Origin of the sequence: Rhizobium sp. BK661 (genome assembly GCF_024808825.1) — a bacterium.
Lineage (GTDB): Bacteria > Pseudomonadota > Alphaproteobacteria > Rhizobiales > Rhizobiaceae > Rhizobium.
Map to the genome: position 1 here is coordinate 169,286 of NZ_JANTYT010000009.1, position 47,006 is coordinate 216,291.

Genomic DNA, 47,006 nt, shown 5'->3' on the forward strand with positions numbered 1-47,006 from the left:
TCTCCTCGCAAGCGCCCAAAAACCGCTGGGTTGGCTGGTCAGTCTTTTTCACCCTGAGATCGCCTTTGTCGGCCTGGCGACGGCTTTTCCCGCGACTCCAGCCTACAACGAAAAGGCCCAGGAGATTGCACGGGTACGCGGCGGCCCGATCTTTGTAATCACGGACGGTGAAGATAACACCCGTGCCTCCGATATGGCCTTTTACGATGACCTTGCACGTCGGACAAAGTTGACTGCGAGCCCAAAGGGCTGCGGCTTTCTCCGGTCCATCGTCTCGCAGTTGCGCCTGCGGGCAGATGTTGTCGGCTCGGAGGCCGACGATGCCGCGTGCCGCCTTGACGTGCCGCAATCGAGGAAGGTCGATGTGAGCGCCTCGGAGCGGGCACGGCGCGAGCAGGCTGGTCAGATCGTTGCGCAGGCAGGATTCACCCTGGATCCCGAGAGTTGCACCGTGTTCACGGCGGGGATCGGCAGCGGTTCGCATCGATACCAGTTGTGCAGGGCGACGATACCCTGATCTCCGGCTCGTCTCTCGGAGTTGGTTAACTGTGATTCTCTGTTGGTCGACCAGCGGCCAACGGAACTGTGTTGATCCCTTGGCGAAAATCACTGCAAATATTATCAATCGTTGCCCGGATCGTGATTGAACGTGCGTTGAAGCACGCCTAACCGCCCCACTCACACCGTGCCCGCCATCGGACGTTTGAGCTCAATGCGAAAAGTGTTGCTGCATAAGCGGGGCGCGGTCCTGCGAGGGACGCTCTTCATATCGGAAACTAAAATCCCCCAACTGGTCCTCTTCCTCAGTGTCGCGAACTGGGGCAGAAGGTGGGCTCGCCCGATGAATATTGGAGCGGTAGATTGTCCCCCACATAATTCACCATGCGAGGAGACACAAATGAGCAAATTTCGGACTCTCGTAGTGGCCGGCGTGTTGATCGGGCTGGCCGCGCTTGCTGCGGCTTGTACGACCCAGCAAAATTCAAATCACGCTGATTTCCAATACCAACCGCGGCATTCCGTGAATCCCGCCTGCAACCATGGCTTCAGACCGACCAACGCGCTCTCTTGCGCCTACTGACGAGCGAGGACTCGGCTCTTGTTCCTGCCATTACCAAAAGGAGCCCCGTATGGTCACTAGCGTGGCCGGAGTTGGAGATCCGCTGGCCCACTTGTCCATTGCCATCGCCTTAGCACAAGTTTGTCTCTCGTCGACTTCGGGATGGCGGCGTCGGCCACTGCTGAGAGATGAAGGGCGGGCTTTTGCCGAACCAGCACTTCAACTCCAACGCAAACGTCGCGCTGGCTGTCACAAGGGGCGAGTATCGCTATCCAATCAGCAGCCATCATTGGCTTGTGTGCCGCCGGTGTCTCAGCGGCCATTCTCAGGTGCGGCAAGGAGATAGTATGAAAAACGCAATTAAATCAATATGATTGGCGGAAGAGGTGGGATTCGAACCCACGGTACGGTTTCCCGCACGCCGGTTTTCAAGACCGGTTCCTTAAACCACTCGGACACTCTTCCATCTGATTGATAAGGTTGAGAAATCACCACTTGGTTGATTTCAAAGAATCGGTGTTTGCTACCGATTTGCTACCCAATCACTCGACGGCTGGCTTTTTAGCAGCTTTGATGGCCGCGTCAACTTGCTCTGCAGCGTTTGCCTGCATTCCCGGCATAACGTGGGAATAGAGATCAAGCGTGATGCCGATCGTCGAGTGACCTAGGCGCTCGCTGGCAATCTTCGGATGCACCCCGGCTGCTAGTAACTGTGTAGCGTGGGAGTGCCTCAGATCGTGGAAGCGAATGCGGGGCAGGTCGGTCTTTGCCAGCAACCTCGTCCATTCGTGGGTGAGTGATACAGGCTTCAGCGGATTGCCGTCGACCTGAGCAACCACGAATGATTCGTCTCCTGGTCGGATTCCGACTTTCAGTTGTTCCTCAGCCTGGGCGACGCGGTGGCGCTTCAACTCCTCAAGGACTGTCGAGGACAGCGCCACGGTTCGCGACTTGCCTGATTTGGTCTCTTTATAGCGGACGTCCGTCCCAACCTGCTCGGCGCTTCGGGTGACCGCTATAACGGCTCCTATCAGATTCACGTCCTTCCAGCGGAGCGCGATGATTTCCCCGCGCCTCATGCCACAGAGAGCTGCCAGTAGTGCAGGAATGAAAACGCGGCTCTTCCGCAGATCATCAAGCATCACCGCCGTCTGTGGAGCGGTGTAAGCTTCCATCTGCTGACGTTCGACCTTCGGCGGCCGAGTGAGGGCGACCGGGTTCTTCTTCAGTAGATCCCACTTCACGGCTTGGTCCATAGCCGTCAGCATCACGCGCCTACAGTGATGCACCGTCCGCGGCGACAGCCCTCCCTTGCCATCTCTCCGGCCACTCTCCAGCAGCTTCCCCCAAGCCGCATCGATCCGCGTAGCGTTCAGCTTATTCAGCGTGATTGCCCCAAGAATAGGCGAAACGTTTTTCAGCAGCAGCTCTTCATAACGCTGGTGCGTCTTAGGACTGACGTTCGCCTTCTCGTGCTTCAGCCAAATGGTGAAAAATTCTCGGACCGTAGTCTTTGCCGGCTCGACGTAATTCCCGCCGTCCAACTCAGTGATGAGGCGCGCGCATTCAGTTTCGGCTTGGCGCTTGGTGCCATGGAAAGTGTGCCATTTCCGCCGACGCTTTCCAGTGTTGGGATCTGGCACGTCGATGACAATTGCCCATTTTCCGGGGGAGCGCTCGCGGATGTGGCCTTTCATTTCGGCTCCTGTCTCTTTGTCTGAAGTTCCATTCTTCGTTTGCGCCAATATTTGAGTTGAATTTCCCGAGACGCACCTATCGCCTGCAGCACAGCTTCATTGGGAATCTCAGATTTGGCCTCCTCGTCAGCCAATCGGACTGCATCGGAAAAGTTCTGATTGTTTGTGAACTGAGCGATTTCGACAAGCAGATGGAAGAGGTTGTCTTGTGCCTCAATCTGCCTATTGAAGGTGAAATTCACTGAATCGTAGAGCTTGTTTGCGATCTCTCGGGAAATGGTGTTGTTGTCGGTTCCCTCCTCCATCACGGCCAGAACTTCATCTGGAACATCAACGGCTTCAGCGGCCAAGTCCAACACTTCTGCGACGTCCTTCGTAATGGATGGCAACGCCCGGACGGATCGAAGACCTATTTGAACCAATCTTCTGATCGCTTCCGACTTCGATGGCACTCGATTTTCGTATTGCCAATCTTCGATCGCATTAAGTTCTTCCTCGGTGATCACCATTTGCAAGCGTTTGCTGTCGCTGTCGCCTAATCTCGGCCGTGCCATCGGGGGATATCTCCGCATTTTCTGCCAAAAATACACACGAAACGTTGCGGGTCAATTCGAAACGCGATAAAAGTGTTTCGTGTGTAACTTTGTGATAAATGAGGAGTTGACGCATGACGCTTGAAGAAGCGCTTAGCCGACCGACGATTTCAGTCCCCGACGCGGGAAAATTGTTCTTCGGGTTGGCACGAAACGCAGCCTACGACGCAGCGCAGCGGGGAGATTTTCAGACGATCAAGGTGGGCGGACGAATTGTCGTTCCGGTCGTTCCTCTCGCCGAAAAACTCGGTCTGAAGACCACGATCGGGAGGGCTGCATGAGCTGCCCAAACGAAAAAAAGCAGCCCGGTAGAAGTTTGGCGACCCAACCGGAACTGCTTCGATTTGAAATCCGTCCTCGCGGACGACCTCTCTTCCCACCAGCAATAGGTTTGCCGATGAGCGCTGCAGCTAGACAACAATTGCGCATCCGAGTCCAGCTTTTGGACGACGACAATTCGCCGATTGGTTTCCCAATTACTATCATTGGGCGGGAGTATTGGACCCTTCTCCGTCTGATCGACGCGGGCGATGGCCTAGCGATCGAGACTATCATTCAGAAGCATGGGAGGGCTTATCCGGGCCACCACCCACGCTACAAGCTCCACACCAAGCTTGATGTCCTCGAAGAAGCTGGGAAGCTCGCCGCATGAGCAGCAAGCACAAGCGAAAAGGGAAATCCAAGTTCATTATGATCGAGGCCTACGTGAAGCGCAGCGCTGCCTGGAGGGCGCTGACGCCGATCGAGCGCAATGCCTACATCGAGGTGAAGTGGCGCTATGACGGCTTGAACAATGGCCGCATCGGTCTCGGCTGCCGGGAATTGGGTGACGAGCTCGGCATGGGCCGGGACACCGCGAAGCGAGCGCTCAATCGGCTTGCTGATGTGGGTTTCATCGAGAAAACAAAACCGAGCGCGTTCAACGTCAAAAACAGGGCCGTCACCGAGTGGCGGCTCACGGAATACAAGTGCGATGTGACGGGTGAATTGCCGAACAAGACCTTCATGCGTTGGCAGCCTGAGAAAAAACAACAGGCGCACCCAACGGACACACAGGCGCACCCATGCGACACCATCAAAGCAAAACCTGCTGAAAACGGGAGGTACAGGCGCACCCATGCGACTGTGGAGCCAAATTCGGCAGTTTCACAGGCGCACCCATGCGACACATATAGATATACCATAGGGGGTAACGTCGATGCAGCGTGACGACTTACCGCTTCTCAACTGGACGCCACCTGTTCAGATCATTCCATTCCCATCAGCAAGCAGGGTAGGGCACGCAAGCAAGATTGCCCGCCAACTCTCGAAGGCTAGGACAAATCGGGAAGCCGACCGCGTGCTCTCTCGCGCTATCGATGCGCATTCCAGGCAAATGTCACGTGCTGGGGTCGGCGTTGATGAGGTTGAGCGAGAACGCCGTGAATTCCTCGAGTTGATCGAGAAGCAGTGCCACCGCCTCAACGCACGTTGGCTCCCACAGATCCCTTACCGCTCTGAAAGTTTCGAACCCGGAGGTGCAGCATGACTAAGTTGATCGACATTAAACCGGGGCAGTGGGTTTTGGCTTTCTATGAGCCGTACGGTCCAATGTTCAAGGCAATGCCAGAGCATCTTGAGATGTTTGCTCATCGCGGCGGCGGATGGGATAGCCACCGCAAAACCGAGATGTTTCATATCCACCGCGTTAGTTCCGTGAAGCCGAAGACGTATCTCTCCGATGAGCGGATCGATCACCCCTATGCCTATCAAAAGGAACGGCTTTGGCGCAGCCACGTCATCTCTGCTGGACCATCAAAGGAGACGATGATCACGCTGCGCGACAAGCTTTTCGCCGTTGGCGTTGAGACATCGGATCTGATCGAAGCCGAAATGTACCGGCGCATTGAAAAGTTCGCGGCGAGGAAACGCGCCGCGGCAGAACGCAAGATCCACCGTCTCCTCCCTCACTTCTTCGGGGTGGCTCAATGACTAAGATCCTCAACGTGAGCAGAAACGAGGACGGGCAGTATGAAATCGTAGACCAGCGCGGGAAGCTGGTTGAAGGCCCGTTCGATACCAACGCTGGAGCCTGGAAGGCGCTCGATCGGCTCGACAACGAAGTCGGCCGGCCATCCAAGCCGAAGAGCAGCAAAAAAGTGCTCTGGGGTGAGCCTGAAGCGCCGAAGTCGAAGAAGGGGCGCCGCAAGGCCAAGCTGAAGCAGGAGCGGCAGGACCGCCAGATGATGGCGAACGCTGGCAAGGCTGTTGGTTGGGTAAGGTCTATCGCGGCCGTAAAGTTCGATCCAGCTGGGGAGCGCGCTTACCGAGACTATAAGCTAGGCACATTCGGTGCGGCTTCGGAGGTAAAGCGTATCGATCCCGCCGCGTACCTGGCTGAGAAGGCGCGGGGTAAGTGATGATCGACCAGCTCCCAGAGGATGTGCAGCAGCGCATGATGGAAAAGCTGCTCGGCAAGGTGAATGCCGAGCGTATCAAGACGGCCACAAGGGGCTTTCGGCCGGTGCCGGTAGTCGTAACCTTTGAATTCTACGAGTTCAGCACCGTGTTCTCCTACCAGTGGCGTATCGACAGGATCGAGAACGGCCGCAAGGAACCGCACCTCGGCAGCCTCGACAGGGAAACCTGCATGGCCGAAGTCGCGGCTCTTAAGCGCAGGGGTTTCACCGTGCGACAGGTGACGATCGGCCTCGAACCTACCAAGTCCCAACGCGAGCGGGCCCGCGAGGCCGGACAGAAGCGCCGCAGCTCAATCATGGCCCAACTGAAGGATATCAAGATTTGAACATGCAGACCCTAAATAGAGCCTTCGACCGTTGCAATGAAGAGAAGCTCGCGAAGGAGACCCGCGCCGAGGAACTCAGGTTCCGGGCAGCGCGACGTGGCGAGGGGGAGGCCGGCCAGTGGAAGCCAGACGCTGATCTTTGGTTTGCCATCAAAGCCGCGCCAGGATCTCAACGTTCGCCATCGGCGCCGGCCAGTGAGGAGAGAGCGCCCAGCTTGAGCATCATCGAGCGCAACCTCGCGAACGCTGGCTTCGAGTCCTTAATGCCCACCTATCGGATCGTCGTGAAGCACCATCGGAACAAGAAGCTAATCGAGCGCCGCTTCCCGATCTTCACCGGCTATGTGTTCGTAAACCTGCCAACCCGCCGCTTTGTGCAGGTCGAGTCAGTTGAAGGCGTGGGCAAGCTTCTGAAGTACAGCCGGGTCTACGGCGACGCTCCTGAGCCGTTCAGCTTCCCGCAGGAGGTCATTGATCGCCTGCGTTACATGGTCTGGGAAGAGGACCAGAAATACCTGCTCGAAAAGGCCTGGCGGATGCGCCAGGATGAGGTCGATCGGGAGCTCGTGGAGGTCAAGAAGGCCGCATCGAGAGCCAGCCGTAAAATCCGAAACACTCAGTACTCGGAGCTGGCCGGCGGCCTTGTTCGCAGTCTTCGGGTGCCGTCATCGCGCGCTTTGGTTATGCAAACCATGGATCAGTTGTTGAATCTAGGCTGATCCGCTTGCAAACACATAACTGTTTGGTAATATCTGCGCACTGATTTGGTGGATGTACAGTGCGCAGAGCGACGGTCCACCGCGGCCCCTAAGGGTAAGCCGCGCGATGGGAGAAATGCGCCGACGCGCCCCGTTGATTTCTAAGGCTTGAGTACCTGCTGTTTACAAAGAGCGCTACCGTCGGCGCCGATCCGGCATGTGGTGAGTTTTCCGGTCGACAAGCTGTACAACGCTACAGCGCCTTCGGAGCCCACTACTACAAGCGGGTTGCTGGTTTGCGCCGCTGCGCTGGATAGAAAATAGCCACTTATAACGATGGCTGCAGCAATAACTGCGATTGACCAAGCCTGCATTTCGACCTCCCCCACGTGTCTCGTTGAGAGAGACTGAACCGTGGCGTGCATAGTGTCGAGTAGCTGCGGGATAGACAATTAGAGGTAGGTGAAACGGGAAGGAACGGGCAGCCCCTTCCCACCCATTAGACTCCTGCAGCCACTCTGGCTTCCAGATCGTCCACCCGCTTCTGAAGGCGCTTGACCTCTTCCTTCAGCGCCGCGACTTCGTCGGCAGTCTTCACCTTGCCTTCAAGCGCGGTTAGTCGATTATCTAGGTCAGTCATTGAAATAGCCATTAGTCGCTCCTTCTCAGTGTTGGGACTGACGGCAGGTAAGACTGGCCGCTCGAGTCGTCCAGACGCTTTGCAAAATAAAGCGTGACCCGACGGATATGTCTGCGAACGCGGAGTGTCTGGCGTATCCAGTCAGCGCTCGTTATCCTCTCTCGGAAACAGAGGGGAAACCAATGAACGACAATGAAGAAGCCGTTACGATTCTCAAGTTCGATGTTGAGCTGAGCGTGAGCGGGCCGATAACAGCCGTGGTGAACAAAAGGACGGCCGCGGTGCTCCGATCTCTGGCTGATCGCCTCGAAAAGGATGACTTCGAGGACGGATTTGAGAAGATCACAGATGCGAGCGGCGAGGAGATCGGAGAGGTCTACGTCGATTACTCAGAGATGGAGACCTTCTGAGCGGCAGACAGCGAGAGGCACGCCGCAGGCAAGCGGCTTTGATAGCGTCCAGAGTCAGGAAACGCCATAGAGGCGTGGCTCGCTGACCTGAGATCCTCGCCTATGGCCTTTTAGGATGCTCAGTTGGGAGAGGTCCAATGACCCACTTGTACCAGCTATTTACAGCGTTCTCTTTTCTCTTACTGGCTGCAATCAGTTCGTCATGCACCTCCGGTGGGCCGGGGGCCCGTTCGCTGAACGCTCCCTTGAACATGGCCTGCGCACATGGCTTCGGGTCCCCTGACGACGGCTCATGTAGCTATTAAGATCCGAGGGATCGGTTCGATCGAACAAAAGACGATTCGACAGCTCCTCAGCCTCTCCATCGTCATAGCAGGCGCTATCATTCTCGCCGCTGCTCTGTCGGGATGCCAAGACCTGCAGGTGTGCAGGTATGGCCCGTTAGATCTTTATGCGACAGAAAAAGGGCTTGGCGTAGCGCGTGTTGTTCACGGCGAAGTAGGCGACAGCAAATCGAGGATCGGCTCTGTCTAGTTCACAGGCCGAGATACCGCCACTCCAAGTGTCCCCCGCCGTGAGTGCATATGGAAGTCCTTGATGCGCAGAGAATGTGCGTGGGTCGAATACAGCACCGCAGGTTGCTGAGATGCCGAGCTTGGCGTGTAGCAAAGAGGGGTAACCCCATATCTCCAAGCTCGTAAGTTTCGTGCCGGCATCTCCGATGTTCGTGATCTCAGCAATGATCGCATGCTGTGACAGGTCAGCCATCGAGTAGGTATGGTGCGAGTGGGCTCGAACCCGAACGCCACTCTCAAACCAGCGTCTTATCTCCAGGAAAAGCGCGCCCGTTGCAACAACTGCTGCATAGACTGCGGCGCCAGTTTGCCAATCCACTATCAGTCTCAACGTTTAGCGGGCGGTCTTGGTCATCTCAGCACGGCGCTGAAGTTCGATATCCATTAGTTCCCATATGCGGGTCGGAGTCTCGTTGACATAGATCGTATACTGGCCGCCGTTTCCTGTGCTCGTCGCAGTAATGAGTGCGGTCGACCCGTTTGGTTGGTACTGGATGATCTGGATAACCTGGTCCATGTTCACAAGAATGGATTGAGTGTTATCGTGGAGTCGAAGGTACATTGGTCATCTCCTTATTGCCAAGGCGAGATAAGACGCATCGTAACCTTGAGTCGCAAGCCTCAACGGATGCAATCCGCGCAATCCACAGGATGTCATTGCCAACCGAATGCTGCCGCCGTCCAACTGGCAGCCGTCGCTAACGCTCCAATGCAAGCGGCTGTTGCCGCGCGCGTGTTCCACCTCGCCTGAAGTTCAAGCGTCTTGTGTAGATCGATCCTCTTTCCCTTAGAAAGAGAGATCAACCATCCCCCCAAAAGGGCGCCGACCCCAGCGGTGTCTTTGGGCGCTGGGACCTCCGCTATCGCAGCCCTGTACCAAAACAATGCTGCAAGCAATCCAGCCAGGGCAGCTATCCAATTCAGCGCCATCACCATCTATGAGTTCTCCGTCTTGATGACTGCCGAGATAGTGCACAAACATTGCCGCAATGCTTACGCGCTCGCGGCGCGATCCAAAAAGGCGTCGAACCCTTATGGCAAAGAAGAACGCTCCAAAGGCAACAGGGCGCCCAAGCTCATTCACCCAAGAGGTAGCGGACGCGATCTGTGAGCGCCTGTCGAACGGTGAGAGCCTTCGGGCTATCTGCTTGGCCGAGGACATGCCTGCAAAGTCTACCGTTTTCAGTTGGCTTGCTGATGAGCAACGCGCCGCTTTTCGGACCAAGTACGCACTCGCGCGCGAAGCCCAGGCCGATGTCCTCGTCGATGAGATGGTCGACATTGCCGACGACGGCTCGAACGACTGGATGGAAAAGCGGTTCGGTGAAGAAACCCGCTGGGTCGAAAATGGCGAGGCGCTGCGTCGTTCTGCACTTCGCGTCAGCACCCGCCAATGGATTGCCGAGAAGCTGAAGCCGAAGAAGTACGGGAGCAAGCTCGCTCTGACAGACGGCGAGGGCGGCCCGCTCAAGATCGAAGTCGTCCGCTTCTCCGATGAGCGATGACAACAGTACGCATTCCGGCGCTTGGATGGCGCCCGCGTGAATACCAGCTTCCGGCTTGGAACGCATGGGAGCAGGGCTGCAAGCGCCAGCTTCTGTTCTGGCATCGTCGAGCCGGTAAGGACGAGATAGACCTACAGAAGCACGCAGTCAGCGCCATGACGCGGCCGGGAACCTATTGGCATATGCTGCCAGAGGCTTCCCAGGCGCGAAAGGCGATCTGGAACGCAGTGAACCCACATTCGGGAAAGCGCCGCATCGAGGAGGCGTTCCCGTCTGAAATCATCTCGAACATGAACGACAACGAGATGTTTATCCGGTTCGCCACTGGATCAACGTTTCAAGTTGTCGGCTCGGACAATTTCAACAGCCTGGTCGGCTCGCCACCAGTTGGCATCACGTTTTCGGAATGGGCTCTGGCCAACCCAAGCGCATGGGCGTTTCTATCGCCTATCCTTGAGGAAAACGGCGGCTGGGCTTCATTCATCACCACGCCTCGCGGCAACAACCACGCAAAGAGCATGCTCGATGCTGCCAAGCTCGATAAGTGGGATAGGCGCTCAAACCCGAAAGGGTGGTTTACGCAGGTACTGACGGCCGGCCAGACTGGCGCCATCAGTGCGGAAGGTATCGAGCGCCAACGCGGTATCTATGCGGCCCTCTACGGCAAGGAGATTGCCGACCTTCTGATTGAGCAGGAATTCTACTGCTCCTTCGCTGGCGCGATGGTTGGAGCCTATTGGGGCGCTGAGATTGCCGCCGCTGATGTGGATGGCCGGATCAAGCCGCTACCGATCGACAGCCGCTATCCGGTTCATACGGCGTGGGACTTGGGCAAGGCAGTCAACAACCCAATCTGGTGTTTCCAGACGATCCCCGGCGAGCTTGGCCCTCGCATCGTGGATTTCTACAAGCCGGATTCGGAGGATCTGGAAGACTGGTGCCAGTGGCTGAATGAGAAAGGCTACCACGGCAACGATTACGTTCCGCATGACATCATGCATCCTGTCTGGGGTACGAAGCGCACGCGCTACGACATCCTGAAGGAGAAGGGCCGCAAGCCAAAGATGGTTGGCATGGCCTCGGTTGCCGACGGCATCACAGCGGGGCGCGAAACCATCAAGGTCGCGACCTTCCACGATGGTGACGATGAGCGCGGCAAGCGTGTCGAATCGGGCGTCGATGGCCTGAAGGCGTACCGCAGGGAATGGGACGACGAGAGGAAAACATTCCTCCCGAACGCTCACAAGGACTGGGCAGAGCATATCGGCTCATCGTTTCGATACCTTGGCCTCGCATGGCGCGAGGAGAAGGCCGAGACCGCACCGCCACCGAAGAAGACCGAGCCGGTCTATGAGGCAAAGGCAGGCGGCGTCATCGTCAGCAACATGACGCTCAAGGAGCAGATTGACGCGATGATCAAACGGAAGAAGCGGCAGGGATAGGAACCCGGACGGACTCGGCTGCGTTTCAGGAGCGCGTCGAAGTCCATACCGAAAGGACTTCATCATGAAAGCCCCCGAACAGAAGGTCGTTGAATCGATCGAGCGCCAGTGGAACGGCGGCGAGCATCGTCTTGCCGGAGCCCGCGCAAGTGAGCTGATCTTTGGCGCCGGCAAGCAGCCGAACGAAAGACTGCAGACGGAAGTCGTAGAGCGTATCCCTGGTATCGAGCGCTATCTCGCTGCTCCCGCCGAAGGTCACATCGTCGAGAAGGTCCCAGAGCAGTCCGGCGACCCGATGGCACGACAGCCGGAGAACCGTGCTGAAGCTACCGGCGAATCAAACCAGTCGACGCCGAAGGCCAAGGACGAGCAGAAGGCTATCGACAACAAACTGGCGCCTGGACGCAAAGCACGGGCCAAGGCTGCCAAGAGGGACGCTGCAAAGGCAGACGACAAGAATGGCGGCGCTGGCGAGCTGGTTTCTACCAAGCTCAACCCAGATCCGCAGAACCCCACGGCCGCCTAACCTCTGCCCCTTATCACCTTTCAGAAAGGTCCGCTTAACGGCGGGCCTTTTCCTTTGGAGATTCAGCCGCGCCCATGACGACAAAGACCAAGACCGGCCCGAACAAGAAGCTCCGCGAAGAGGGGCAGGATTGGATCAAAAGGATCAATGCTGCGACCACCCTCGAAAAGGAATGGCTGGACGACGCGAGCATTGCCACGAAGGCCTACACCAACGAGGACAAGGCAGAAGGCGAAGACACCGGGCTCGGCACCAAGTACGATTTCAACATCCTGTATGCGAACGTTGAAACCATCGTCCCGGCCGTTATCAACTCGTCACCGGTTCCGGATGTCCGCCGCCGCTTCAACGACAAGGACCCTGCCGCGCGCGTCGTAGCTGACCTGATCGAGCGCGCCATCTCGGTGCAGATCGACGACAGCCGCCTGCAGGTAGAGCTTGAAGCCGCTGCGCAGGATGCATTCCTTGCTGGTCGCGGCATTGTTCGTATCCGCTTTCGAAGTGACATCGTTGGCGGAGAGCCAACCAAAGAGGACATTATCGATGCTCACGACCGTGCAGAAGGCGCAGAGCAAGACGGTGCAGGCGTTGCAGATGCTGATGAACGCTACGCCGGTAGAGGCGAGGGAGACCTACAGCAACCTGACGCCGGAACAGGTGCTGGAGCAACTGCTCCTGAACTACTTCGCGGAACAGGAACGCCAGAGCGTCTCGAAAACGAGCGCATCACCTTCGAAGCCGTAAGCTGGCGCGACTATCGCCACGGCCCAGCCAAGCGCTGGGATGAGCGCCCTTGGGATGCCTTCCGTTTCGTCATCGCCAAGGAAGACGAGGGCGTATCGTTCAATGCCGACCTGATCCGGAGCCAGTTCGACGAGAGCGAGCAAAACGACTGGTCAAAGAGCACTGGCGATATCTGCGGCTGGGAAGTCTGGTGCAAGAAGACGCGCCAGGTAAAGTTCATCGACGACGCCGGGATTATCCTGAAGGTCATCGATGATCCGCTCGGACTGAAGGGCTTTTTCCCGATCCCGACGCCCATGCAGCCGATCGAGATTACCGGCCGCCTGAAGCCGGTCAACCCGTTCGCGATCTACCGCAAGCTTGCCGACCAACTCGACACGATCACGAAGCGCATCGATGTCGTCACCAAGGCCATGAAGGTCTGCGGCTGGTACTCCGGCAGCAGCAAGAGCCTTGAAGCCGTGATGACGCTTGCGGACGACGAGTTCGCCCCGATCGAGGACGGCGAGCTTTATGCCAACAGCCAGGGCGGTATTGCCGGGGCCATGGCCTTCTGGCCGGTCGAGAAGTTCATCGCGGTCCTTGATAAGCTCTATCTGGCTCGCGAGCAGACGAAGCAGGCCATCTACGAGATCACTGGTATTTCCGATATCGTCCGCGGTGCTTCGACGGCTTCGGAAACGGCGACGGCCCAGAACATCAAGAGCCAGTGGGGCTCGCTGCGCATTCAGAAGATGCAGCGCATGATGGAGCGTTGTGCCCGCGACCTATTTGTCATGATGTCGGAAATCATCCCTTCGCGGTTCTCTCTGCGCACATTGGAGGAGATGACAAGCATTCCGCTCCTGCCGACGCTGCAAGATACGCCGGAGCAACAGCAGCAGAAGGCGCAGGTTGTCCAGCTCCTGAAGCGCCCGATCGCGTCTTACTACCGCATCGACGTAGAGAGCGACTCCACGATCCGCGCCGACCTCACGCGCCAGAAGGCAGAGGTATCGCAGTTCCTGCAGGGGGCAGGGGCTTACTTCCAGGCAGTCGGCCCGCTGGTCAAGGAAGGGACGTTGCCGCCCGATGCTGCGCTGGAAATCTTCATCGCCAACGCCCGCATGTTCAATCTTGGTCGATCTGTCGAAGAGACGCTTGAGAACATGGTCACGCAGGCCAAGGCCAAGGCTCAGCAGGCACAGAACCAGCCAGAGATGCCAGATCCGGCCATGGCGAAGGTTCAGGCCGACGCGCAGGCGCAGGACCAGGCAGACCAGCGCCGGAACGAGACCGAGCTTACCAAGGCGAAGATGGACAACGACACGGAGTGGAAGAAGGCCATTCTGGAGGCGCTCACCAAGATCGAGACAGCCCGCATCCAGGCGCAGACCGACATGGACAGCGCAACGCTCGCTGCGCAGCTCGAAGCGATCCTCGGCCTTGCTCCTCAGGTTCCCGCCATTGTTCCTCAACCTCAAGCAATCCCGGTAGCAGCATGACGAAGTATGTGAAACGCGATGGCCGCTGGGTGGACGCATCCAGCGGTGAACCGATGCTGACTGAAGCGCAGCGCAAGGGGCCGATCCCGACGCCCATGATCATTTCCGACATCCAGCCCTATCGGAGCCCCGTCGACGGCCGGCCTGTTATGTCGCGGTCCGATCGTCGGGATGACCTTAAGCGCCACGGCTGCGTTGAATACGAGCCATCCCTCAGCCCAACCAAGGGCAAGATCCGGAACAAGCGCTTCGCTGAAAAGCGCGGCCTAACGGTCTCTGAAGAGTACCGGTAACCACCTTCCAAAACCGAACAAGGATTGAACCGCAATGAGCGTCGAAGCACTCAATGCGCCGCAGATCGATTCAGCGGCCATAGTAGATACAGGAAATTCCACCGCACCTGAGACCATCAGCGAGGATGACAGCCTCGGCGCCGTCTTCGATCGCATGGAGCGCGACAATGGCGCGGCTCGTGATAACGGCCGCTTTATCAGCCCCGATCCGGCAAAAGCCAAGGTGGCAGCGAATAACGAACCACTGGAAGGTGGTGGGGGAGAGGATACCGACGCCGTTGATCCTTCGACGCCTTCGGCCGACGTACCTCTCCCTTCAAGCTGGCGGGGCAAGGAAGCTCTGTGGGAGAAGATCCCCGCAGACGTGAGGGCAGACCTTCGCACGCACCAGGAAGAGCTTCACAAGACGCTTTCTACGCAGGGGCAGGCGCTATCGGCCTACAAGCCGCTCTCTGACGTGCTGATGAGCTACAAGGAATACTTCGGCGGCGAGATGGGGAACTACAAGCCCCATGAGGCCGTGGAATACCTGTTCAATCTGCAGCGGCAGATGGACACGGACCCGATCAACACGCTGATGCAGATCGCTGACACCTACGAGCTGCGCGGCGAGCTTCAGAAGATGTTTGGCGCAGGCGCTCCGGCAGGTGAGGGCGGCGCACAGAATACCGAGCAGGCGCTCCTGGCTAAGATCAGCCAGTTGGAAGGCACGATCAGGCAGATGGGCGACCCGTCGCGGATCGATGAGCGCATTTCACAGAGATTGAATGAGGAAAAACAGTTCGGTGAGGTGGATAGCCTTGTGAGCCGCATCTCGAAAGAAATGCCGCTCTACAACGAAATCCCCGAGCCGGATCTTGTGAGCTTCATTCACATGGCGAAGCAGAAGCTCGGCGGTGCCGCCTCCCAGGAGGCCGTACTCAAGCGCGCTTACGACATGGCTGTCAACGCAGACCCCGACCTGAGGGCCAAAGCTGCCGCATTAAAAGCTGCCGCAGCAAACGACCCTGCCCAAGTCGCGGCGGCGAAGAGAGCGAACGACACCAACATCCGTTCAACCTCGACCGGCAAAGCCCGACAGCTCACTCAGGAAGAAGAGCTGGGCGCTGTGTACGACAAACTGAAAGGTTAATCCTCGATGGCAACACCATCTTCGATTTTCTCGGAAATGGTATCGACCACGCTTCGCAACTCCGCGAAAGACGTGGCCGACAACGTTTCCAAGCATAATGCCCTCCTCAACGTGCTGAAGGAGAAGGGGCGTATCCTCGACCTCGATGGCGGCTATGAAATCCAGATCCCGCTGGAATACGGCGAGAACGGCACCTACACCCGTTACGGCGGCTTTGACACGCTCAACACCGACGCATCGGACATCATCACTTCTGCCAAGTACGATTGGGCGCAGATCGCGCTGCATGTCGTCGCTTCCGGTGCCGAAATCCGCAAGAACTCCGGCCGCGCGCAGATGATCAACCTCGTCAAGACGAAGAAGTCCAACGCCCTCAAGACGGCTGCGAACAACTTCTCGATCGACGCCTATTCGGATGGCTCGCTGGCCAACCAGATCGGCGGCCTGGCGCAGATCATCCAGACCAACGGGCAGGGCACGGTCGGCGGTATCGACTCCGCGACGTGGACCTTCTGGCGTAACAAGTTCCGTGAAATCACGGGCTCCAACGCCTACACGAAGGACACCTTCAAGGGCGAAATGAACGGCCTTTGGCTCCCGCTGAACCGCGGCGCCGACAAGCCGGACCTGATCGTCCTCAGCCACGACTTCTATTCCGTCTTCGAATCCGGCGAGCAGCAGCTCCAGCGGTACATGGACGAAAAGAAGGCGCAGGCTGGCTTCGTGGGCCTGAAGTACAAGACGGCAGACGTCATCTTCGATGACAACGCCAACTTCACCACCACGGCCGAGAAGGGCTACTTCCTCAATACCGACTACCTCTACGTCGCCCAGCACAAGGAGGCGAAGTGGTCGCAGGACGAGGAGAAGAAGCCCGTCAACCAGGACGCCGTTGTCATCCCGTACTACTGGATGGGCAACATGGTCTGCACTAACCGTTCGCTGCAGGGTGTCCTGCTCGACGCTGCTTAAGGAGGAAATCCGATGACAGCACTCGTAGGCGCACGCCTCAACGACACCTACACCGCTGCCACCCTTGCCTCGTCCGGCAAGGGCTTCGGCCTCGGTGACCGGTACGTCAACAACCTGGGCAACGAGTATATCTTTGTCCAGGCTTCCGGTGCCATCGCTCAGTATGACGTCGTGCAGCTCACGTCGGCATTCGCTGCGGCATCGATCACCACGGCAGGCGGCCTTCGCGGCAACCTCGTCGCGGTTGCTCCGGTCGCTTTCGCTTCCGGTGAATATGGCTGGGTTCAGGTCAAGGGCCCGACCACGATGAACGTCAAGGCCTCGTGCGCGGCGAACGTTCGCCTCAACACCACGGCCACGGGCGGCGCTCCTGACGACGACGGCACGGCGACAACGAAGCAGATTCAGGGCGCGTACCTGACCACTGCTCGCGGCGGTACCGACGGCTCTGCCCCCGGCATCCTGACCTACCCGTTCGTCGACGCAACGCTCTAACCTGAGCTTCTGGGGTGGCTTTAGGGCCGCCCTTTCTTTCTCCACCTTCCAAAAAAAGCGAGACAATCCCATGGCTGATGATCAGCGACCGCTGGTGCGCGTTATTCGCTTCCACCACACATTCGAACGCGTGCCCGTCAAAGGCGACGAGCTGCGCGATGACGTAGACGCCAAAGGCTACAAGATAGACGCGAAGGGCAAGCGCGTGATGGAAAGCATCGAGGTCGATTGGGTGACCTATGCGCCTTCCCACGCTCCTCTCACCGCGGCGACCACCGAACGGGTCCGGCACCTTAGACCGACCGAAGAAATGATCCACGGCGAGCAGTCGGAAAAGAGTAAGTTCATGCGCGCCCGCTGGGATGCGATCGAACCGGCCTATGATGCCTGGAAGTCGGGCCACGAAATTCCGACCCACGGCATGCCGCTTGCCCACTGGCCGGGTGTTTCTGCTCCTGCGGCCGAAGAACTGCGCCGTTACGGCATCCGGACCGTCGAAGAGGTTCGCGATCTAACTGATGGCCAGCTCGACAAGATCCGGCTTCCGAACATGCGCGACCTCCGCAAGGCGGCGCGTGCCTTCATCGACAACGTGGACACTGCCAACATGGCAAGCCGCGAGGCAGAGCGCGACAGCGAGATCGAGGCCCTGAAGGCGGCACTTGCCGAGCAGCAGGAGCAGTTCGCCGCCGCGATGGCGCTGCTTGAGGAAAAGACGAGCGGCAAGGGCGAGATCGATGATCTCCGCGCCCAGCTCGACGCCAAGGGCATCAAGTACCACCACAAGGCCGGTATCGACACGCTTCGCGCTCTCCTGACCGAGGATGCTGCCTGATGACCATTCTGTCAGTCGTTCAAAACGTCTGCCTTGTTGTCGGTCTGGAAAAGCCGGATGTCGTGCTTTCCTCGACCGACCGCGAAATGCAGGAAATGGTCCGCATCGCCAATGAAGTGGCGCAGCGGATCAGGGACGCGGAGTTCGACTGGCAGACCCTCCAGGCAATCAAGACGCTCACTGGCGACGGGGTGACCGAAACTTTTGCTCTCCCCGACGACTATGCCCGCATGCAGACAACGGCTCGCCTCTGGTCTAGCCGCTGGTCGTGGGGGCTTGAGCACATCACCAACACGGACGACTGGCTTGAAACGCTGGCCGTCCCTGTTGTCCCTGTCTCAGGCCAATGGACGATCTACGGCGACCAGATCCACATTCTTCCGGTCTGCAAGGCCTCCGAGACGGTTCGATTCTTCTACATCAGCAAGAACGTCGTCAAACCGGCCTCCGGGGCAAACAAGCCGCTGTTCACTGCCGATGACGACACCTTCCGCCTCTCGGAGCGAGTGCTCGAACTCGGCATGATCTGGCAATACCGCTCGCAGAAGGGCGTTGCCTCGGATGACGACGAAATCAATTTCGAACGCGCTCTCTATACGGCGATGAACAACGACACCGGCTCCAAGCCTGTCGTGAGCGGCAATGCCCGCAATCGCTATCAGAGCGTCAAGACAGCGTTCCCCTACACGGTTGGGCAGTGATGTTTCAGAAGAAGCAGAAAGCCGCCAAGCGCAGGCCGGTATCGAACTCGTTCACGTTTCAGCCTCCGGTGCGGGGCTGGATCGCGAATGAGAGCCTTGCCGCTGCAAAGCCAGGTGGCGCGCGCGTCCTCGAAAACTGGTTCCCGACCAAGACGAGCGCTCGCCTGCGAGGTGGATGCCGAAAGTATGCGACGATATCGGCCGGCCCTGTCCTGCGCATGTGGGCCTACAAGAGTGGCAGCGTCGAGCAGTTCTTTGCGTCCGATGCCACGAAGATTTTCAACATCACCACGATAGCAGACCCGAACGTCATCCCGGCCGCTGCCGTCTCTGGCCTAACTTCCGGATATTTCTCCACGGCGCAATTCGGCACCGCCGGCGGCACAAACTACCTCTCTGCTGTCAATGGAACGGATACGCCGCGGCTTTATGACGGTTCGACGTGGACGACCCACGCTTTCACGGGCTTGGCTACTCCTCAGGATCTCTCCTTTGTTTGGTCATACGCCAGCCGGCTGTTCTACATCCGCAAAAACACCATGTCTGTGTTCTATCTGCCGGTGGACAGCGTCAACGGTGCGCTCTCCGAGTTCAGCCTTGCAGGCGTTTTCCAAGAGGGCGGCTCGCTGCTCTGCGGCGGCAAGTGGTCGATGGATTCGGGCGATGGCCTCGACGACAAGTGGGTTGTCGTTTCGACCGAGGGCGAGGTCGCGGTCTTTCAAGGCACCAACCCCGGTGATGCCAACAACTGGCAGAAGGTCGGTATCTACAAGATCACCCCGCCGATGGGCGCCAACGCCAACATGCAGGCAGGCGGTGATCTGCTGATCGGTACCGAGGACGGAATCGTGCCGATCTCGGAAGCCGTGAACAAGGACGAGGCCGCGCTTTCACTCTCTGCTGTCACGCGAAACATCGAGCCGGAGTGGAAGAAGGAGGTCGTCGCCCGCCGGACGCTGCCGTGGGAAATCGTCAAGTGGCCGACGAACAACATGATGCTCGTATCTCTCCCGGTACCGGATGCCGGTATCTCCAGCGCCATGTTTGTCGCCAACCTCGAAACCGGCGCCTGGTGCAAATTCACCGGATGGGAAACCCGCTCGATTGGGCACTATGCCGGCTCCAGCTACTTCGGGACCAACAGCGGTACAATCCACCAGATGGAGATAGGCGGCTCGGACGACGGCGCGCCCTACGTCTGCACCTATGTAGGGCTTCCCGACCACCTCCGCACACCCGGCGCGTTCAAGATCATTCATTCAGCGCGGGCGGTTTTCCTGTCGAACGTGCCGTTCATCGCGAAGATTTCGGCGTCGGTGAACTATCAGATTACCTTGCCGACGCCGCCTTCATCGGTCGCGAACTATTCAACGGACGAATGGGACGGCGGTCTCTGGGATGTTGCCAAGTGGGATAGCGCTGGCGTTGGCTCCATCTCGACAAAGTGGGTCTCGATCGGCCGCTCCGGCTTTATCGTCTCGCCCCAGATCCAAATTACCTGCGGCGTCACGCCATTCCCGAGGACAGAGCTTATGGCCTTCGACGTGCTCTGGGAGCGCGGCACGGTGATGAATTGATCACTTGGGCTATCGCCAAGGGCGAGGAGATCCATTTGCTCTCGCATTGGGTTGCCGAGCATATCTGGCCGGGGGCAGGGCGCGATTTCGGCAACTGTCAGGGCATGGCGGTGATCGAGCATGATGCCGTCATTGCCGGGGCGATCTGGCACAATTACGAGCCCGACAGCGGCGTCATCGAGATTTCAGCGGCGGCGACCTCCAAGCGGTGGCTGAACCGGGAAACGCTGGGTGTCCTGTTCGGAGCGCCCTTCAAGGAATGGAAGTGTCAGGCGGTCGTGTTGCGGGTGTCGGATCATGACAAGGCACTGCACCGGATGCTGAAGGCCTACGGCTTCGAACGATATCGAATCCCCCGGCTGCGGGGCAGGGACGAAGCGGAAAACGTCTTCGTGCTGACGGAAGAAAATTGGGCGTCGAACAAGTTCAATCGAAAGAATGAGGTCCACTGATGGGCAAGCCCAAGGCGCCTAAGGCTCCAGATCCCGTAGCAACTGCGGCAGCGCAGACTGGCACCAACGTCACGACGGCGCTAGCCAACGCTCGCCTTGGCAACGTCAACCAGTATGGCCCAGATGGCAGTGTGACCTATGGCGTCAGCGGATATGAGGCCTATCAGGACCCGTCGAGTGGCGCTTGGTTCTCAATTCCTCAGTACACGCAAACCACAAGCCTTTCGCCGGCACAGCAGGCCATCAAGAACCAGAACGACGCGGCGAGCCTCAATCTTTCGCAGATTGGCAACAATCAGTCGGCGTTCCTCAAAGACTATTTGTCGAAGCCGGTCGACCTTTCGAATGAGGCGACGGAAGCGCGGCTGATGGAGCTTGGCCGCAAGCGCCTTGATCCGGTCATTGCCCAGCGCGACGAGGATCTGCGCACCCGCCTTGCCAACCAGGGCATCAAGGCGGGCTCCGATGCCTACTACAAGGAACTGAACCAGCAGGGGCAGACGAACAACGACGCCTACACAAGCCTTCTTCTCAATGGCCGCTCGCAGGCGGTGCAGGAAGCGCTGACCGAGCGTAACCAGCCGCTCAACGAAATCACGGCGCTGTTGTCGGGCACGCAGGTCGGAACGCCTCAGTTCGGAGCCGGCACCAATCAGCCGACCCTGCCAACGGTCGACTATGCCGGCCTGGTCAACCAGAACTACCAGAACCAGCTTGGCGCCTATAACACGCAGGTCGCGCAGCGGAATAACATCCTCGGCGGCCTATTTGGCCTCGGTGCTGCCTTTGCGGGCAATCCGGCGCTGTCGGACCGCAGGGCGAAGAAGGATATCAAGCCGGTCGGCAAGCTCATGGGCCACAAGCTCTATGAGTACTCCTACAAGGGCAAGCACGACGACGGCAGGAAACACATCGGTGTCATGGCGCAGGAAGCCGAGCGGAAGCGTCCGGATGCTGTTTCGACCCGTCCCGATGGCCTCAAGCAGGTTCACTACGGCAAGCTCTTCCAGATGGGCGAAAGGATGGCTGCATAAATGGCAACCGGTTTTCTCTTCGGCGGCAATACGGGCGAAACGGCCGAATCCCTTGCGCGCAAGCGTGCCGTGGCCGAGGCCTTGCTTGCCAACGCCAATAGTAGCGTTCCACAGACCATTGGCGATGGCATTGCCTCGATCGGTCAGGCGCTTTCCGGCCGCCTTGGTCTGAATGCCTTGAACAAGAAGGAAGCGGCTGGTCGGTCCGCGGTAAGCGACCGAATCCGGCAGGCTCTTTCGGGCTATGGGGCTGGCGGCTCTTCGGCTTCGGCTTCCTCTGGAATTCCGATGACCGATGCCGCTACCGAGATCACGGCGGGCAAGCCGATCGATATGACCACCAACCAGGTCTATTCGGATTTCATCAACACCGTGAAATCAGGTGTCGACGGCGCCCCCGGCATAACGAACCCGTATGGCCTCGCGGCTGTCGCGGCAACCGGCAACGCTGAGAGCGGCTTTTCGCCAGGTAACGTCAATCGGACGTGGAGCGATCCGAGCCAGAGCGGTCAGCCCGGAACAGCAGGCGGCATCATGTCGTGGCGCGGTCCCCGCTATGAGGCGCTCGCGGCAACTGGCGACCTTTCGCCATCCGGACAGGGTAAGTTCTTCCTTCAGGAAAACCCGCAGCTTATCGCGGCCTTGAACAACGCTAAGAGCCTTGAAGAGGCGCAGGGGCTCATGAACAGCGCCTGGGCTTTCGCCGGCCACAATGAACCAGGCGGAGCCGAGGTTAGGCGACGCATGGGCTTTGCGTCGTCGTACCTGCCGTCTTTTCAGGGCGGCGGTACGGAAGTTGCCAGCCTCGACCCCAAGGCAGGAGCAACATCGCCGCAGGCGGCCATTCAGGCTGTTGCCCCGGCTTCCGGCTATATTGACCCGCAGGTAACGACCGCAAGCCGTGGTACACCGGCTCCTACTCCCGTACCGCGTCGCAATCAGCAGGTTGCGCAGGCCTTGACCGCTCCGGCGCCGTCGGCTGGCCCGCTCGGCGTCAATCCTGAACTGTTCGACGTCCTCAACGACCCTTACATTTCTCAGGGGCAGTCGGCCGTCGTTCGCGCCCTCATCGACAATGGCCTGCGGGAACAGCAGGCGGCACGTGAGCGGGCAGCAAAGCAGGCAGACCCCGCGTACCGTCTCGGCCTCGAAAAAAGCCAGCTTGAAGTCGACGCCCTCAAGAACCCGAAGATTTCGCCGGCCGATCAGGCGCGCATCGATCTCGAGAAGAACAAGCCGACGGAAGTTGGTGGACGCCTTGTCGGTCCAGATGGCAAAGTGATCTACGAGGCTCCCGGTAAATGGGTGAAACTCGACGACGGTAGTCTGTTCAACGAAAGCACCGGTGAGTTCAAGGTTGCTCCGAAGCCTGAAGGCCAGTCTGGATTCCGCTTCAAGGGCTCGTCCGTGGAAGCACAGGCGCTCAACGGTCTGATGGACAGCGGCACACTCACCGAGGACCAGGCGCAGCAGCTCGGCGCCGGCAAGACAGTCAGCGGACCGAATGGCGAAATCATCTTCATGACGCCGCAGGGCGTGTTCTCTGGAAATCCAAAGGAAGGGACAGCAAAGCCTCTTCAGCCGCAGGCACAGCCAGCAGAACAGCAACAGCCATATGTCGACCTCTTTGGCAACGGCGGGGTTACTCCCACGCCATCCGCACCGACTCCCCCTCCTGCGCCGGCACCTGAGGCCGCCGAGCCGCCGCAGCGCCCCGGCATGATACCGCTCACCGCGCCCAAGGTGACGATCGACGAGAGCAAGGCCGCTGGCTTTGCCGATCGCATGAACGAGGCCGAGGCGATCATCCAAAAGTACGGCGCGGCAGGGGCGAACGTGAAGGACCAGTTCGTCAGCGATAACGACTATATCCCGAACGTTGCCGAAAACTGGTTATTGAGCAACGACTTCCAGAACTTCGGCCAGGCGCGCCGCAACTTCATCAACGCCCAGCTTCGTCGTGAATCTGGCGCTGTGATCGGCCCGACTGAGTTCGAGAACGCTCGCAAGCAGTATTTCCCGGAGCCGGGGGATAACGACGAGGTCCTGAAACAAAAAGCCCAGAATCGCAAGACGGCGATCGACGCCATGGTTCGCGACGCCGGTCCGACTTACGGCAAGAAGAAGAGCGACGAACCCGCGCCCGACTTCTCCAAGATGAGCATGGAAGAGCTGGATAGGTATATCAATGGCCGATGATCTGAAGGAACTTGCCAAGCAGGAAATGTTCCGCCGCTTGGCTGCTGCTGAAAAGCAGCGTCGGCTGGCGCAGTCCCATCCTTCGTTCGAGGAGAGCCAGAAGCTCATCGATCAGCAGGATATGCAGGGCGCCAACGGTGCTGTCGGCTCTGCTCTCACCAGCGTAGCCGACGGCGTGCCGGTCGTAGGCCCGATGATGGTCGACGGCGCGCAAAGGGGAGCTGCGGCTCTTTCGTCGCTCATCGATGGCGAAAGCTACGACACGAACCTGAAACAGGCGCAGGGGATCACCGAGGAGGCCAACAAGGCTCATCCGGTCATCCACAAGGCAGGTGAGGTGACGGGCGCAGTGGGCGGGACTATCCCGCTCGTTGCGGCGGCGCCAGCAGCCTTCGGTGCTGGTGGCGGATCCCTGCTAGCTCGCAGCCTATTTTCAGCCGTTTCCGGTGGCGCGCTCGGCGGTACGGATGCTGCTGTCCGGTCGGGCGGCAACGGGGACGACACTCGCCGCGGTGCGATGGCGGGGCTAATACTGGGTGCTGCAGGACCATCCGTTGCCGACCTCGTAGGTAAAGGTGTGAAGTCCCTTATCGAGGCTGGGAGGAACCGGCTTGCTGCACGTGCGGCCGGGATCGATCCGGAGGCCTTGAAGTTCGTTCGCCGTGCCGTCACGGATGATGCGCTTGACCCAGCCATGGTGCAGCAGCGCCTCACCGACATGGGCCCTGATGCGATGCTGGCAGATCTCGGCCCGAACCTTCAGAAGCAGGCGGGGGCGTTGGCCGCGACACCTGGAAGAGGGCAGGAGATTGTCCGCAAGGCACTCCTCGATCGGTCGAAGGGTGCGAATGCGCGCATCAATGCGACCGTGGACGATAACTTCGGCCGTGCTCCTCTGGTGTCGGCACTCGATGCTGAAGCAGTCCACAATCAGGGCGCTCTTTCTCCCGCCTACCGGGAAGCTTTTACGCGGGCTGGACCTGTCGATGTGACGCCCATCGCTGATGACCTAACGCGACAGATCCAGACGCTACGCGGCGATCCGCAGCGAGCCCTTCAGCGCGTCCGCACCATGCTGAACCGGTTCGGCGCGGAGGAACTCGACAACAATCCGCAAACGATGTTTCAGACGCGTCAGGCGATCGACGGGATGCTCTCCACGGAAGCCGATCCGAAAGTCATCGCGGCTCTCACCGATGCGCGGCAGATGATCGACGATGGGCTGACCCGTGCTGTTCCGAACATCAAGGAGGCTGATGCCTCCTTTGCGGAGCTGGCACGGCAACGCGAAGCCTTGAACCGTGGCCAGCAGGTGCTCGAGAGCGGGAAGACAGCGCCACGGCCGGCAGAACTCGCCAACGAGGTGGCGCAAGGTGCAAACCCTCAAGGAATGCAGATCGGTCCGTCGGCAGTACCTCTGCGGTTGTCTCAGGGTGCCCGCGCCGAGATCGATCGAATCCTCGGAACAAAGGCAAACGACGTCGTAGCGCTAAATAACCTGATCAAAGGGCAGGGTGACTGGAACCGCGACCGGCTGGCCACACTATTCGGGCAGGACAAGGCCGATAGGGTGATCAAGGTTCTTGAGAACGAAAGGGCCTTCGCCGATACCGCCAACACCGTCACGAGAAATAGTGAGACGGCGGCGCGGCAGGCAGCTCAGTCTGAGCTTGGCGGCGCGGGCGTCGGCTTCGGTGCTGAAGAGGCATTCAAGGCTGGCGGCGTTCGCGGTGCGGCTCGGGCGGTTGCACTAGACAAGGCAAAGAAGGTGGCGGCGGCTTTGCTTCCTCAGTCGGGAGACCGCGCCCGTGAGAGCCTGGCGAGCACGCTCGTCAATCAGAACCGGGATGCGGTTATTAGGGCGCTCATGGCCGCCGGGGGACCCGCACAAGTGCCGGCCCTAGTGAACCCGGTCGTCAAAGCGCTTCTGCTGGGAAGTCCCGCGGGGGCGCGATGAAGGGTCAAGCCACATAATCAAAGCAACCATGGCCACAATGAACAGGGCACCAACAAGGAAGCCGTTCACAAAGCCCGGTCCGCCCCAATCCATGAGGCTCACAACGCCTTCTCGCATGATCCAAAGGATGCCGGCGGTAATCACGATGCATGCGATCTGAACTAAGCGAAGTGCCATTGCCTGCCATCCGAGGTTGAGGCTCGGAAGATAAGCGAAATCGACATCCAATAAAAGGGCTCCCGTTCCGGGGGCCTTTTCCTATTGCAGAGGAGTTACGACAATTCCCAGGAACGGTTCAGGAATATACAGCAAGCCAGCCGGCACCACCGCAGTGCCAAGTACGCCTATCGAGAGCGCGAAGTACAACGCGACGATCGACGACCTGGTCGCTGATGCCAACCTTGCTCGTCCCGTCGTTGCCGGGGGTACCGGAGCTACGTCTGCTTCCGCTGCACAAACCGCCTTGTCGCTCGACAACAAGGTGGTCTACGCCGCCAAAAGCGGGAACTATACAGCTCTGGCAGCGGACAACAACGCGGTCCACCGCTATGCCGCTGCCGCTACTGTCTCTCTCACTGCCGCGGCCACGCTAGGTTCTAGCTGGCACTACACCGTCGTTGCTGACGGTGGCGCGCTGACTATCGACCCGAACGGCGCAGAGACGATCAACGGGGCGGCAACGCTTGCCGTGCCGAACGGGACCAGCGCAACGATAATTTGCGACGGTACGAGCTTCTTCACGGTCATCCGTTCATCGCCCTGGGAGACGGTAGGGCTCTTCACGCTGTCGGCGGCTTCGTCGCTGATTGTCACGGATCAAGCCGCCTCGCGGTTCCTCCGGATCAGCGGATTTCTCAGTCAATCTGCGCTCGGGATTATCGCAATCCAGATGAGTGCAAATAACGGCTCATCGTTCGATACAGCCAACAACTATTTCGCGCAGAGTATCGCCGGCTCGACGACAACGCCTTCGGCGCAGAACCAGGCGCCAACATCAGGAATGCTGTTGACGGACTCGTTTGGTTCTGACGCTTCCTCGAACACCCCGATTACCGTGGAGATGTTTGAGTTCAACCAAGCCGTCCAAACATCGGGGTTCTCGAAAGCGGTGGCGTCTTTTTCTGGCATTCGCAAGGCGTCTAGAATGTCCTTCTTCCATACTGTTTCGGCCGCGCAGAACGCATTTCGGATAATAAACTCTGGTGGCGGGACGCTGACCGGCACGCTCCTCGTCGAGAGGATGCGCGGATGAAAATCGGCTTTTACGGCGACAGCACGCAGGTCGGCATATCGGTGTGGGGAGCAACAGCCTACGTGGCGGATCACCCACCCTCGGCGGTGCTGCAAAGCTTTCTGGACCAGCAGTGCGGCACCGGCGTTCATACGGTCAGGAATTACGGGATCTCCGGCAAGAGCCTTATCGATGCGATGAGCCTGCCGATCTATCCGGAAGGGACCATATTGCAGCATATCGCCGCGCATGATGACGACATCGTCGTGTCGAACTTCGCCATCAACGATCTGATACCGGCCGGCAATACGGAAGCGGCGCACAAAGCCAGGTACGCATCGCTCAAGGCCTGCGTCGAAGGAGCAGGAAAGCCGTTTTTCTACGAGTCTCCGAACCCGATCAACCATATGAATGGGCCGAAAGAAATCTCGTTCGACGCCGCCGTCAAGTCGATACCAGGAATCAAGGTTCTCGATATCCTCGGGCAAACATTGGCTTACTACCCGCAGTGGACGGCCCACCTGACTGACGGCATCCATCCGAACGCGATAATGTATCTCTGGATCGGCGACGTGCTGCACAAGCTCCTGAAGGGATCTCTTTCATGAGAATTGGCCTGTATGGTGACAGCACGCAGATGGGCCTTTCCCGCCAGGGAAACGTGAGCGTGCAGAATGAATTCCCGCCCTCGAAGACTCTGCAGATGATGCTCGACCAGAAGTACGGCGCAGGGATTCATTGCGTCAGCAATTACGGAATTGGCGGCAGCACCATCATACAGGCGCTCGACACCCCGCTTTTTGAAGGTAAGAACGTCGTTCAACACATGGATTGTCATTGCGACGACATCGTTGTGGCGAATTGGGGCATCAACGACGCCTATGTCGTCGGAAACACGGCCAACGCTCATAAGGCCTACTACACTTGCTTGAAGAACTTCGTCGAGGCTCGCGAAAAGCGGTTTATCTATGAATCCCCCAACCCCCTCAATAACAGCCACGACCAGATCATGGTTGCGCTCGATACGGGCGTGAAGGCAATTACAAGCCTGACGATTGCGGACATCTCCTGGCAGACGCGAATGTATTATCCGCAGTGGGCCGCTCACCTGGATGACGGCATTCATCCTAACGCCATCCTTTATTTCTGGGTCGGCATGGTTCTGTTCAAGACGGTCGATTCCGTCATTCAGAGCATGGCCTGCTAGGAGTATCGCAGATCACTTCACCGACCTTCAAAAATCGAAGGTCTTATCGTCCTTGAAGCTCTTGCGAAATTCTTCTTCCCAAGGGTCGTAGAATTTCTCGCCCTCAGGGAGTGGCGCAGGTGTCGGAAGCTCGTCGCTTTCGCGTTGGTTCTCAGAATCGGGCATATCTTCACGTCTGAGCGCTCAAGTAATCGGATGAACGGCGCAAAGCTACTTTGGGTCGAACAGTTATTTGTGGACGCTGAGAAATTGCGTGAGCCGCGACCTCGCGCCGAATTCGACGAGTTAACCTTTATTTTGTGGGCCATGTGGAAACATGAGAGGAATCAACTTATTTGTGTGACAAGACTTGACATCGCGAAAGGAGGCAAATGTCGATGATCCGTACATTCAAAGCCGCCAAAACGCTTTGTGAATTGAGCCATTGGCAATTAAGTAACCTGCCTCTGCAGAAGCTGCTTTATCTCTCTCACATGTATCACTTGGGCGAGTACGGAGAGCCTTTGATTGACGGGACCTTCCAAGCTTGGGATCTCGGGCCCGTCGAGCCGACTCTCTATCGTCAGGTGAAGGCATATGGCGATAAGCCGATTCAGGACGTGTTCCGAGTGAACGCGTTTTCCAAGGGCACAACAGAACACGACGCGATAACCGAAATTTACGATGAGCTTGGCGATCGGAGGCCATCTTCGCTTGTTGCGATAACGCATCAAGATCACGGCGCCTGGGCAAAATATTACAACCCCAACGTGAATGGCATCGTAATACCTGATCGAGCAATCCGGCAAGAGTTCAATGAGCGACGGCAGCGAGCCCAGAAAAACCAAGGCTGAAACAAGGCCAACAATTGAGGAACTGTTCCCGGTTGACGACGCAAAGGACGACAACGCGTTGTCCGAGGTTGTCGATCAGTTGCAAAGGGAGCTTGTCGAAGAGCGAGATGCCAGGCGCGAAGAGCGTTTCAAATGGGTCTGTGCTTTGATCTTCGTTTTTGACGTTTTCACATTCAAGGAGATGTCAACGTGGTCGGCGCCATTGATGATTGGCATTCTTCAATTGCTCTTTGTCGTCGCGGTCGGACGCAACTGGGGCATGGATCACATCTGGACCCTTACAGAACGTCTCGCTGAAAAGTGGGATGGCAAGTTCAAAGGCTCGTGACCAAAGCCGTTCAATCATCATCTACCTAGCCAGGCGCACTTCGGGGCGCCTTTTTCTTTTGCCAACAATCTGGAGCATTCATGGATCGCGCGAAATTCTTCGCCGCGTTGCGCCGTCGCGCATCGGGTGTTTTCGGCACGTCTCTCACTCAAGGGCAGGTAGACGGCATCAATGGCATTCTCGACGTCTTCGCCACCCATGGAGACGGCCGAGACAAGACGCTCGCCTACGCCCTCGCCACGACCTATCACGAGACCGGCGCCCGCATGGTTCCCGTGAGAGAGGGTTTCGCAAAGGATGACGCCAGCGCTCGCCGGATTGTCGCCAAGCGCGAGTATGGCAAGCCTGCGGGCAGATACGGGCATGTGTATTACGGCCGCGGGCAGGTCCAGCTTACCTGGCTGAAGAACTACGACACCTCATCCGCTGACGCCTCCTATGATCTCGTCGCCTATCCAGACAAGATGCTCGATCCGGTCATCTCGGCTCGGGTGATGATCAAGGGGCTGCTGGATGGCCGATGGAACGCAGCAGGGAAGGGGATTGCCACCTACCTGCCTACAAACGGCCCTGACGACCTCAAGAACGCCCGCCGCGCGGTCAACGTCATAGACAAGTGGGAATTGATCGGCGGCTACTACACGGCGTTCCTGTCGGCAATCAAGGAAGCTGGGGGCGTGCCAGCCGCAACAAAGCCAGCCACGGCTCCTGCCCAGCCCAAGCCAATCACCATCGAGCCGCAGCCTGTCTCTGACGGCAATTGGCTCTCTGCTCTTCTCAAGGCAATCGCAGCCATTTTCACGAAGAAAGAAACATGACCGTCTGGATTCGCATCGGGCTCTACATCTTTGCCGGTTGGCTGGCCTCGTCGGGCCTGATCGGTGACGAGGTCAAGGGAATCATCACCACAGATCCCGCAGTGGCGGACTCCATCAACCTGGCTGTCTCCGCTGTCATAGCTGCCGGCTCTGTCCTCTGGTGGAAGTTGGCCAAGCGGATGGGGTGGAAAACGTGATCTGGTCGTTCATCCTCGGCCTGTTCAAACGGCCGCTGGGCCGGATCCTCGACACGATCGACAAGAACACCGACGCAACCACCGAGCGCGAGCGGATCAAGACGGAAGCCGTCCAAAGCTATGTCAACGCTCAAGCCCAGGTGCTCACCGGCCGCGGCTGGTGGTTCCCGATCCTCTTCCTTGCTCCGGCTGGCTTCTGGTTCGGCTCTGTGTGCGTTTATTCCCTGCTTTGGTGCAAGGGGTGCGCCTACCCGCAGGAATGGACGATTGCCGCTCTACCGGACCCACTGAGCGATTGGATGGGGGCTATCGTTGGCTCTCTCTTCATCGGCAAGGCCGGCGAGCAGATCCTGTCCAAGTGGCGCAAGTAGCAAGGGCCCGACCCTCACAGCAGGCCGGGCCCTCCTAGTGCCGCCTCGGAGGTTAGGAGCACGGCGGCGGCGGAAATAGTCGATCGGATCTTTCCGGTCAATCATGAAACCATAGCATTGCAATGCGCATTCAAGGGGCAGGGGAATTGACGCCAACGGAAACTGACATGGATTTGCGCTCGCGCGTCGTCTCACTCGAACACCAGCACACGACCATTCTCCAGCGCGTCGGCGATCTGGAACGAGGTCAGCGGATGAGCGATATCGAGGACGCCAAGCGGGGCGAGCAGTTCAACAACATGAACGCCCGCTTTACCTCGCTGGACAAGAAGATTGACGAGATCGGCGGCACGCTGAAGTGGGTCAACCGGGCGATTATCACCGGCATCATTATGGGTATCGTCGCCTTCTTGCTCAGGGGCGGTTTCTCCAGCTTCTCCATTCCCTAGAAAAGCGCTCGTCGCCGTTGATACATGACACCGGGCGGAACTCTAGACGACAGATCGAGTTCTGTGGTAGCTGGCCCGTTCCGCAGAGGCCGGTTTTTGTAAATGAAATATAGACAAGAGATTGACGGCCTGCGGGCTATCGCCGTGTTGCCAGTTATACTTTTCCATTCTGGCTTTGCTTTTCTTAAGGGCGGCTTTGCAGGTGTAGACGTATTTTTCGTCATCAGTGGATTTCTGATAACATCGATCATTCGCGAGGAATTGGAGACGGGCGTTTTCACGCTCGCTGCTTTCTATGAGCGACGCGCTCGTCGCATCGCGCCAGCACTATTTTTCGTCTGCTTGGTTTGCATCCCGTTTGCTTGGTTTTGGATGTTACCACGGGAGCTAGATAATTTCGGCAAGAGCCTTTTTCACGTCAACTTATCTGTCTCGAACTTCCTGTTTTGGCACAGTGATGGGTACTTTTCGGCCAGGAACGAACTAAAACCTCTCCTGCATACTTGGTCGCTAGCGGTGGAGGAGCAGTTCTATCTGCTGTTTCCATTGCTTCTGATCCTCCTGCGGCGCTCAAAGGGAAATAGAGGGCTAACCGTCGTCATATGTTTGACGTTGGTAAGTTTCGCCCTGACTCAGGTCGTACCTCGTTTCGATCCTGTTGCGAACTTTTACCTATTGCCAACACGTTTCTGGGAACTTGGCGCTGGCGCGGCGCTTGCGCTGTACCCGGGACGCACAGAGCAGAATAGATATGCTGGCCCCTTGGCTTCGTTCGGGCTGATTCTGGTGATGATTTCGTATGTATTGGTCTCGGAGAGCCCGTTCTATCCCGGCTTGGAAACCATACCAGTCGTCCTTGGGACGATGCTGGTCTTGGCATTTGCCTCTCAGGCCAACCTAGCCGGTCGGCTGTTAAGTTTCCCACCTCTGGTCACAATTGGCCTGTGGAGCTACAGCCTCTACCTCTGGCACCAGCCAGTGCTTGCATTTGCGCGGATTAGAAGCCTGGACGGCCTATCAGGGCCTGCCTATCTTGCCCTGCTGGCTCTTTGCTTCTTGCTTGCATACCTGACCTACAAATTCATCGAGATCCCTTTTCGACGCCGCGGCAGTTTCAGCGGGAAAGCGATATTCTCAGGGACAGCCGTAGTCGGGGGACTGATGATCGCTATCGGTTTAGTCGGGGACAAGACCGATGGTATGGCGTTCCGCTCAGCCGATATCATTGCAATGGATGCTGAGAGCTTCGGCCTTGATCGCGCTTGCAAGGGAAGGATTCTCGCCAAATGCGCCACGAGCGATCGGCCAGAAATCGCCGTTTGGGGAGACTCGTACGCGATGCATCTCGTAGATGGATTGCTTGCGTCGCAACCCGACATTCGGCTCATGCAGCTTAACAAAAACAACTGCGGACCGTTTATGGATCTGGCTCCGATCCCAGCAAGTGAGGGAGCGAATTGGCCACAGGAGTGCCTTGATCATAATGACGATGTCAGACGCTACATCGTCGCCCATCCCAGCTTAAAGTATGTGGTGGTCTCATCACCCTTCAGACTCTACGTCCAACCAGGGCAATTCTATTTGAGAGGCGAGGGACTAACGTCAGCCCGCTACGATGTCGCTGTCACCGAATTCATGAAGACGTTGGATTGGTTGAGATCGAATGGCGTCAACCCTGTGGTATTTGCTCCCCCGCCTCAGGATGGTCGCGATATCGGCCTGTGTTTGGCTCGGACGCGCAAGTTCGGCATTTCCGGCGAGCCCTGTCGTCCGTCTTCCCGCGCCGCTGGGCAATACAATCTTGCCGTAAGACGGTTCCTTGGAGAGATATCAGAACATTATCCTGTCCTGGACTTCCAAAAGTTCATGTGTGACGGCGAGCTCTGCAAAATCGAGGAGAATGGTGTCGGCTTCTATCAGGACGCCGGCCATCTGTCGCGGAACGGCTCCCGCTATCTAGGGCGGACCCTTCAGTTCTACCAGTCGGTAATCAGTGCCGCAGAACAAGGTTGTCTTCAGGCTGGCGACAATACGCACCCGAGCGGCTTGTGTGAACTAACGAAGGGAGGGAGTTTGCAACCAATGTTCTTGACGGACAAGCTCGATGGAGTAGCCAAGCAGGTCCAGTTGAAACCAGAGGCCGATGCTGATTATTCCCACCAAGCCATGTAGACGGAATGGACGGGCGCCAGAGGATCCGTTGAGACACCTCCTGCGCTACGCCTTACCACGGCAGCCGAAATTCTCTCAACAGCTTCTGGTCTAGCTCAACAGCTTGAGGCCAGCCGTAGAAAGCTGGAGCTCGGTAAAGGGCAGCTTGGGGCCAAGGACTGATTCCAACGCAGCCCTTGGCCAAGGGTCTTTCAACCCTGCGCCGCGGTTAACCACCCGTTCTCGACGCCCAGCCAAAATGGGATCTAAGGCTCCGAAAAGATATCCGTAAAATGTCGTATTTTTTATGCGGCGAGTAAGAAAAAGCCCCACCTGAACAGGAAAACAGGCGGGGCTCTGGGACTAGGAAAGCGGAAAAAGAGGCTGTCATCTCCTTTTCCGAGCGCCTAACAAGACGCTTCAGCTTTTGTTCCAGCAGCCGGTTTAGTCGAGATGTCAAAATTATACGCAGAAAAAAGCCCCGCTTGAATGAGCGGGGCAGGGTGATGAAGACGAGGAAAACGAAAGAGGGATGTGTGCTTCCCTCTTCCGCACCAAAAACCGACCGGGAATACCTTTTGTTCCTGTCATCCAGCGTACAAATTAGATGTTTCTCATATTGGCTTATTGACTCTCCGGTCCCGATCCTCACCTGATTCGGCCGGAGGTGACGCATGTCCCAATACGTAGGTGAAACTTTCCCCATTAGAGACTGCCTAGTGTGCGTCGAGAAGCGCAACGGCATTTCCATGCGCCGGCATTCAACGCTTGCCGATCTGGCCCATAGCTTGCTCTATCGCTGGCCAGACGACCAGAAGGGCAAGGAATGGGTCAGAGCGCAGACCATGTGCTTGGAGGCCATGGAGGGGTTCAGAGATCCTGAGCAGGCGAGGGAGGCATTCGTGGCTGCAGCTCTGGCTGCCGAAATGCTGATGGTCAAGGAAGAGTACATCCAGCAGCGCCCGGAGAGGCGTCCTGCGAAGGCAAAGCGTGGACAGCGGTCGCTAGACACCAACGCCTAGGCCAAACACCCAAGACCCCAGCCACCACACGCCTTTCCCGATCACGGCTATAAACCCCATGACGAGGAGGACGGCGAAGATCATGCCGGGGATCTCGTAGCGGGTCACGGCTCCTCGCTGGCGTAGTTGATGCCTTTGGGCGTCAACGTTATGCCAGAGCCGACTTTCTCCCATGTAAATGGCGTGGCATAGCCCTTCAATACGAGCCCTTCGCAAACGCTTTCCATGCCGGATGATCCGGGCTCGCAGATATAGCGTCCGTAATGCTGGCTTGCGCTTTTGAGGACTGCAATTTCCTGCTTGCTAAAGCTTGTCATTTTAACTCCGCACTGATTCCATTGGCTGCCAGCAGCCTATCATAATAGTCCTCGACTTTCCGCATCGCCTCCCGGCCTTCAGGTTCGAACCCCTGATGTGGCAGCAGCCTCTTCCTCGTCCTTGGCCCTTGGCCCGACCACATCCACTGGCCCTTTTTCAGGCCGTGCGGCTGAAGCTGAATCCTCCCGATCACAATCTCCCCGTCATACCCGGACCAGTCGTTATCGGTCGGCACGTCGCGCTCGTCGATCGTTGTTCGGCCCCATTTGTATTTGGGCTGATAGGCCATGCGCATAGCGCCTCTCCTTGAAGAGGTTGCCGACAGCCGCATGATGTCGATGGATTGGTGTTTACACTCCCGCCCGAGCAGGGTGACAGTTGGGGCTACTGGGCGGGGCGTCAAGACTAAGATTTCATTTGTCTTTGGCGTTGCGTTCGAAGCTTCTTTAGACAATGGCTATGGCGAGCCCAGCACCCAGTAAACGGAGGGGTAATGAGTTTCTCTAAAGCTGCAAAGATGACCACTCTCGTTTTTGCTGGCACTGTTGCAGTAGGCAGCTTTGCAATGTCCCTCGTTTTCGGGTTCGTTTGGCTCGCCGCTTCGAGCGACGCTGCTTCCCGTGGATGCCCGGAGGCCGTGCAGTGCGAGGATAGTGACGCGGTTATGTTGATAATGGCGTGGGTGTCACCAACGCTCTTCCTTCTTTCGGTAGCTGCAGTCTGCGTAGCTGTTCACGCTCGTCGATCAACTTGAATTAACCTCTTCTTTCATCGACAGCCGCCCCCGCAGAATTTCAAATCGCAACCGCAGTTAATCCTGCTATATGCAACTTGAAATGCGTATTGGTAGTGAGCCTTGTTTGGGAGCGCGTGTTGGATGTAACGAAAGAGCATAAGCAGGAGCGGCGACCTCTTCCCAAGCCTATTCGCATCCTGCTCGCCGCTGGGTTTTTTCTGGCTCTATTTACTTCTCTCACGTTGATATTCGTCGAGTTCCTACCCTCGGCTCAATTGGTAACGTGGGTGGAGCGGCCAAGCATCGTTATAGGGCTATTCACTGGTGGGCTGATGTTCTGGCTAGTGGTAATGGGAGCGCGGCAATCTCCAGCGACCGTGAAAGGCCTCGTTGGAATCTTGTTCAGTCCGCTATTTGGTTATGTCCTAGGGAAGAACCTTGTTTTCCTCGGCCCGATGTTGTTGGCGTTGTTCTTGGGCCATGAGGTTGAGATCCCTTTCACGGTGTCGAGCGCGGATGGTAACGGATCAAGAGGATGCCGTTCACCGGTCGAACTCGAAGGGCTGCCGTTCATGTTCGATAGGGTCTGCGGCGTGTCGAAAGAGCTGAGGCAACGGCTGGGAGCGGGGACGTCCATTGTAGTCATCGGGCGTGGCACGCGGTTTGGAGTCTATGCTGATCGCTTGCGCATCACTGACTAAGGCGATGGGGAGCGGCGTGAGGTGGCGGCACCCAAGGGGCTGCGGGAGGTCCAGGACACAGTCTATAATATCAGCTAGCTCGTTGTTCCTCAGCTGCAGAGACCAAAAGGTCTCTTACCCAATCACTTAGACTGGCGGCGCCTGCGGCTGTCGCGGCCGTGCTTAGAAGCTTGGTCTCTGCCTCCGTCAGCATGACGACAAGGCGCTTATCTCTCTTCAAGTGCGTCGGTATAGGCGGCCGTCCCATCTCAGTCCTTTCGTGCATTCATGACCAATTTAGCTTCGCTGAATAACTAAGGCAATAAATATTGCAATAGTTATTGACATCTGGTTAATCATGGTAGTTAATATGCACATAATAACTACCAACTGAAGGAAATTTACAATGCCGAAGACATCGATTCCGGCCGCCGGCGAAGCTATGTCCAGTGAGCGCTCAAGTTCAAAACAGGACGCATTTCAAGTTGTCCGGTGGATAGAAGGGAAGCTTTTACTCTCCTGCACCACGGCCGTTGTCCGCGCTTCATTCTTTCGGAATCTCTCGCGCCCGATTGATCGGCTCCGCTCAATGTGGGGCGCCAAACAGGAAGTGGAGCAAAATATGACTGCTGCCGGGACCAATGGATATAAAGGGGCGGTGGGTCTTCCCGACGAAACTCGGTTGGCCCAGAACTTTGCAAAAATGAGATCCGCAGTCGACGACGCTCTCGCGATGGCGGATGACCCGAGCGAGGCGCTCTGGCGGCTTCAGACGCTCGCCAACGAAATCGGGATCATTCTGTGCGACTTTCCGCAGTTGAAGCTCGAGCGAGTGTCTGTAAACGAACACGGAGTCCACCTGGTCCACAAAACTCCCGGCTTTAGAAAGGTCGATGTCTTGCGCGACACGATCATCGCGTACCGCCAAGGTGCGAATGCCTTCCGTGCCATGTCGGCAGCAGGGGCTGTCACCTCCGAAAACGAGGACGCAATTGCTTCGGAAACATATGAAAAGCATGAGCGGGCTCTGATTGGATGGAAGGACGCTGCGCGCACCCGTGAAGGGGCGATAGAGGCCCTAAAGCTTATGGCAGAAGAGGATGTCTTCATTGACGGGATGGGTGAGCCATTACGCCTAGCGGTACTTCGCTACCTCGAAAACCTGGAAAGACAGGCTGCAGTTGTGGTGTCCGTACCAACTATACCTCTTGACCCGCCGGAAGATGCACTCGCGGATGCGATCGAGGCTTATCGATGTGGAAATATGGCCTTCATCGCGATCGATGAGCACGAATGGCCCTCGCATGGAGGGGAGGACGCTGTAATAGCGAAGACGTACGGCCGCCCCTTGGAGGTACTGCAAAATTGGGAACAGCCAGCTTTGACGCGGCAAGCAGCAATTGAGGCGTTGCGCCTCGCTCGCGAAGACAGCACAAACTTTGATGCGAGCCCGACTGTCTCAGCAATGGTTGCCGCCGCACTCGCTTATTTCGAGAATGAAGGCTCGGCGATCTAACAAAGTGCGGTAAAAGGTGGGGCCCGGTTCATAACGGAGCGGGTTTGCTCCCAGAACATCCATGGAACAAGCTGCTACCATTTTGCTACCCAACTCGGTAGCACAATATAAAATGCGGTAGCACATGCAGGCATCACCACTGACATATTCCCGTACTTTTCAGCATGTTTGGGGACCGGCGGGGATGATGGAAGATGCCGTGAACCGAATTTCAAGACCGGTTCCTTAAACCACTCGGACACTCTTCCATGCAGTCGATTGAATGCCGTTTTTGAAACCGGCGCTTCCGCTGCGTCGCCTGTCGCGGTCAACGCAGGCATGGAGCGTTTAAAGCCGTTCGCTGACAGCGTCAACTGGTTCTAACGGCGTAGAGTTCGTAGTGGAAGGAGCTTTGCGCCTGGTGCGTCAGCCGTGAAGCGCGCATTATCCGGAGTCTTAAATTAGTGATTTGTTAACCATATTAATTAGAATTATTCCTATCTTGGCGAAATGCTTCGCAAAATTGCCATGAAAGCCGCATGATTAAAGTCTCGTTAGGTTGGTGGGATTAGGGGTGTCTGACCCAGATCGGGGCAGATTTCTTAACCATAACGGTCTTGAGCGGCGTGGGACATATGAGACGAGATTGCGGGGCGGCGTCATTCGCAACAGGAATGCGATGGGTTGGGCTATCGCTGATCTGTGCGACGGTTACGGCTTGTGGCACCGCGCCGACACCGACAAAACGCACGCACGGCAAGGAATATTTTTCCGAGAAGGAATACGGCGTCAAGGCCAGTCCGCGCGTTGCCACCGGGAACAATATCCCGAAGGGCGGCGGCCGCTATATGGTTGGAGACCCCTATGTCGTGAAGGGCAAGTGGTATTATCCGAAGGAAGATTTCGCCTATAACAAGGTCGGCATCGCGTCCTGGTACGGCTCGGCCTTCCATGGTCGCCTTACGGCAAACGGTGAAGTCTACGACCAGATGCACCTTTCCGCCGCACATCCGACATTTCCCTTGCCGAGCTATGCGCGCGTGACGAACACGGAAAACGGTGCGTCCGTCATCGTGCGTGTCAACGACCGTGGTCCGTATCACGAAGGGCGCATTATCGACCTGTCCAATAAGACCGCTGATATGCTCGATCTGCAGCATAGTGGCACCGGAAACGTCCGCGTTCAGTATGTTGGTCGTGCCCGCATGGATGGCCACGACATGCCTTATCTGATGGCCTCCTATGTGCCGAAGGGCAGCCGCATTCCAGGGATCAATCCCGGCGGCGGACAGATCGCCAGTGGCGTCATGGTCGCCTCCAACAGCAAGCGCATAACGGCAGATCAGCTGCAAGGCGTTGGCGGTTTCACGCCCGAACCAGAAAATGTGCCCGTGCCGGTCTCGGCGACGTCTTATGCCGGCTCGACCCCCAGTGCCCGCTACAACGCTGCGCCTATTCCGACGCCAATGCCGTCGCCGTCTTTCGGTGGCGTCGCTCCCTTGGCGGAGCCAGGGGCCGGGCCGGTGGTTGTCCTGCCGGAGTTTGGACCCTTCCCATACGAGCGTCCCAACGGCGGCTCGCTGGGTTCTCTCGCAATGGGGTATCAGGACGAGGGCGCAAAGACCGTGACCGTCGAGCTCGCCTTCGATGCGGTGATGGTTCGCAACGATGGGCTGACGCCGGATTCCATCCTTGCATCCTTCAAGCGGCAGAAGCCGACGGCCGTATCCGGTAAGTGACAGACGCCGTTGCGTTGCGGTCGGTCCGCCATTAGCATCTTCAAAGTCGCCCGAGCTATGGGGTTTTCGGTGTTGAAGCGTCTTGCTCGCCTCTGTGTTTGTATCGTGCCTTTTGCAACAGCCGCCGTTGCCGCAAGCGGTGACACCAACGCATCCTTTGTCACCAAGGCTGCGCAAGCCTATATGATCGAAGGATCCACCGGCACGGTGCTTCTTGCCAAGAACGAGAACCAGACTTTCTCGCCGGCGTCGCTGGCGAAGCTGATGACGATGGATCTCGTCTTTGACGCGCTCGCGCAGAACCAGATCACCCTCGATACGCAATATCCCGTTTCCGAGTATGCTTGGCGAACCGGGGGTGCGCCATCGCGCACGGCAACGATGTTTGCTGCCCTCAAATCGAATGTCCGCGTCGAGGATCTGGTCAAGGGCATCGCCATTCAGGGCGCTAACGACAGCTGCATCATTCTCGCTGAAGGAATGAGTGGCGGCGAACCCGCCTTTGCCGCCGCCATGACCCGGCGGGCTAAGACCCTCGGCATGGAGCGGTCCATCTTCGGCAATTCGACCGGACTGCCCGATAGCAAGAGCAAGACGACCGCGCTCGACATGGTGACGCTGGCTGCGGAATTACAGAAGTCCTATCCGAACCTTTATCCCTATTTCGCTCAGCCGGATTTTGAGTGGAACAGGATTTTTCAGCGCAACCGCAATCCCTTGCTTGGTTTCGGCATGGGGGTCGATGGTCTGGCGACCGGCTTTGCCGAGGGCGAGGGGTATTCGATCGTCGCCTCGGCAGAGCGCGACGGCAGGAGGTTGTTCATGGCCCTTGGCGGCATCGCCTCCGACAAGGAACGCACGGAGGAAGCGAAGCGAGTGCTCGAATGGGGGCTGACCGCATTCGAAAGCCGCCAGATTTTTGCAGATGCGGAGATAATTGGCCAGGCAAGCGTTTATGGAGGAACGTCGCGTAGCGTCGACCTCGTCGCAAAGGCTCCTGTGAGTGTCTATATACCAATCAACAATCCCGAGCGGTTGTCGGCGCGCATCGTTTACCGCTGGCCTTTAATGGCGCCGGTGGAGGCCGGGCATGAAATTGGGACGCTTCGCATCTCAGCGGGAGCCCGCCTGCTGCGTGAGGTGCCGCTCTATACGAAAGAGACAGTGGCAGTGGGCTCTTTGAGCAGCCGCGCCGTCGATGCTCTCATGGAACTCGCCGAAACGCTGCTGTTCTCTTGGCTGTGGGACAAGCCCGAACCCACGTGATCGCCATATTCGCCCTTCAGGGTGGGAGTTATTGTCGTCGGGCGGTTCCGTTTTTCGCTGCCTTTCGCTAGATGTACGGCAGTGGTGCGGACGAGCGCCGTAATGCAGGAAGTAGTCATTGCCATCCAGTCGTGGATTGTTCGTAACGTTTGAGGGCGGGGAGGGCGCGGGAAAATCGACCCAAATCCGTCGCCTTGCCGAGGCTCTGCGTGCCCGCGGCCATGACGTGCTGCTGACGCGGGAACCGGGCGGCTCGCCGGGTGCGGAAGCCGTCCGTCATGTGCTTTTGTCGGGTGCAGCGGAAGCGTTCGGAACACGCATGGAAGCGATCCTTTTTGCAGCTGCGCGCAATGATCACGTTGAGGAAATCATCCGACCCGCGCTTGCGGGCGGAAAGGTCGTCCTTTGCGATCGTTTCATGGATTCTTCTCGCGTCTACCAAGGCGTGACCGGCAATCTGGAGTCGGAATTCATCGAGGCGCTGCAGCGCGTGGCGGTGAATGGGATCGTGCCGGATTGCACGCTTGTTCTCGATCTGCCGGCCGAGGCCGGCTTGGAGCGTGCCCGCAGGCGGGGGGTGGCGATCGACCTAAGCCCGGATCGTTTCGAGAAGGAAGAGCTCGAGACCCACGAGAAGCGCCGGGAAGCCTTTCTCGATATAGCCGCCCGCGAGCCAGGCCGTTGCAGCGTGATCGACGCAATGCAGACTGAAGAGGCCATCGCGGCAGAGATTCTGGAGATCGTCTGGCAGGGTCTGCAGCACCCGGCGGCGGCGAAGGTGACGGAAGCAGCGCATGAGTGATGAACGGCCAGGATTGCTCGACGGCGCCATTTGGCCAGCCGAGAACATGAAGCTATTTGGTCACGAGAACGCTGAGGAGTTCCTTGCGCAATCGTACCGCTCGGGTAAGGGCCACCACGCGGTTCTAATCGAGGGGCCGCCGGGCATCGGCAAGGCAACTCTGGCGTTCCGGTTTGCAAATCATGTCCTAACGCATCCCGATCCTGCGCGTGCGCCGGAGTTGTTGGCGGATCCTGATCCCGCTTCATCGGTTAGCCGCCAGATTGCCTCCGGCGCGTCGCACAATCTGCTTTACCTGGCGCGTCCCGTTGATGAGAAGACGGGGAAGGTCAAGTCCGCGATCACTGTCGATGAGGTGAGGCGGGCAGGGCGCTTCTTTTCACAGACGTCTGGCACCGGTAATTGGCGGATCGTCATCATCGATCCCGCGGATGACATGAACCGCAATGCCGCGAATGCGATCCTAAAAATTCTTGAGGAGCCGCCGAAGCGCGCCCTGTTCCTGCTGATCTCGCATGCGCCCGGCAGACTGCTACCAACGATTCGTTCTCGCTGCCTGCCGCTGAAGCTTGCGCCGCTTGAAGACGGCGCCCTCGGCGCGGCGCTTGCACATCTTGGCATCGAGGCCGGCGACCCTGATCTGCTTGCCGCCGCGAACGGCAGCGTCGGCGAGGCGCTGAAGCTGGTGAACTACGGCGGCGGCGAGATTGTCGAAGCCTACAACGAGGTTCTGCGAGCGCAAGGGGCATCGGCGCGCAGGGCGATGCATCGGCTGGCGGATGCCCTTTCAGGCAAGGACAGCGACACAATTTTTGAGTTCTTCACGGGTCACGTCGGCGAGGATCTGATGCGGAGGGCGCGGGCGGCTGCCGTTGCGGGGCAGGTTGCGGCGGCCGAGCGGCTCGCCCGCCTGCATTCCGACATAAGCGAGCGGCTGACGGTTTCGGATGATTACAACTTGGATCGGAAGCAGACGATCCTCAGCATCCTCGGAGACATCAAGCAGCCTGGTCCTTGATCAGGTCGCCAGCAGCTTCCAGGCGACGACGCAGAGTGTCAGCGCGAGGACGACGCGGATCGTTCGTTCATGAAGCTTTGGTGCGATCAGGCTGCCGGCAATGATGCCCGGTATAGAGCCAACCAGAAGCGCAAATAGCATTCCCCAGTTGATCTCACCGATCATCCAATAGCCCATGCCACCAATCAGCGTCAGCGGGACGGCGTGGACGATATCCGAGCCGACGATTTCTCGGACATCAAGTCGCGGGTAGAGCACGAGCAGCACAGTCACGCCCAGGGCGCCGGCACCAACCGATGTCAGGGTCACCAGGATGCCAAGAGCCAGGCCGAGCACCGTTGTCCAGATGGCAACCGTAACCGGCTTAGGTGGAGAGCGCTCTCCGATTGCGCGTAAGGCGAATGCCAGGACCTGCTTGCGAAAAACCAGCATCAACGCCGTCATGACAAGCAGCCACCCAAGTGCCGTCGTGATCGTGTGTGCGACTTCCACGCTCTTGCGGTCGACACCCGCCATCAGCCAAAGCATCAATAGGGCAGCTGGAACGCTGCCAGCGGCAAGACAGCCGACGATACGCCAGTTTATCCTGCCGTGCATGCCGTGCACCGCCGTGCCTGCCGTCTTGGTGACTGCCGCGTAGAGTAGGTCGGTGCCAACGGCCGTGGCCGGATGAACACCAAAGACCAGCACCAGCAGTGGCGTCATCAGCGATCCGCCGCCAACGCCGGTGATGCCGACAAGCGCGCCGACGAGTAGCCCCGAGAGGGAGTAGAGAGGGTCGAAGCTCGAAAAGTCAGTCAAACAGGCGACCTCGGTCCTGCACGCGAATGCTGTTGCCAAGTGCTGGAGATGTCACGTCGCCGATGCCCCGCCTTTTGAGTTTTCTTTGGGTAGAATGCGCCTAAAATCGAGTCAAGTGCAGCACACCAGTCATCGGCAAATCGCCGATGCTTTCGAAACTTGGTGTTTCGCTTCGCCATGACATGCGCTAAGAGCGGCTAACAAATTTTATAGAGTAAGCCGGACAAGAATGGCCGCCATGACAGACAAGACACCCTTTTACATCACCACCGCGATTTCCTATCCGAACGGCAAGCCGCATATTGGCCATGCCTACGAATTGATCGCGACGGATGCGATGGCGCGCTACCAGCGCCTTGATGGCAAGGATGTGTTCTTTCTGACCGGCACCGACGAGCATGGCCAGAAGATGCAGCAGACGGCTCGCGCGGAAGGCATTTCGCCGCAGGAGCTTGCGGACCGCAACTCCGACGAATTCCAGGCGATGGCGAAGCTGCTCAATGCGTCGAATGACGATTTCATTCGCACGACACAGGAGCGTCACCACGAGACGTCCAGAAACATCTGGAACCTGATGGCCGATAACGGCGATATCTACAAGGATTCCTACGCCGGCTGGTACTCGGTGCGCGATGAAGCCTACTATCAGGAAAACGAAACCGAGCTGCGCGCCGACGGCGTGCGCTACGGCCCGCAGGGCACGCCGGTCGAATGGGTGGAAGAGGCCAGCTACTTCTTCAAGCTTTCCGAATATCAGGAAAAGCTGCTCGCCCACTATGAAGCCAACCCGGATTTCATCGGCCCGGCCGAGCGTCGCAACGAAGTGATCTCGTTCGTGAAGTCGGGGCTCAAGGATCTGTCGATCTCGCGGACGACGTTCGATTGGGGCATCAAGGTCCCGAATGACCCGTCCCACGTCATGTACGTCTGGGTCGACGCCCTGACCAACTACATCACCGCGACCGGCTATATCGAAGACAAGAATGGTCCCCGCGCCAAGTACTGGCCGGCAGATGTTCACATCATCGGCAAGGACATCATTCGCTTCCATGCGGTCTACTGGCCGGCCTTCCTGATGTCCGCCAAGCTGCCGCTTCCCAAGCGCGTCTTTGCGCACGGCTTCCTGCTCAACAAGGGCGAGAAGATGTCGAAGTCGCTCGGCAACGTTGTCGACCCGGTCAACCTTGTGAACCACTTCGGCCTGGATCAGGTGCGCTATTTCTTCCTTCGCGAAGTTTCGTTCGGCCAGGACGGCAGCTACAGCGAAGAAGCGATCGGCACCCGCATCAACTCCGATCTTGCCAACGGCATAGGAAACCTTGCCAGCCGCTCGCTGTCGATGATCGTCAAGAATTGCGACGGCATGATCCCGGAATGCGGTCCGCTGACGGATGAAGACAAGGCCATCCTGGCTCAGGCCGACGCGCTGCATGCTTCGACGCGCGACGATATGGGCAAGCAGCTCATTCATCGTGCGCTGGCCTCGATCATCGCAGTCGTTTCCGAAACGGATCGCTACTTCGCCGGTCAGGAGCCCTGGGCGCTGAAGAAGACTGATCCGGCGCGCATGGGTACCGTGCTCTATGTCACGGCCGAGGTCGTCCGCCAGATCGCGATCTTGCTTCAGCCTTTCGTGCCGGAATCGGCCGGCAAGCTGCTCGATCTTGTTGCGGCACCTGCCGGAAAACGCGACTTCGCCGCACTCGGCGAGAGTGGTCGACTTATCACTGGCACGCCTCTCGAAGCGCCGAAGCCGGTCTTCCCGCGCTACGTTCCGCCGGAAGCGTGAGGACGTCATGCTGATCGATACGCATTGTCATCTGGATTTCGCCGACTTCGAAGAGGAGCGCGACGAGATCGTCAGGCGCGCCCACGATGCCGGCGTCAAACAGATGGTGACGATCTCGACGCGCGTGCGCAAGCTCGACGGTCTGCTGGCGATCACCGAGAGATATCCGTCAGTCTTCTGCTCCGTTGGTACCCATCCGAACAATGCCGGCGACGAGCTCGATATCCTGACGGACGACCTCGTCCGACTGGCCAACGCACATGAGAAGATCGTTGCGATTGGTGAAGCCGGTCTGGATTACTTCTACGATACGCAGAAGCCGGAAGACCAACAGACCGGATTGCGGCGCCATATTGCGGCATCGCGTCAGACACAGCTGCCGCTGGTGATTCACAGCCGCAGCGCCGACGATGACATGGCGGCTATTCTGACCGAGGAAACGGGGAAGGGGGCATTCCCCTTCATTCTCCATTGCTTCTCGTCGGGCCCAGGGCTCGCGAAGGTCGGGGTCGAACTGGGCGGCTACGTCTCCTTTTCGGGCATCCTGACTTTCCCGAAATCTGAGGAGCTTCGAGACATCGCCAAGTCCGTCCCGCATGACCGCCTGTTGGTCGAGACCGACGCGCCGTACCTTGCGCCGAAGCGTTGGCGCGGCAAGCGCAACGAGCCATCCTACGTCGTGAATACGGCTGAGGTTCTGGCCGAGACGCTCGGTCTCAGCTATGCCGAGATGGCTCGGATCACCACCGAAAACGCATTCCGCATTTTCTCGAAGATGCCAAGGATCTGACAGCGTGGGTTACAGACGACGTTTCACCATTCTCGGCTGTTCGTCGTCGCCTGGCGTACCGCGCATCACTGGCGATTGGGGTGCTTGCGATCCCGCCAATCCGAAGAACCGCCGAACCCGTGCAGCCTTCATGGTGCAGCAATTCGACGACAATGGCGGTGTCACGACACTCATTGTCGACACGGGGCCGGATTTTCGCGAGCAGATGATCGCCGCGCGTGTCACGCAAATCGACGCAGTCCTTTATACACACGCTCATGCCGACCATATTCACGGTATCGACGATCTGCGCGGCTATTTCTACGGTGGCCAACAGCGGGTTCCGATCCACGCGACGCCGGATACGATGGATCGCATTCGGCAAGGTTTCGGCTATTGCATCGAGACGCCGCCAGGTAGCAACTATCCGCCCATCGTTGAAGCGAAAGTCATCGAAAGCCTCGATTCTGCGCTGCGTATCAGCGGCGCCGGCGGAACCATATCCATCTGGCCACACCTCCAGCAACACGGCGATATTCACTCACTCGGCATCCGGGTTGGTGATGTGGCTTATTGCAGCGATATCAGTGATTTTCCGCCGGAAACTGTCGAAAAGCTTCAACATCTCGATGTTCTCATCATCGATGCCTTGCAATACCGATATCATCCCAGCCATCTGTCGCTCGAACAGTCGCTGGATTGGATCGATCGCCTGAAACCGAAGCGTGCGATCCTGACCCACATGCATACGCCGCTCGACTACGACACTGTGATGGCCGAAACGCCGGACCATGTCGTTCCGGCTTACGACCAGATGAACTTTGATATCGAATTGGCGGATATCGAAGGCCTCTGACTTCACCATCGGCACGTTTGAACTGTGTTCCACCGCATTAATGCCGTCGCGTGTTTGCAGCGAACTAAGCTTTCAATGCGTCTTAGGATACAGTGATACAGACCTGAAGGAAAAGAAACTTCATAGCTTCCGCCAGTGCAGTGCGCGCGTCAGAGGAGGCGATATCTTTCCAAGTTGGATATACCAATTAGTTCCATAACCTATCTTATCTGATTTATGGATGTAGCGAGGGTGGGTTCTAGAATGAAGTGCGACTTGCTAATGATCCCAATGGGTTATCAATTGCAAGGACGATGCAATGAAACGCACCTACTCTCAGATTGG

53 protein-coding genes and 1 tRNA gene (1 of these 54 cut by a window edge) are annotated in these 47,006 nt (G+C 58.0%); 45 read left to right on the plus strand and 9 right to left on the minus strand.

Annotated elements, in window-relative coordinates:
- Nucleotides 1-517, plus strand: the end of a protein-coding gene (locus tag FHX16_RS19370) for a hypothetical protein (protein WP_183864210.1). The gene continues 1,256 nt to the left of window position 1, outside the view; only the last 517 of its 1,773 coding nucleotides appear in the window; the start codon falls outside the window, past its left edge; the stop codon is at nucleotides 515-517.
- A 918-nt stretch (nucleotides 518-1,435) separates the two neighbouring features.
- On the opposite strand, the gene FHX16_RS19380 is transcribed toward FHX16_RS19370, so the two are convergent.
- From FHX16_RS19380 to FHX16_RS19390, 3 genes are all read right to left on the minus strand, one after another.
- Nucleotides 1,436-1,525, minus strand: a tRNA-Ser gene (locus tag FHX16_RS19380).
- 77 nt (nucleotides 1,526-1,602) lie between these two features.
- Nucleotides 1,603-2,757, minus strand: a complete 1,155-nt coding sequence (locus FHX16_RS19385; RefSeq protein WP_259129736.1) for a site-specific integrase — start codon at nucleotides 2,755-2,757, stop codon at nucleotides 1,603-1,605.
- Nucleotides 2,754-3,311 carry a hypothetical protein gene (locus FHX16_RS19390; protein WP_259129738.1) on the minus strand — a complete coding sequence of 186 codons (558 nt, stop codon included), beginning with the start codon at nucleotides 3,309-3,311 and terminating at the stop codon, nucleotides 2,754-2,756. Before FHX16_RS19390 ends, FHX16_RS19385 begins: the two co-directional genes overlap by 4 nt.
- 113 nt (nucleotides 3,312-3,424) lie before the next feature.
- On the opposite strand from FHX16_RS19390, the gene FHX16_RS19395 reads away from it, so the two are divergent.
- From FHX16_RS19395 to FHX16_RS19420, 8 genes are all read left to right on the plus strand, one after another.
- Nucleotides 3,425-3,631, plus strand: coding sequence for a DNA-binding protein (locus FHX16_RS19395; protein WP_259129741.1), 207 nt, complete (start codon nucleotides 3,425-3,427; stop codon nucleotides 3,629-3,631).
- A 116-nt stretch (nucleotides 3,632-3,747) separates the two neighbouring features.
- The gene (locus tag FHX16_RS31580) at nucleotides 3,748-4,002 is read left to right on the plus strand and encodes a hypothetical protein (RefSeq protein ID WP_405049298.1); all 255 of its coding nucleotides are present in this window, start codon (nucleotides 3,748-3,750) and stop codon (nucleotides 4,000-4,002) included.
- Nucleotides 3,999-4,559: a hypothetical protein gene (locus tag FHX16_RS19400; protein WP_259129742.1), complete on the plus strand. Its 561-nt coding sequence runs from the start codon at nucleotides 3,999-4,001 to the stop codon at nucleotides 4,557-4,559. The genes FHX16_RS31580 and FHX16_RS19400 overlap by 4 nt, the downstream gene beginning before the upstream one ends.
- On the plus strand, nucleotides 4,549-4,878 hold the full coding sequence (locus tag FHX16_RS31585; protein WP_405049299.1) for a DUF6074 family protein: 330 nt from the start codon (nucleotides 4,549-4,551) through the stop codon (nucleotides 4,876-4,878). The genes FHX16_RS19400 and FHX16_RS31585 overlap by 11 nt, the downstream gene beginning before the upstream one ends.
- Nucleotides 4,875-5,321: a hypothetical protein gene (locus FHX16_RS19405; protein ID WP_259129744.1), complete on the plus strand. Its 447-nt coding sequence runs from the start codon at nucleotides 4,875-4,877 to the stop codon at nucleotides 5,319-5,321. Before FHX16_RS31585 ends, FHX16_RS19405 begins: the two co-directional genes overlap by 4 nt.
- The gene (locus tag FHX16_RS19410; protein WP_259129745.1) at nucleotides 5,318-5,749 is read left to right on the plus strand and encodes a hypothetical protein; all 432 of its coding nucleotides are present in this window, start codon (nucleotides 5,318-5,320) and stop codon (nucleotides 5,747-5,749) included. The genes FHX16_RS19405 and FHX16_RS19410 overlap by 4 nt, the downstream gene beginning before the upstream one ends.
- The gene (locus tag FHX16_RS19415) at nucleotides 5,749-6,135 is read left to right on the plus strand and encodes a hypothetical protein (RefSeq protein WP_259129746.1); all 387 of its coding nucleotides are present in this window, start codon (nucleotides 5,749-5,751) and stop codon (nucleotides 6,133-6,135) included. The genes FHX16_RS19410 and FHX16_RS19415 overlap by 1 nt, the downstream gene beginning before the upstream one ends.
- Before the next feature lie 2 nt (nucleotides 6,136-6,137).
- Nucleotides 6,138-6,854 carry a transcription termination/antitermination NusG family protein gene (locus FHX16_RS19420; protein ID WP_259129822.1) on the plus strand — a complete coding sequence of 239 codons (717 nt, stop codon included), beginning with the start codon at nucleotides 6,138-6,140 and terminating at the stop codon, nucleotides 6,852-6,854.
- A gap of 478 nt (nucleotides 6,855-7,332) precedes the next feature.
- Here the strand turns inward: FHX16_RS19420 and FHX16_RS19425 are convergent, their stop codons facing one another.
- Nucleotides 7,333-7,485, minus strand: coding sequence for a hypothetical protein (locus FHX16_RS19425; RefSeq protein WP_259129747.1), 153 nt, complete (start codon nucleotides 7,483-7,485; stop codon nucleotides 7,333-7,335).
- Between the two features lie 170 nt (nucleotides 7,486-7,655).
- Between FHX16_RS19425 and FHX16_RS19430 the strand changes: the two genes are divergently transcribed.
- Nucleotides 7,656-7,883, plus strand: a complete 228-nt coding sequence (locus tag FHX16_RS19430) for a hypothetical protein (RefSeq protein ID WP_259129748.1) — start codon at nucleotides 7,656-7,658, stop codon at nucleotides 7,881-7,883.
- Nucleotides 7,884-8,792: 909 nt separating this feature from the next.
- Here FHX16_RS19430 and FHX16_RS19435 read toward each other — a convergent pair.
- Complete coding sequence (locus FHX16_RS19435; RefSeq protein WP_259129749.1) at nucleotides 8,793-9,020, minus strand: hypothetical protein; 228 nt, start codon at nucleotides 9,018-9,020, stop codon at nucleotides 8,793-8,795.
- Nucleotides 9,021-9,492: 472 nt separating this feature from the next.
- Between FHX16_RS19435 and FHX16_RS19440 the strand changes: the two genes are divergently transcribed.
- The 18 genes from FHX16_RS19440 (at nucleotide 9,493) to FHX16_RS19525 (ending at nucleotide 28,244) form a co-directional block, all read left to right on the plus strand.
- On the plus strand, nucleotides 9,493-9,963 hold the full coding sequence (locus FHX16_RS19440; protein ID WP_259129750.1) for a terminase small subunit protein: 471 nt from the start codon (nucleotides 9,493-9,495) through the stop codon (nucleotides 9,961-9,963).
- Nucleotides 9,960-11,405, plus strand: coding sequence for a hypothetical protein (locus tag FHX16_RS19445; RefSeq protein WP_259129752.1), 1,446 nt, complete (start codon nucleotides 9,960-9,962; stop codon nucleotides 11,403-11,405). The genes FHX16_RS19440 and FHX16_RS19445 overlap by 4 nt, the downstream gene beginning before the upstream one ends.
- A gap of 64 nt (nucleotides 11,406-11,469) precedes the next feature.
- On the plus strand, nucleotides 11,470-11,931 hold the full coding sequence (locus FHX16_RS19450) for a hypothetical protein (protein WP_259129754.1): 462 nt from the start codon (nucleotides 11,470-11,472) through the stop codon (nucleotides 11,929-11,931).
- A gap of 74 nt (nucleotides 11,932-12,005) precedes the next feature.
- Complete coding sequence (locus FHX16_RS19455) at nucleotides 12,006-14,159, plus strand: hypothetical protein (protein ID WP_259129757.1); 2,154 nt, start codon at nucleotides 12,006-12,008, stop codon at nucleotides 14,157-14,159.
- Complete coding sequence (locus FHX16_RS19460) at nucleotides 14,156-14,452, plus strand: hypothetical protein (RefSeq protein ID WP_259129759.1); 297 nt, start codon at nucleotides 14,156-14,158, stop codon at nucleotides 14,450-14,452. Before FHX16_RS19455 ends, FHX16_RS19460 begins: the two co-directional genes overlap by 4 nt.
- A 34-nt stretch (nucleotides 14,453-14,486) precedes the next feature.
- Nucleotides 14,487-15,584, plus strand: a complete 1,098-nt coding sequence (locus FHX16_RS19465; RefSeq protein ID WP_259129762.1) for a hypothetical protein — start codon at nucleotides 14,487-14,489, stop codon at nucleotides 15,582-15,584.
- Nucleotides 15,585-15,590: 6 nt separating this feature from the next.
- The gene (locus FHX16_RS19470; protein ID WP_259129763.1) at nucleotides 15,591-16,556 is read left to right on the plus strand and encodes a phage major capsid protein; all 966 of its coding nucleotides are present in this window, start codon (nucleotides 15,591-15,593) and stop codon (nucleotides 16,554-16,556) included.
- A gap of 12 nt (nucleotides 16,557-16,568) precedes the next feature.
- The gene (locus FHX16_RS19475; RefSeq protein WP_259129767.1) at nucleotides 16,569-17,051 is read left to right on the plus strand and encodes a hypothetical protein; all 483 of its coding nucleotides are present in this window, start codon (nucleotides 16,569-16,571) and stop codon (nucleotides 17,049-17,051) included.
- A gap of 70 nt (nucleotides 17,052-17,121) precedes the next feature.
- Nucleotides 17,122-17,886: a hypothetical protein gene (locus FHX16_RS19480; RefSeq protein ID WP_259129770.1), complete on the plus strand. Its 765-nt coding sequence runs from the start codon at nucleotides 17,122-17,124 to the stop codon at nucleotides 17,884-17,886.
- Nucleotides 17,886-18,587, plus strand: a complete 702-nt coding sequence (locus FHX16_RS19485) for a hypothetical protein (protein WP_259129771.1) — start codon at nucleotides 17,886-17,888, stop codon at nucleotides 18,585-18,587. The genes FHX16_RS19480 and FHX16_RS19485 overlap by 1 nt, the downstream gene beginning before the upstream one ends.
- On the plus strand, nucleotides 18,587-20,164 hold the full coding sequence (locus FHX16_RS19490) for a hypothetical protein (protein WP_259129773.1): 1,578 nt from the start codon (nucleotides 18,587-18,589) through the stop codon (nucleotides 20,162-20,164). The genes FHX16_RS19485 and FHX16_RS19490 overlap by 1 nt, the downstream gene beginning before the upstream one ends.
- Nucleotides 20,161-20,616, plus strand: coding sequence for an N-acetyltransferase (locus FHX16_RS19495; protein ID WP_259129775.1), 456 nt, complete (start codon nucleotides 20,161-20,163; stop codon nucleotides 20,614-20,616). The genes FHX16_RS19490 and FHX16_RS19495 overlap by 4 nt, the downstream gene beginning before the upstream one ends.
- The gene (locus FHX16_RS19500) at nucleotides 20,616-21,650 is read left to right on the plus strand and encodes a tail fiber domain-containing protein (RefSeq protein WP_259129776.1); all 1,035 of its coding nucleotides are present in this window, start codon (nucleotides 20,616-20,618) and stop codon (nucleotides 21,648-21,650) included. The genes FHX16_RS19495 and FHX16_RS19500 overlap by 1 nt, the downstream gene beginning before the upstream one ends.
- The gene (locus FHX16_RS19505) at nucleotides 21,651-23,849 is read left to right on the plus strand and encodes a hypothetical protein (RefSeq protein WP_259129778.1); all 2,199 of its coding nucleotides are present in this window, start codon (nucleotides 21,651-21,653) and stop codon (nucleotides 23,847-23,849) included.
- Nucleotides 23,839-25,806 carry a hypothetical protein gene (locus FHX16_RS19510; RefSeq protein WP_259129779.1) on the plus strand — a complete coding sequence of 656 codons (1,968 nt, stop codon included), beginning with the start codon at nucleotides 23,839-23,841 and terminating at the stop codon, nucleotides 25,804-25,806. Before FHX16_RS19505 ends, FHX16_RS19510 begins: the two co-directional genes overlap by 11 nt.
- A gap of 331 nt (nucleotides 25,807-26,137) precedes the next feature.
- Nucleotides 26,138-27,058, plus strand: coding sequence for a hypothetical protein (locus tag FHX16_RS19515; protein WP_259129780.1), 921 nt, complete (start codon nucleotides 26,138-26,140; stop codon nucleotides 27,056-27,058).
- Nucleotides 27,055-27,645 (plus strand): SGNH/GDSL hydrolase family protein, encoded by a 591-nt coding sequence (locus FHX16_RS19520; RefSeq protein ID WP_259129782.1) that lies wholly within the window; start codon nucleotides 27,055-27,057, stop codon nucleotides 27,643-27,645. The genes FHX16_RS19515 and FHX16_RS19520 overlap by 4 nt, the downstream gene beginning before the upstream one ends.
- Nucleotides 27,642-28,244: an SGNH/GDSL hydrolase family protein gene (locus FHX16_RS19525; RefSeq protein WP_259129783.1), complete on the plus strand. Its 603-nt coding sequence runs from the start codon at nucleotides 27,642-27,644 to the stop codon at nucleotides 28,242-28,244. The genes FHX16_RS19520 and FHX16_RS19525 overlap by 4 nt, the downstream gene beginning before the upstream one ends.
- Nucleotides 28,245-28,271: 27 nt before the next feature.
- Here the strand turns inward: FHX16_RS19525 and FHX16_RS19530 are convergent, their stop codons facing one another.
- Nucleotides 28,272-28,409 (minus strand): hypothetical protein, encoded by a 138-nt coding sequence (locus FHX16_RS19530; RefSeq protein WP_259129786.1) that lies wholly within the window; start codon nucleotides 28,407-28,409, stop codon nucleotides 28,272-28,274.
- 212 nt (nucleotides 28,410-28,621) lie between these two features.
- Between FHX16_RS19530 and FHX16_RS19535 the strand changes: the two genes are divergently transcribed.
- From FHX16_RS19535 to FHX16_RS19570, 8 genes are all read left to right on the plus strand, one after another.
- The gene (locus tag FHX16_RS19535; protein ID WP_259129788.1) at nucleotides 28,622-29,077 is read left to right on the plus strand and encodes a Panacea domain-containing protein; all 456 of its coding nucleotides are present in this window, start codon (nucleotides 28,622-28,624) and stop codon (nucleotides 29,075-29,077) included.
- Complete coding sequence (locus FHX16_RS19540) at nucleotides 29,040-29,405, plus strand: hypothetical protein (protein WP_259129789.1); 366 nt, start codon at nucleotides 29,040-29,042, stop codon at nucleotides 29,403-29,405. The genes FHX16_RS19535 and FHX16_RS19540 overlap by 38 nt, the downstream gene beginning before the upstream one ends.
- An 80-nt stretch (nucleotides 29,406-29,485) precedes the next feature.
- Nucleotides 29,486-30,223, plus strand: a complete 738-nt coding sequence (locus FHX16_RS19545) for a glycoside hydrolase family 19 protein (protein ID WP_259129791.1) — start codon at nucleotides 29,486-29,488, stop codon at nucleotides 30,221-30,223.
- Nucleotides 30,220-30,420 (plus strand): hypothetical protein, encoded by a 201-nt coding sequence (locus FHX16_RS19550; RefSeq protein WP_114713035.1) that lies wholly within the window; start codon nucleotides 30,220-30,222, stop codon nucleotides 30,418-30,420. Before FHX16_RS19545 ends, FHX16_RS19550 begins: the two co-directional genes overlap by 4 nt.
- Entirely contained in the window at nucleotides 30,408-30,791 is a 384-nt protein-coding gene (locus tag FHX16_RS19555) for a hypothetical protein (protein WP_259129793.1), read from the plus strand. Before FHX16_RS19550 ends, FHX16_RS19555 begins: the two co-directional genes overlap by 13 nt.
- A 167-nt stretch (nucleotides 30,792-30,958) precedes the next feature.
- The gene (locus tag FHX16_RS19560) at nucleotides 30,959-31,240 is read left to right on the plus strand and encodes a hemolysin XhlA family protein (RefSeq protein ID WP_259129795.1); all 282 of its coding nucleotides are present in this window, start codon (nucleotides 30,959-30,961) and stop codon (nucleotides 31,238-31,240) included.
- Between the two features lie 102 nt (nucleotides 31,241-31,342).
- The gene (locus tag FHX16_RS19565; RefSeq protein WP_259129797.1) at nucleotides 31,343-33,412 is read left to right on the plus strand and encodes an acyltransferase family protein; all 2,070 of its coding nucleotides are present in this window, start codon (nucleotides 31,343-31,345) and stop codon (nucleotides 33,410-33,412) included.
- 653 nt (nucleotides 33,413-34,065) lie between these two features.
- The gene (locus FHX16_RS19570) at nucleotides 34,066-34,413 is read left to right on the plus strand and encodes a DUF982 domain-containing protein (RefSeq protein WP_259129799.1); all 348 of its coding nucleotides are present in this window, start codon (nucleotides 34,066-34,068) and stop codon (nucleotides 34,411-34,413) included.
- A 104-nt stretch (nucleotides 34,414-34,517) separates the two neighbouring features.
- On the opposite strand, the gene FHX16_RS19575 is transcribed toward FHX16_RS19570, so the two are convergent.
- Both FHX16_RS19575 and FHX16_RS19580 read right to left on the minus strand, forming a co-directional pair.
- Nucleotides 34,518-34,730, minus strand: coding sequence for a hypothetical protein (locus tag FHX16_RS19575; protein WP_259129803.1), 213 nt, complete (start codon nucleotides 34,728-34,730; stop codon nucleotides 34,518-34,520).
- Nucleotides 34,727-35,026: a hypothetical protein gene (locus FHX16_RS19580; RefSeq protein WP_259129806.1), complete on the minus strand. Its 300-nt coding sequence runs from the start codon at nucleotides 35,024-35,026 to the stop codon at nucleotides 34,727-34,729. The genes FHX16_RS19575 and FHX16_RS19580 overlap by 4 nt, the downstream gene beginning before the upstream one ends.
- 578 nt (nucleotides 35,027-35,604) lie before the next feature.
- Here FHX16_RS19580 and FHX16_RS19585 point away from each other — a divergent pair.
- The 6 genes from FHX16_RS19585 (at nucleotide 35,605) to FHX16_RS19610 (ending at nucleotide 42,467) form a co-directional block, all read left to right on the plus strand.
- Entirely contained in the window at nucleotides 35,605-36,168 is a 564-nt protein-coding gene (locus FHX16_RS19585) for a hypothetical protein (RefSeq protein WP_259129809.1), read from the plus strand.
- A gap of 385 nt (nucleotides 36,169-36,553) precedes the next feature.
- Nucleotides 36,554-37,663: a hypothetical protein gene (locus FHX16_RS19590; protein ID WP_259129810.1), complete on the plus strand. Its 1,110-nt coding sequence runs from the start codon at nucleotides 36,554-36,556 to the stop codon at nucleotides 37,661-37,663.
- Nucleotides 37,664-38,277: 614 nt separating this feature from the next.
- Nucleotides 38,278-39,381, plus strand: coding sequence for a septal ring lytic transglycosylase RlpA family protein (locus tag FHX16_RS19595; protein ID WP_183864211.1), 1,104 nt, complete (start codon nucleotides 38,278-38,280; stop codon nucleotides 39,379-39,381).
- Between the two features lie 69 nt (nucleotides 39,382-39,450).
- Entirely contained in the window at nucleotides 39,451-40,647 is a 1,197-nt protein-coding gene (locus tag FHX16_RS19600) for a D-alanyl-D-alanine carboxypeptidase family protein (protein ID WP_259129812.1), read from the plus strand.
- A gap of 118 nt (nucleotides 40,648-40,765) precedes the next feature.
- On the plus strand, nucleotides 40,766-41,449 hold the full coding sequence (tmk, locus tag FHX16_RS19605; RefSeq protein ID WP_183864213.1) for a dTMP kinase: 684 nt from the start codon (nucleotides 40,766-40,768) through the stop codon (nucleotides 41,447-41,449).
- Entirely contained in the window at nucleotides 41,442-42,467 is a 1,026-nt protein-coding gene (locus tag FHX16_RS19610; protein ID WP_183864214.1) for a DNA polymerase III subunit delta', read from the plus strand. Before tmk ends, FHX16_RS19610 begins: the two co-directional genes overlap by 8 nt.
- On the opposite strand, the gene FHX16_RS19615 is transcribed toward FHX16_RS19610, so the two are convergent.
- Nucleotides 42,468-43,268 (minus strand): sulfite exporter TauE/SafE family protein, encoded by an 801-nt coding sequence (locus FHX16_RS19615; protein WP_183756894.1) that lies wholly within the window; start codon nucleotides 43,266-43,268, stop codon nucleotides 42,468-42,470.
- A gap of 238 nt (nucleotides 43,269-43,506) precedes the next feature.
- Between FHX16_RS19615 and metG the strand changes: the two genes are divergently transcribed.
- The 3 genes from metG to FHX16_RS19630 are packed head-to-tail and all read left to right on the plus strand — an operon-like array spanning nucleotide 43,507 to nucleotide 46,682.
- Nucleotides 43,507-45,057: a methionine--tRNA ligase gene (gene metG / locus FHX16_RS19620; RefSeq protein ID WP_259129815.1), complete on the plus strand. Its 1,551-nt coding sequence runs from the start codon at nucleotides 43,507-43,509 to the stop codon at nucleotides 45,055-45,057.
- Between the two features lie 7 nt (nucleotides 45,058-45,064).
- Nucleotides 45,065-45,847: a TatD family hydrolase gene (locus tag FHX16_RS19625; protein WP_183864216.1), complete on the plus strand. Its 783-nt coding sequence runs from the start codon at nucleotides 45,065-45,067 to the stop codon at nucleotides 45,845-45,847.
- A gap of 4 nt (nucleotides 45,848-45,851) precedes the next feature.
- A complete protein-coding gene (locus tag FHX16_RS19630) occupies nucleotides 45,852-46,682 on the plus strand; it encodes an MBL fold metallo-hydrolase (RefSeq protein WP_183864217.1) in 831 nt (276 codons plus the stop codon).
- Nucleotides 46,683-47,006 lie beyond the last annotated feature (324 nt).

Excerpts from the sequence above, each read along its gene's own strand:
- FHX16_RS19385 (WP_259129736.1), bottom strand. The coding sequence starts at position 2,757 with ATGAAAGGCCACATCCGCGAGCGCTCCCCCGGAAAATGGGCAATTGTC.
- FHX16_RS19390 (WP_259129738.1), bottom strand. The coding sequence starts at position 3,311 with ATGGCACGGCCGAGATTAGGCGACAGCGACAGCAAACGCTTGCAAATG.
- FHX16_RS19395 (WP_259129741.1), top strand. The coding sequence starts at position 3,425 with ATGACGCTTGAAGAAGCGCTTAGCCGACCGACGATTTCAGTCCCCGAC.
- FHX16_RS31580 (WP_405049298.1), top strand. The coding sequence starts at position 3,748 with ATGAGCGCTGCAGCTAGACAACAATTGCGCATCCGAGTCCAGCTTTTG.
- FHX16_RS19400 (WP_259129742.1), top strand. The coding sequence starts at position 3,999 with ATGAGCAGCAAGCACAAGCGAAAAGGGAAATCCAAGTTCATTATGATC.
- FHX16_RS31585 (WP_405049299.1), top strand. The coding sequence starts at position 4,549 with ATGCAGCGTGACGACTTACCGCTTCTCAACTGGACGCCACCTGTTCAG.
- FHX16_RS19405 (WP_259129744.1), top strand. The coding sequence starts at position 4,875 with ATGACTAAGTTGATCGACATTAAACCGGGGCAGTGGGTTTTGGCTTTC.
- FHX16_RS19410 (WP_259129745.1), top strand. The coding sequence starts at position 5,318 with ATGACTAAGATCCTCAACGTGAGCAGAAACGAGGACGGGCAGTATGAA.
- FHX16_RS19415 (WP_259129746.1), top strand. The coding sequence starts at position 5,749 with ATGATCGACCAGCTCCCAGAGGATGTGCAGCAGCGCATGATGGAAAAG.
- FHX16_RS19420 (WP_259129822.1), top strand. The coding sequence starts at position 6,138 with ATGCAGACCCTAAATAGAGCCTTCGACCGTTGCAATGAAGAGAAGCTC.
- FHX16_RS19425 (WP_259129747.1), bottom strand. The coding sequence starts at position 7,485 with ATGGCTATTTCAATGACTGACCTAGATAATCGACTAACCGCGCTTGAA.
- FHX16_RS19430 (WP_259129748.1), top strand. The coding sequence starts at position 7,656 with ATGAACGACAATGAAGAAGCCGTTACGATTCTCAAGTTCGATGTTGAG.
- FHX16_RS19435 (WP_259129749.1), bottom strand. The coding sequence starts at position 9,020 with ATGTACCTTCGACTCCACGATAACACTCAATCCATTCTTGTGAACATG.
- FHX16_RS19440 (WP_259129750.1), top strand. The coding sequence starts at position 9,493 with ATGGCAAAGAAGAACGCTCCAAAGGCAACAGGGCGCCCAAGCTCATTC.
- FHX16_RS19445 (WP_259129752.1), top strand. The coding sequence starts at position 9,960 with ATGACAACAGTACGCATTCCGGCGCTTGGATGGCGCCCGCGTGAATAC.
- FHX16_RS19450 (WP_259129754.1), top strand. The coding sequence starts at position 11,470 with ATGAAAGCCCCCGAACAGAAGGTCGTTGAATCGATCGAGCGCCAGTGG.
- FHX16_RS19455 (WP_259129757.1), top strand. The coding sequence starts at position 12,006 with ATGACGACAAAGACCAAGACCGGCCCGAACAAGAAGCTCCGCGAAGAG.
- FHX16_RS19460 (WP_259129759.1), top strand. The coding sequence starts at position 14,156 with ATGACGAAGTATGTGAAACGCGATGGCCGCTGGGTGGACGCATCCAGC.
- FHX16_RS19465 (WP_259129762.1), top strand. The coding sequence starts at position 14,487 with ATGAGCGTCGAAGCACTCAATGCGCCGCAGATCGATTCAGCGGCCATA.
- FHX16_RS19470 (WP_259129763.1), top strand. The coding sequence starts at position 15,591 with ATGGCAACACCATCTTCGATTTTCTCGGAAATGGTATCGACCACGCTT.
- FHX16_RS19475 (WP_259129767.1), top strand. The coding sequence starts at position 16,569 with ATGACAGCACTCGTAGGCGCACGCCTCAACGACACCTACACCGCTGCC.
- FHX16_RS19480 (WP_259129770.1), top strand. The coding sequence starts at position 17,122 with ATGGCTGATGATCAGCGACCGCTGGTGCGCGTTATTCGCTTCCACCAC.
- FHX16_RS19485 (WP_259129771.1), top strand. The coding sequence starts at position 17,886 with ATGACCATTCTGTCAGTCGTTCAAAACGTCTGCCTTGTTGTCGGTCTG.
- FHX16_RS19490 (WP_259129773.1), top strand. The coding sequence starts at position 18,587 with ATGTTTCAGAAGAAGCAGAAAGCCGCCAAGCGCAGGCCGGTATCGAAC.
- FHX16_RS19500 (WP_259129776.1), top strand. The coding sequence starts at position 20,616 with ATGGGCAAGCCCAAGGCGCCTAAGGCTCCAGATCCCGTAGCAACTGCG.
- FHX16_RS19505 (WP_259129778.1), top strand. The coding sequence starts at position 21,651 with ATGGCAACCGGTTTTCTCTTCGGCGGCAATACGGGCGAAACGGCCGAA.
- FHX16_RS19510 (WP_259129779.1), top strand. The coding sequence starts at position 23,839 with ATGGCCGATGATCTGAAGGAACTTGCCAAGCAGGAAATGTTCCGCCGC.
- FHX16_RS19520 (WP_259129782.1), top strand. The coding sequence starts at position 27,055 with ATGAAAATCGGCTTTTACGGCGACAGCACGCAGGTCGGCATATCGGTG.
- FHX16_RS19525 (WP_259129783.1), top strand. The coding sequence starts at position 27,642 with ATGAGAATTGGCCTGTATGGTGACAGCACGCAGATGGGCCTTTCCCGC.
- FHX16_RS19530 (WP_259129786.1), bottom strand. The coding sequence starts at position 28,409 with ATGCCCGATTCTGAGAACCAACGCGAAAGCGACGAGCTTCCGACACCT.
- FHX16_RS19535 (WP_259129788.1), top strand. The coding sequence starts at position 28,622 with ATGATCCGTACATTCAAAGCCGCCAAAACGCTTTGTGAATTGAGCCAT.
- FHX16_RS19540 (WP_259129789.1), top strand. The coding sequence starts at position 29,040 with ATGAGCGACGGCAGCGAGCCCAGAAAAACCAAGGCTGAAACAAGGCCA.
- FHX16_RS19545 (WP_259129791.1), top strand. The coding sequence starts at position 29,486 with ATGGATCGCGCGAAATTCTTCGCCGCGTTGCGCCGTCGCGCATCGGGT.
- FHX16_RS19550 (WP_114713035.1), top strand. The coding sequence starts at position 30,220 with ATGACCGTCTGGATTCGCATCGGGCTCTACATCTTTGCCGGTTGGCTG.
- FHX16_RS19560 (WP_259129795.1), top strand. The coding sequence starts at position 30,959 with ATGGATTTGCGCTCGCGCGTCGTCTCACTCGAACACCAGCACACGACC.
- FHX16_RS19565 (WP_259129797.1), top strand. The coding sequence starts at position 31,343 with ATGAAATATAGACAAGAGATTGACGGCCTGCGGGCTATCGCCGTGTTG.
- FHX16_RS19570 (WP_259129799.1), top strand. The coding sequence starts at position 34,066 with ATGTCCCAATACGTAGGTGAAACTTTCCCCATTAGAGACTGCCTAGTG.
- FHX16_RS19575 (WP_259129803.1), bottom strand. The coding sequence starts at position 34,730 with ATGACAAGCTTTAGCAAGCAGGAAATTGCAGTCCTCAAAAGCGCAAGC.
- FHX16_RS19580 (WP_259129806.1), bottom strand. The coding sequence starts at position 35,026 with ATGCGCATGGCCTATCAGCCCAAATACAAATGGGGCCGAACAACGATC.
- FHX16_RS19590 (WP_259129810.1), top strand. The coding sequence starts at position 36,554 with ATGCCGAAGACATCGATTCCGGCCGCCGGCGAAGCTATGTCCAGTGAG.
- FHX16_RS19595 (WP_183864211.1), top strand. The coding sequence starts at position 38,278 with ATGAGACGAGATTGCGGGGCGGCGTCATTCGCAACAGGAATGCGATGG.
- FHX16_RS19610 (WP_183864214.1), top strand. The coding sequence starts at position 41,442 with ATGAGTGATGAACGGCCAGGATTGCTCGACGGCGCCATTTGGCCAGCC.
- metG (WP_259129815.1), top strand. The coding sequence starts at position 43,507 with ATGACAGACAAGACACCCTTTTACATCACCACCGCGATTTCCTATCCG.
- FHX16_RS19625 (WP_183864216.1), top strand. The coding sequence starts at position 45,065 with ATGCTGATCGATACGCATTGTCATCTGGATTTCGCCGACTTCGAAGAG.